Source organism: Actinoplanes auranticolor, from assembly GCF_018332655.1.
Taxonomy (GTDB): domain Bacteria; phylum Actinomycetota; class Actinomycetes; order Mycobacteriales; family Micromonosporaceae; genus Actinoplanes; species Actinoplanes auranticolor.
Window position 1 is genome coordinate 57,672 of the sequence record NZ_BOQL01000001.1, and the last position, 55,036, is coordinate 112,707.

A 55,036-nucleotide genomic window follows, 5' to 3' on the forward strand; every position below is an offset into this window, starting at 1 on the left:
GACGCGGTCTGCTTCTTCCAGTGGCGGCAGTCCAGGGCCGGGGCCGAGAAGTACCACTCGGCGATGGTGCCGCACGCCGGGACCGACAGCGTGTTGTTCCGGTCGGTGGCGGCACTCGGTGCCCGGCTGCGTGAAATGGCGTATGTCGCCGGTGTCGCGCGGACCCCGGCACAGGCGGCGATCGTCTTCGACTGGCCGTCCTGGTGGGCGGCCGAGCAGGACTCCCACCCCAGCGATCGGCTGCGCTACAAGCAGGAGGCGCTGGACTGGTACACGGCGTTCCTCGATGCCGGCGTGCGGGTGGACGTGGTGCCGGTGGGTGCAGAACTGCAGCGGTACGACGTGGTGGTCGCCCCCGTGCTGCACGTGGTGCCGGCCTCGTTGGCCGTGCGCTTGCGCACCTACGTCGCGGACGGCGGACACCTCGTCACGACGTACTTCTCGGGGATCGTGGACGAGCACGACCACGTGTGGCTCGGCGGCTATCCGGGGGCGCTGCGCGACCTGCTCGGCATCCGGGTGCAGGAGTTCGCGCCGCTGCTCGACGGGGAACGCGTCGAGCTCGACAACGGGACGCACGGGACCAGGTGGACCGAGCCGGTGGACCTCGTCGACCCCGCGGTCGAGGTGCTGGCGTCGTATAGGACCGGCGAGCTGGCCGGGCGGCCGGCGATCACCCGCCGGGCCGTGGGCACGGGGTCGGCGTCGTACGTCTCCACCCCGCTGGGTGCGGCCGGCATCGTGCCGGTGCTGGGCGAGGTGCTGAAGCGTGCCGGGGTGCGCAGCGAACTGCCCGGGCAGCTGCGGGGGCGGGTCGAGCTCGCGGTCCGCGGCGACGTCCGGTTCCTGATCAACCGCACCGACGAGCCGCTGGAGATCTCCGGTATCCCGGGAGCGCCGGCCGTGCTCCCCGCACGCGGGGTGACGATCGTCGGCCCTGGACGGTGACCCGCCGGCCGTCGTCGGTTCAGCGCCTTCTCTCACGCTGCGGCCGTTGCATGCGGAGCAGCTGCCGCAGGACGAGCACCTCTGCCGACCGTCGCGCGCAGGAGGACCGATCTGCCGAGTCCGAAACCGGTAGCGCTACCGCCGGCGCGTGGTCTTGACGGCGAGGACGACGATCAGGACGACGGTCGCGGTTCTCGCCGCGAGCGCCAGGACCTGCAGGATCGCCGGGCCGCCGCGCAGGTGTCCCACCCCGCCGGCGGCCATGCCGAACGCGCCGACCAGGACCAGTGCCCCGGCCAGCCACGGATGCCCGAACTCGCGTCCGGCCAGGGTCAGGCCCGCCGGGGTCCGCCGTACGCGGGCCAGCAGCACGATCCCGAGCGCGACGAAGACGACGGCACCGGCCGTCTCCAGCGTGCCCAGAGCGACGTCCCGCGAGCCCATCGGGTCAGTCGGTGTGGACGATCGCCTCGGCCACGCGGCGCAGCTCGCCCTGGTCGGGGGTGAAGCCGGCGGCGATGTCCGGGTGCAGGCCCGCGCGGGTCTGCTCCAGCAGCTTGCCGGTCACCGCGTCGACGGGCTCGCCCGCGTAGTCGTGGCTGACCTTGTCCGTCGCGTTCTGCAGCGCGGACGTGAGCTGCTCCTCCAGCGGGCCGCGCAGTTTCTCCTCCACCGGGCTCAGCGATGCGGGGTCCAGGTGGATCTGCGGCTCGACCATGGAGTTCTCCTCGTTGTACCGGTGACGGGTCGTACCGGTGACGGCGCGACGCTGTTACCCAACCACGTCGCGCCGGCAAACCTGGTATTTACGAGCGGCCGCGCTTGAGTTCGAAGAACGTGGCGCTGCGGGCCAGCGGGACCACGGCGTCCCAGATGGCCAGGGCCTCCTCGCGGCCCGGGACCTCGTCGATGATCGGTCCGTGCACGCCGCGCCCGGCGCCCTCGATCATCAGCACCGGGGAGCCGATGTCCGGGCCCGCCGAGCCGAACGCCAGCTCGTGCGAGGCGCGGACCGCCTCGTCCCAGGACCCGTCGTCGAGCACGGTCTTGGGATCCGCGACGCCGGCGGCCTCGGCGGCGGCCACCACGATCTCCTCGGTGAGCGCCTCGCCGGCCTCGAACGTACGGTTGCCGAGCTCGGTGTAGAAGGTGGCGATGGTCTCGTCGCGGTGGTCCGCGCGCAGCGCCTCGACCAGCCGCAGCGCCCGGGACGACGCCGCCATCATGGGCTTGTACTGGTCCGGGACGTTGTCGCCGTTGAGGATGGACAGGCTGAATGCGCGCCAGTGCAGTGTCACGTCGCGCTCCGGCGCCACGCTCACCAGCCAGCGCGAGGTGCGCCAGGTGAACGGGCAAGCCGGGTCGAAGAAATAGGTGGCCTCCATGGCTGCGATCCTAGGCCGGGTTACAGCTTGCGGTTGCGCTGGTCGAGCCCCAGCGGCCCGTACGGGTAGTCCGGCGCGTGCAGGTCGCTCGCCTGGTCCAGGGCCGCGATCTCCGCCGGCTCCAGGTGCAGCTCCGCCGCCCGCAGGTTGGTCTCCAGCTGCTCGACCGTACGGGCGCCCAGGATCGTCGAGGTCACGCCCGGCCGGTCGGTGACCCAGGCCAGTGCCACCTCGGCCATCGACACGCCCCGGGCCTCGGCCACGGACTGCACCGCGTCGATGATCGTCCAGGTCCGGTCGGTGCCGCGCCGCTCCCACGCCTCCATCCCGCGCCCGGGGTCCTCGCCGAGCCGGGTGGCGCCGCTGGGCCGCTGGTCGCGGCGGTACTTGCCGCTGAGCCAGCCACCACCGAGCGGGCTCCACGGCAGCAGCCCGAGACCGGCGTCGCGGGCGGCGGGCACGATCTCCCACTCGATCTCGCGGACCAGCAGGCTGTACTGCGGCTGCAGGGTCACCGGGGCGGCCAGGCCGAGCTCGCGGGCCAGGTGCACCGCCTTGGTGAGCTGCCAGCCGGTGAAGTTCGAGAAGCCGTAGTAACGGATCTTGCCCTGGCGGACGAAGCCGTCCAGCGTCCGCAGGCTCTCCTCCAGCGGCGTCACCGGGTCCCAGGAGTGCGCCTGGTAGAGGTCGACGCTGTCCAGGCCGAGCCGGGTCAGCGAGGCGTCGAGGGCGCGGGTGAGGTGCCGGTTGGACAGGCCGGCGCCGTTCGGGTCGCCGGCCATCGGGAAGCGGCCCTTGGTGGCCAGCACGACGGGTTCGGTGACGTCGGCGCTGCGGGAGGCGAACCAGCGGCCGATGATGCGTTCGGACTCGCCGGCCGAGTAGACGTCGGCGGTGTCCACGAACGTGCCGCCGGCCTCGGCGAACCGGTCGAGCTGGGCGTGTGACACCTCCTCGTCGGATTCGGCGCCGAAGGTCATGGTGCCCAGGCAGAGACTGGAGACGGCGCAGCCGCTGCGGCCGAGGGTGCGGTATTCCATACCTGCAACCTACGTCGCGGCGGGCAACTCCACCCGGAAGCGGGCGCCGGCCGGGCTGTCCACGTACCGGAGATCGCCGCCGTGCGCCGCCGCCAGGCCGCGGGCGATCGGCAGGCCCAGCCCGGCACCGCCGGTGTCGCGGGAGCGCGAGGTGTCGCCGCGGCCGAACCGTTCGAAGATGAGGGCCCGGTCGATGGCGGGCACGCCCGGCCCGGTGTCGGCCACCTCCAGCACCACGCGCTCCCCGTCGCGCCGCACGGTGACCGTCACCGTCCCGCCCGCCGGCGTGGCGTGCCGGGCGTTGTCGAGCAGGTTGGTGACGATCTGACCCAGCCGCACCGGATCGCCGTGCACCACCGGTGCCGGATCGGCGGAGACGGCGAAGCTCAGCTGCGGCGCCAGCGTGCGGGCGCGGGCCGTCTCGGTCTCGGCCAGCCGGGCCAGGTCGACCGGCTCGGTGGCCAGCCGGATGCCGCCCTGGCCGAGCCGGGCCGTGGTGAGCAGGTCGTCGACCAGCCGGGTGGCGCGGCGGGTCTCGCGGATCATGGCCACGGCGACCCGTTCCCGGTCCGGGCGGTCCAGCTCCTCGCGCAGCAGCAGCTCGGCGTTGGCCTGCAGCCCGGCCATCGGGGTCCGCAGCTCGTGCGACGCGTCCGCCAGGAACGAGCGCATCCCGGCCTCGGCGGCGTTCGCGGTGACCAGGGCCGCCTCCAGCTCGTCGAGCATCGAGTCGAACGCGGCCGCCGTGCGGCCCAGTTCGGAGTCGGTGCGCGGGTGGCCCAGCCGGCGTCCCCGGTCGCCCGCGGCGATCCGCCCGGCCAGAGCGGTCATGTCCTCCAGCGGGCGCAGCGCCGCGCGGGACAACCGGGCGGCCGCGAGCCCGGCGAGCAGCAGGGCCAGCAGCCCGCCGACGACCTCCAGGAAGATCAGCCGGCGGAGAGCGTCGGTGATCTGGGTGGTGTCCAGGCTGAGCGTGAGGACCTGGTTCCCGCGCAGTCCGGTGCGCACGAAGATGACGCTGCCGGCCGTCTCCACCGGCACCTCGGTGCGGGCGCCGGTGGGCCGATGCCGGGCCGGGCCGCCGGCCGGGAACCGCCGGCCCGGTGGCGCCGGGTCGGAGGCCGCGGCGACGCAGCCGCCCCCGTCACGCACGCACAGCCGGGCCGTCACGCCGTCGCCGCGCAGCCGGTCCACGAGCTGCTGGGCGCCGAGCTGCGGGTCGAGCCGGCCGGCCAGCGCCACCCGGTCGGTGAGCCGGGTCCGGGCGTCGGCGTGCAGCCGGGCGGAGAGCGCGATGTCGACGGCGGTGAAGAGCACCACCAGGATGACGGCGAGCAGGCCGAGCACCGTCCAGGTGACCCGGCCGCGCAGCGACAGGGGCCGCAGCAGTCTCACGGGCGGACCACGTAGCCCAGGCCGCGGGCGGTGTGGATGAGCCGGGGGCCGTGCTGCTCGAGCTTGCGGCGCAGCGCGCTGACGTGCACCTCGACCAGGTTGGGGTCGTACTCGTCGTAGCCCCAGACCTGGGTGAGCAGCTGTGTCTTGGACAGGATCCGGCCACGGTGCCCGGCCAGGTAGGCCAGCAGCTTGAACTCGGTCGCGGTCAGCTCCAGCACCCGGCCCGCCCGGACGGCCAGCCGGGCGTCCTCGTCCACCACCAGGTCGCCGACCTGCACGGTGGAGGGCACCCGGCCGAGCCGGCGCAGGATCGCCCCGACCCGGGCCAGCACCTCGACGGTGGCGAACGGCTTGACCACGTAGTCGTCGGCGCCCGCGGCGAAACCGCGCAGCCGGTCGTCGACCGCGTCGCGGGCGGTGACCATCAGCACCGCGCAGTCGCTGCGCCCGCGCAGCGCCGTGGCCAGCGCAAAGCCGTCGCGGCCGCCGGGCAGTTGCACGTCGAGCAGGGCCAGATCCGGGCGGTACGCGTCCACGACCTCCTCGAAATCGGCGCCGTCGGCCACCTCCCGCACCTCGTGCCCGGCCCCGCGCAGTGCCGCCGCGAGCGGGGCCCGGATCGCGTCCTCGTCCTCCACGACCAGCACTCTCGCCACCATGGCCGAAGTATCCGCAGCCCGGCTGTGCGTGATCGAGCACCGAGCTGAAGAACAGCTGAAGACCGCCGCCGATTCAGGCCCGCTTCAGTTTCGCGGACGACGGTGGGACGAGCACCGCAACCGACATCCAGCACTGGAGGAGCTTTGCCACCGATCTTCAGCACCCAGCAGGCCCGGCGCACCGCCGTGGCCGTGGCGCTCGGCGGCGGCCTCGCGCTCGGCGTCGCCGGGCTGGCCCAGGCCGCGGAAACACCGGCACCGGGCGGGTCCGCGACCCCCTCGGCGAGCGAGCCCGGTCCGGGCCGCGGCGCGGGGCACGAGCACACGCCGCACCTCGCCGGCACAGTGAAGTCGATCAGCGACACCCAGATCATGATCACCGACCGCAGCGGCTTCACCCGTCAGATCAACATCACGAGCAAGCCGGACGGGGTCGCGGTCGGCACCCGGATCTTCGCCGTGGGCGCGGTGAACGCGGACGGCGTCTCGCTGGATGCCACCTCGGTCGAGGTGGCGACCGAACGGGAGGGCAAGCGGGGCGGCGGCTGGGGCCACCGCGGCGGCGGGCGTCCGGGCGGCTGGGGACCGGGCGGCCCCGGCGGCGAGCGCGGCGGACCGCCGGCCGCGCCGAGCACGCCACCCTCGGCCGCCCCGAGCGCCCCGGCGCCGTCAGCGAGCTGACCGTGCGGTGAGACATCGGTGCGGGCGGGAATCCTCAATCGGCCGCCTGCGGCGTCGATTGCCCGGGAGTGAACCCACCCACCCGCCCGCCGCGCAGTCGCCGGCCTGCTGCCCGCACCGATGTCCCGTCCCGCGTCCCCGAGCCGCCGATGAGCCCCGGGCCTGCGCCGGAGCGGATCCTGGAGCGCCGGATCCCCGGCAAGCTCTACGGCCGGACCGCCACCGAGATCACCGGCCCGCTGCAGCCGGCCACCGAGGTCGTCCGCTACCGGCGGGTGCTCGGCCGCGGCCAGCACCGGCTGATGCTGGGCCTCGCCTCGCTGCACATCGCGCTGGCCGCCGCCCTGGTGGTCTACCTGCTGCTGCCGGGCAACCTGCCCCGGTTCCAGCCGGGGCAGCCGATCGCCAACACGGTCATGGTGGCCGGACTGTTCCTGATGATCGTCCTGCAGGTCATCGTCGGCCTGCGGACCTGGGTGCTGGCCTTCTTCGCCGCCCGGGCCTGCGACCCGGTGCCGATCCCGGCGCCGCCGGGGCTGCGGGTCGCCGTGCTGACCACGATCGTGCCCGGCAAGGAGCCGGTCGATCTCGTGATGACGACCCTGCGGGCGATGAAACGGGTACGCCACGAGGGCCCGGTCGACGTCTGGCTGCTCGACGAGGGCGACGACGAAGAGGTCCGCCGCCGCTGCGAGGAGATCGGCGTCCGCCACTTCAGCCGCAAGGGTCACCCGGAGTGGAACCAGCCCGGCGGCGAGTTCAAGGCGCGGACCAAGCACGGCAACCACAACGCCTGGCGGGCCGCGCACGAGGCCGAGTACGACGTGGTGGCCCAGATGGACCCCGACCACGTGCCGTACCCGAACTTCCTGGAGCGGACGCTGGGTTACTTCGCCGACCCGGACACCGCGTTCGTCGTCGCCCCGCAGGTGTACGCGAACATCAGTGAGTCCTTCGTCGCCAAGGGTGCGGCCGAGCTGGCCTACATCTTCCACGGGATCATGCAGCGCGGCGGCAACGGGCACGGCGCACCGCTGCTGATCGGCACCAACCACCTCTACCGGCCGGCCGCTTTCCAGCAGATCAAGGGGTACCAGGACTGCATCATCGAGGACCACCTCACCTCGATGGTGATCTACGGTGCGGTCAACCCGGTCTCCGGCAACACCTGGCGCGGCGTCTACACCCCGGACATCCTGGCCGTGGGCGAGGGCCCGGCGACGTACTCGGACTTCTTCAGCCAGCAGAAGCGCTGGGCGTACGGGATCTGGGAGATCGCCCGCAAGCACTCGCCGCGGTTGCTGCCCCGGCTGCGCCCCGGGCAGCGGTTGTCGTTCTTCGCCCTGCAGTCGCACTACCCGACCACCGCGCTGTCCTGGGTGATCGGCATCGTGCTCAGCGCGGTCTACCTGGTCGGCGGGGTCACCGTCACCCGGCTGCCGGCGCTGGTCTGGGGCGTACTGTTCGTCGCCAACATCGTCGTCGGGATGGTGTTCTACCAGTTCACCCAGCGGTTCAACCTGGTCGAGCATGAACGCCGCTCGTGGGGCCTGGCCGGGATGGCGCTGGAACTGATCACCGCGCCGGTCTACGTGGCCGCGGCCGCGGCCCAGCTGGCCGGCCGGCCGCTGGCCTACGTCGTCACGGCCAAGGGGGCTGCCGCCACCGGCGACACCTGGCGGACCTTCCGGCCGCACCTGGGCTGGGCGGCGCTGGCCGCGAGCTGCATGATCACCGGGCAGCTGCTGCACCACGACTACCCGTCGCTGTACGTGTGGGCCGGTCTCACGTTGCTCGTCTCGCTGGCGCCGGTGCTGCACCTGCTCACCGTGGCGGGCGTGGCGGCGGGCTCGCGGCTGCTGTCGCGGGTGCCGCGGCCCTCGGTCACGGCGCAGCGGCGGATCGGCGATCGTCTGGTGCAGCAGGGCCTGCTCACCGTCCAGGAGTTGGAGGAGCTGCTCGACCTGCAGGCGACCTCGGACCTGGCCTGGCAGCGGCTCGGCGATCTGGCCGTCCAGCAGGGCTACGTCGACGCGCGGCAGCTGGCCGCGGCCACCGCCCGGTAGAAGTGGGTCGGTGGTCCAAGCGGAGGCTCTCGATCCGCTTGAACCACCGACATCACTATCGCTACCCCAGGGACGCCGGACTAATCACCTGAGTGACAAGTGGCGGGATCAGTTCGGTGAGGACGGTGATGCCGTCCGCGCTGAGCACCGACTCCGGGTGGAACTGCACACCGGCGAAACCCTGGCCACGCAGGGCGTGCACGGTGCCGTCGGCCTCGTCGCGGGCGATCTGCACCTCGCCGTACGCGGTGCCGAGCACGTCGTCCGCACTGAGCGCGGTGAAGCTGGAGTAGAAGCCGACCCGGCGGACCGCGCCGAAGAGCGTGATGTCGCGGGCCACCCCCTGGTACGGGCTGTCCCGGCGGTGCAGCCGCAGTCCCAGGGCAGCGGAGAGCACCTGGTGGCCCAGGCACACGGCCAGCAGCGGCTGCCGGGTCGCCAGCAGCTCGGCCACCAGCGCGCGGACACGCCGCATCTTGGGGTCGTCCGAGCCGGGGTCGCCGGGCCCGGGACCGACCACCACCAGATCGGCCGGCGGTACGACCGGCACCGTCCACGGCACCACGGTGACGGCCAGGCCCAGTGCCTTGAGCTGGTGGGCCAGCATCGCGGTGAACGTGTCCTCGTTGTCGACGATCACCGCCGTCCGGCCGTCGAGCCCGGGGACGGTCAGGGCGCCCGGGTGGCGCTGGTCCAGCCAGAAGCGGGCGAGGCCGTCGTTGCGGGCGGCCAGCGCCGCCTGGATCGCCGGGTCGTCGTCGCTCGGGCGTACCGGTGGGCGCCGCAACGAGGACGCGCCCAGCGCGGCCAGCACGCCCGCCGCCTTGGTGTGGGTCTCCGCGACCTCGCCCGCCGGCGTCGAGTGCCGGACCAGCGTCGCCCCGACCGGGACCCGCAGCCGGCCCGCCGGGGAGATCTCCGCCGTGCGGATCAGGATCGGCGCGTCCAGCGTCTGCCGGCCCTCGTCGTCGTGGCCGAGCAGGGCCAGCACGCCCGCGTAGTAGCCGCGGCCGCGGCGCTCGTGCCGGGCGATCACCCGGCAGGCGTTCTCCACCGGGCTGCCGGTGACGGTCGGGGCGAACATGGTCGCGCGCAGGACCTCGCGCACGTCCAGCGAGCCGCGGCCGGCCAGCAGGTACTCGGTGTGGGTCAGGTGCGCCATCCGCTTGAGGTACGGCCCGACGACCTGCCCGCCCTGCTCGGCCACGGCCGCCATCATCTTGAGCTCCTCGTCGAGCACCATGTACAGCTCGTCGATCTCTTTGCGGTCGGCCAGGAAGTCGATGAGCTCGCGCGTGCCGTCGTGCCGGAACGTGCCGCTGATCGGGTTCATCATGGTCAGTCCGTCGGCCACGCTGACGTGCCGTTCCGGCGTGGCGCCGACCAGCGTGCGGGTGCCGGTGTGCACCAGGAACGTCCAGTAGGCGCCCTGCTCGTGGGTGAGCAGCCGGCGGAACGCCGACCGCGCCGCGGCCAGCGGATCGCCGTCCACGTCCGCCGTGTAGACCCGGTGGATCACGAAGTTGGCGCCCTCGCCGCGGCCGATCTCGTCGCGCAGCACCTCGGCGACGATCTCGCCGTAGGCCTCGTCGGAGAGGTCGAACCCGCCGTTGCGCAGCGCCACCGGCGTCTCCGGCAGCTCGGCGACGATCTCCGCGAGCGGCCGGGTGGTCCGGGAGGCGATCCGCAGGCACTCCAGCGGGGCGTCGTCGTCGACGCAGGCGAAGCCCCGCTCGGCGATCTGCCGGTACGGCACCAGTGCGAGCGTCTGCGGCCCGGGTCGGCCCGGGGTCAGCGGGATGTCGGCGAGCGCGGCGACCGTGACGACGTCGCCGGTCAGGACGTCGACGTGGTCGGCGCCGTCGCGGTGCAGCAGGGCGAAGGGTGGCATCGGGTCCTCGTTCCGGGCTGGGGTCGCCGCCGAGGACCGGGCCGTACGAAAAAGGCCGCCTCGTCGGAGGCGGCCGCGGTGGGTGTGGTTACACGCGGGTGGGTGTGGCCGCCGGGTCGGCGGGCCACCACATGCTCAATCGCGCGTGCATGCCGGACATCTTAGGGGCCGTCGCGGTAGCAGCGCCAGCTCCGGGCGTCACCGGCGCGCCGGGCGCAGGACCAGCTGTCGCCGGTCGCGGCCGCGAGACTGAACCGGCCGTGGGTGGCCGGCAGTAGGACCCGACCAGCGGGCCGACGCCGGTGCCGGCGGCGGGACGGAGACGACCGGCAGCGGTACGGCGGCCCACGGCGTCCCGGGTCCGCGGAAGGCCGGCGGGGCCGCCGCCACGAGCAGCAGCACGGCGAGCACGGCCGGCACCCCCAGCAGCCGGCGCCGGGAGCGCGGGACGCGGAACTCGACGGTCGCCCGCTCGGCGGGGGAGTCAGGCGGCGGCGTACGCGCCGCGTACCGCTGTCCGGGCCCACTGCATGCGGCCCAGCGCGCAGTCCGGGTGCTCGCCGAACTCCTGGGCGACCAGGGCGGCGCAGCCGCTCTCGCCCAGCCGGTCCACCGTCGCGGTCACCGCCGCACGGATGAGCTCGGGCGTCGGCTGCTGCGAGCGCTGCAGGTCGGAGACGAACAGCGCCTCGGTACGGACATCGTCGGGGTTCACGGAAGTCATCAGGTCCTCCTGCCGTGCGTCGCGGTCGGGGTGTCGTGGTTCCAGGACACCCCGGCGGGGCTGCGAGAGCGGCTGCGCACCAGTTGCCGTGCGGTTGCGCCGAGCGGCAGTCACAACGGTGATAACCGGATATCGTCGGATAAGTAGCGTAAGTAGGCCGAGCTTTCCCGGGCGGCCTCGACGGGGGGAATGGCCGTGACGGTGGTTCTGGTCGCCGACGACGACGCCGACATCCGTGACCTGGTGGCGTTCAAGCTCGAGCAGTCCGGCCTCGAGGTGATCGCGGTCGAGGACGGGCAGGCAGCCCTGGAGCAGGCCAAGGCGCACCGGCCCACGCTGGCCGTGCTGGACGTCTCGATGCCCGGGCTGTCCGGCATCGACGTGTGCCGGATGCTGCGCGCCGAGCCGGCCACCGCCGGCATGCTGATCATCATGCTCACCGCCCGGGTCCAGGAGCAGGACGTCGAAGGCGGCTTCAGCGCGGGTGCCGACGACTACGTGACCAAGCCGTTCAGTCCGCGCGAGCTGGTCTCCCGGATCCAGGCACTGCTGAGCCGAGCCCGGGCCTGAGCCGGCTCCCATGCGCCGTGACCCCACTGTCGGGCGCCTGCTGACGAGATCGTTCGCCGTCCTGGTCGCCCTGATCGTCTGTTCCGGGGTGGCCGAGATGACCACCGTTCTGGTGCAGCACCGGGTGGTCCGCGAGCTCTCGACCCACGTGCAGCCGCTGGAGCTGGCCAACGCGCGGCTGCGCGCCGTGCTCGGCGACGCCCAGCGGGGCCTGCGCGGGTATCTGCTGACCGGCGACGGGCAGGTGCTGGACACCTACCTCGTCGCCCGCAGCGAGTACACGCAGGCCAGCCTCAACCTGCAGGGCCTGGCGACCGCCGCCGAGGAGCCGGCCGTCGAGGCCCAGCTGGCCCGCGCGGACGTCTGGTGGGCCCTGGCCGAGCAGCAGCGCCGGGCACCGCCCCGCAGCGACGACGCGGCAGACTACGTGACCGAGGGCAAGCTGCTGTTCCAGGCCTTCGTCAGCGAGAACGAGGCCTTCGACCGGGCCCTGGCCCGGCGCGTCGCCACGCTGCAGCGGCGCAGCTCGTGGCTGGGCGGCGCCACCGTCGTGATGGTGCTCGTGCTGACCCTGGTGGCTGCGGCGGCGGCCGGGATCATGGCCCTGGTCACCACCCGCCGGATCACCCGCCCGCTCGGCGGCGTGGTCCGGGTCCTCGACGAGCGTGGGGCCGGCCGGCTCGACGCCCGGGCCGACACCGGCCGCGGGCCGACCGAGATCCGGGCGGTCGCGGCTGCGGTCAACGCCATGGCCGACGAGCGCGAACGGATCCGCGCCGCCGAACGGGACGTGGCCCGGCTGCGCAGCGAGGTCCGCGAGCTCGGCTACCGCATCCGTGCGCACCTGCGGGTGCGCGACGCGATCGGGGAGGCGATCCGCGGCCTGGCCGGCACGATGAACGCCGACCACGTGCTGGTCCGGATGGCTCCCGGGCAGACCGACGTGCCGCAGCACGCCAGCCTCGGTGACGAGCACGTGGACGGCCGCCTGGCCGCGCTCGCCGCCTGCGACGTCGGCTGGCTCTCCGGCGGTGACGTGTGGACCACCGACGACGCCGCCCCGGCCGGGGACGTGCAGCCGCCGGAGGCCGAGATCCGGGCGTGCGCCGAGGTGGGCGCCGAGGCGGTGCTCACCGTGGCGGTCAGTGTCGGCGAGGAATGTCTGGGCGCGCTGACATTGCTGCGCGACCACGGCCCGGCCTTCACCCCGGTGGACGTCCGGCTCGTCGAGGTGGTCGCCGCCGACCTGGGCCGCGGCGTGCACCTGGCCCGCCTGTACGAGCGCGAGCAGCACCTGGTCGCCCGCCTGCAGGAGCTGGACACCGCCAAGACCGACTTCATGTCCACCGTCTCGCACGAGCTGCGTACGCCGCTGACCAGCATCTCCGGCTACGTCGAGTTGCTGCTGGACGCCGAGGCCGGTGAACTGAACGCGCCGCAGGGGAAGATGCTGGACGTGATCGGGCGCAACACCCGGCGGTTGCGGGACCTGATCGAGGAGATGCTGATCCTCTCCAAGATCGAGTCCGGCGCGTTCTCCACTTCGCGGGAGCCGGTCGACCTGGCCTCGCTGGTCGAGCACGCGGTCGAGGTGATCGCGCCGGCGGCGGCCAAGGCGGAGGTCACCCTGCACATCGCGGTTGACGGTCCGCTCCCGCTGCACGCCGATCCCGACCAGCTCGACCGGGTCCTGATGAATCTGCTGGCCAACGCGGTGAAGTTCACCTCGGGCGGGGGCGAGGTGCGGGTGACGGCCCACCGCGACGGTACCGAGATCGTCCTGGTGGTCGCCGACACCGGCATGGGCATCCCCGCGGCGGAGCAGAAGGCGCTGTTCACGCGCTTCTTCCGGGCCAGCAACGCGGTCCGGCAGGCGGTTCCCGGCACCGGTCTGGGCCTGGCCATCGTCAGCACGGTGGTGGACAACCACGACGGCCACATCGAGGTGCAGTCCACCGAGGGGGCCGGCACGACCTTCACCATCCGGCTCCCGGCGGCCTGAGACCTCCGCATCCGCGCTGAACGGGGATAGCCTGTCGGCCATGCGCACACTCGAGGGCCTGCGCGGCGCCGCGCAGGTGACCGTCGGCGGGTCCGTCGCGGTGCAGTCCGCCGGCCCGCCCGTCACGCTCGGGACCCGCTTCCCGGTCGCCTCGATCGGCAAGCAGTTCGCCGCGGTGGCCGCCCTGCTGCTCGCCGAGCGCGGCAAGCTCGCCCTGGACCGGCCGGTCGCGCCCTGGCTGCCCGGCAGCCCGCCCTGGTGGCGCGAGGTCACCCTGCACCACCTGCTGACCCACACCTCCGGCCTGCCGCACTGGGGCACCGAACCGGGGTTCGAGGTGGACGCGGCGATGGCGATCGCCGACCGGCTCGGGCTGATCCCGCAGGGCACGCCCGCGAGCCGGCCGGGCCTGGGCTGGCTCTACAGCAGCCCGGGCTACCTGCTGGTCGCGTCCATCGTCGAGCAGGCGGCGCAGCAGCCGTACGGCGACTTCCTCACCGAGCACGTGTTCGGGCCGCTCGGGATGGCGGCCACCACGATCGGCCGGCCCGAGCGCGACGCGGTGGCGGCGCCGGCCCTGCCGCCGATGGCCGGCACCAGCGACGTGTGGTCGACCGTCGGTGACCTGACCCGCTACCACGAGCAGCTGCACACCGGTGCGCTGCTGGGCTTCGAGTCCCACGCGGTGCTGACCGGCCCGCTGGCTCCCACGGCCGAGGAGCCGCGACCCGGGCGCTCGTTCTTCGCCGGCCACTACGGCTACGGTCTGTTCGTCGGCACGGTCGGCGGTCACCGGGCGTACTTCCACCCGGGCGACATCCCGGGATTCGTGTCCTTCGCGGCCTGGCTGCCCGGGCCCCGGGCCAGCGTGGTGCTGCTCAGCGACGACGAGCACACCGACGTGCACGCGGTGACCCGGCAGCTGCTGACGGCCGCTGCGTTATCGTAGGCGCTCACCCAACTCAGCGAGGTCGCGCGGATGCCGTCGAGAAGGACCGGCGAGCAGCCGCGCCGCCGCGGTAAACCGACGTCCAGCGACGTGGCGGCGGCCGCCGGGGTGTCGCGTTCGGCGGTGTCCTTCGCGTTCAACAATCCGCAGCGCATCTCCACCGCGACCCGCGAGCGGATCCTCGCGGCGGCGCAGGAGCTGGGCTACGCACCCAGCACGCTGGCCCGGATGCTGCAGTCCGGGGCCACCCAGTCGCTGGGTGTGCTGCTGCCCCAACGGCTGGCCCGGATCCTGGAGAACCCGTACTACGCCCGGTTCCTGATGGGTGTCGGGCAGGTGTGCGACCAGGAGGGCTACACGCTGCTGCTGACCCCGCCGCTGCAGGACTCGGTGCTCAAGGCGATCCCGTACGCCGCGGTGGACGGCTTCATCGTCTGCGGGCTGGAGACCGACCGCGGTGAGGTCGCCGAGCTGGTCCGCCGCGACATCCCGTTCGTGCTGATCGACAGCGACCGGTACGAGAACGCGCCCAGCGTGGACGTCGACGACCACGGCGGCGCCCGCGAGGTCACCCGTTATCTGCTGGAGCTGGGCCACCGGCGGCTGGCCGTGGTCTCGATGGACCCCGGCCCGGACCGGGCGTTACGCGGCTACCGGGGCCCGCTGGCCCGGCGGATGGCCGGCATCACCGAGGCGCTGGCCGAGGCCGGGCTGGGCCTGGACGACATCCGGCTGGCCGAGGTGCCGGTGACCCGGACGGACGGCTACCGCGCGACGCGGGCCCTGATGGCCGGGCCGCAGCCGCCGACGGCGATCCTGGCGCTGTCCGACGTGCTCGCCTACGGGGCGGTGGACGCGTTGCGGGAGCTGGGTGTCGACGTCCCCGGCGAGGTGTCGGTGACCGGCTTCGACGACCTGGCCGAGTCGGCCTGGTTCCGGCCCCGGCTGACCACGGTCCGCCAGCCCATCGTGACCAAGGGGCGCACCGCGGCGGACTTCCTCATCTCGGCCATCCGCGGCGAGGACCAGCACCCGCACCAGTCGCTGGGCACCTCGCTGATCGTGCGCGACTCCACGGCGAAACCGGCCTGACCGGGCTCCGCGAAAAACTCGGTCACGAGCTATGTAACACGAGTTAGTAACCTGCTAGCGTCAGCCGCCATGACCGATCAACTGACCGCAGACCCGACGGCTGAGCGCGACGGCGCCGCCTCGACCGCGCCCACCTCCTGGTGGCGGGACGCGGTCATCTACCAGGTCTACCCGCGCAGCTTCGCCGACTCCGACGGCGACGGCATCGGTGACCTGCCGGGCCTGCGCAGCCGCCTGCCGTACCTGCGTGAGCTGGGCGTCGACGCCGTCTGGCTGTCGCCGTTCTACGCCTCGCCGCAGGCCGACGCCGGCTACGACGTGGCCGACTACCGCACGGTCGACCCGATGTTCGGCACCCTGGCCGACGCTCGCGCCCTGCTCGGCGACGCCCACGACCTCGGCCTGCGGGTCATCGTCGACCTGGTCCCCAACCACTCCTCGGACCAGCACGAATGGTTCCGCCGGGCGATCGCCGAGGGCCCCGGCTCGGCCCTGCGCGCCCGCTACCACTTCCGCCCCGGCCGCGGCGCCGGCGGCGAGCTGCCACCCAACGACTGGCCGTCCATCTTCGGCGGGCCGGCCTGGACCCGCACCACCGACCCGGACGGCACCCCCGGCGACTGGTACCTGCACCTGTTCGCGCCGCAGCAGCCCGACTTCAACTGGGACCACCCGGCGGTGGCCGACGAGTTCCGCACCATCCTGCGCTTCTGGCTGGACCTGGGCGTCGACGGCTTCCGCATCGACGTGGCCCACGGCCTGGTCAAGGCCGAGGGCCTGCCCGACCTGGGCGCCCGGACCGAGTGGCACCTGCTCGACGTGGGGGTCAGCCCCTGCTTCGACCGCGACGGCGTGCACGACATCTACCGCAGCTGGCGCCGGATCCTGGACGAATACCCGGGCGAGCGGATCGCGGTGGCCGAGGCGTGGGCGCCGACGCTGGACCGGGTGGCCGACTACGTCCGCCCCGACGAACTGCACCAGGCGTTCAACTTCAGCTACCTCGGCACCGCCTGGGACGTCGCCACCCAGCGGCGCGTCATCGACGAGTCCCTGCGGGCCATGCGCCGGGTCGGCGCCCCGGCCACCTGGACGCTGTCCAATCACGACGTGGTGCGGCACACCACCCGGCTGCTGCAGACCGACGAGGGTGACGTGGCGGGACGCCGGCCGGTCGAAGTGGACCCGGTGGCGGGTCTGCGCCGGGCCCGGGCGGCCACCCTGCTGCTGCTGGCGCTGCCCGGTTCGGCGTACCTCTATCAGGGTGAGGAACTCGGCCTGCCCGAGGTGGTCGACCTGCCGCCGGAGGTCCGTCAGGACCCGGCGTTCCACCGCGCGACCGGCCAGGACGGCTACCGCGACGGCTGCCGCGTGCCGATCCCGTGGGCCGGTGAGAAGGCGCCGTACGGCTTCGGTCCCGAGGGCGGGGCGAGCTGGCTGCCGCAGCCGGCGAGTTGGGCCCGGCTGAGCGTGGCGGCCCAGCAGGGCGACCCGGCGTCCACTCTGGAGCTGTACCGGGCGGCATTGGCGCTGCGCCGGGCCGAACCGGCGCTGGGCGCGGCGGACAACCTGCGGTGGTGCGAGGCGCCGGCCGGGCTGCTGGTCTTCGAGCGTGGCGGGTCGGTGCGGTGCACGGTCAACATGACGGATGCGCCGATCCGGATCGCGCGGCCGGGTCAGGCCCTGCTGACCAGCGGGCCGGTGGACCTGTCCGGCCCGGAGGTGGAAATTCCGGCGGACACGACCGTCTGGTGGGTGCCAGGATCGCCGGATGGAGCAAGCTGAGCGGGTCGTCGCCCTGATCACCGAGGTCACCGGGACGGAGCTGGCCGGTGCGTACCTGCACGGCTCCGCCGTCCTCGGCGGCCTGCGGCCGGCCAGCGACGTCGACATCCTCGCGGTCACCCGGCGCTCGCTGACCGAGGATCAGCGGCGGGCCCTGATCGCGGGCCTGCTGCCGATCTCCGGTTCCGCGGTGGGGGCCCGGCCGGTGGAGCTCACCGTCGTGGTCCAGGCCGCGGTGCGCCCCTGGCGCTACCCACCGACCGGCGACTTCCGGTACGGCGAATGGTTGCGCGCCGACTACGAGGCCGGCCTGATCCCCGCACCGGAGCCGATGCCCGGCCTGGCCCTGGAAGCCGCGGTCGCCCTGGCCGGAGACCGTACGCTGGCCGGGCTGCCGCCGGCGCAGGTGCTCGACCCCGTGCCCACCGAGTTGCTGTTCCGGGCCGGCGTGGACGGCATCCCGGGGTTGCTCGCCGACCTGGCCGAGGACACCCGCAACGTGCTGCTGACCTTGGCCCGCATCTGGACCACCCTGGCCACCGGCACGATCGTGGCCAAGGACACAGCCGCGGACTGGGCGCTGGCCCGCCTGGCGCCCGAGCACCGGCCGGTGCTCGCCTTCGCCCGGGACCTGTATCTGACCACCTCTTATGCCGACGAGAGCTGGAGCGATGAGCTGAAGGCGCAAGTCGGGCCGCACGTCGATGCGGTCCTGGCCCGGATCGGCGGTCTGCGGGACGCCGGACGGCAGTGACACAATCGGCATCGCCAAGACCGTCCACGGTCTGGCACCGGGCCCTCGAGCACGAGTCGGTCGGCCGGATCGAGCTGTCCTTCTTCGACCCTGCCACGGGTAAGTGGGACGGCCCGGGGCCGGCGCTGGACAAGCAGACGCCGTGGCAGGGCATCGACACCCGGGACCCCAACCTGACCCGGATGCGCGACGGCAAGGTCATCATGACCTTCTTCGCCCAGGGCAAGGTCTACTACTCGTACTGGCAGGCACCCTGGACGCGCTTCACCGACCCGGTGGAGCTGCGCGTGGCGGGCATGCCGGCGAGCGTCGCCACCCACGGCAGCGTGCTGCCCCTGACGAACACGGCCACCTCGGTCGACGAGGTGCTGATCCCGTTCTACGCCGACGGCTCCAACGGCGGCTCGTACTACCTGCGGGCGAAGTACCAGCCCGGCACCGGCCAGCTCCTCGCCCCGCAGTCGTTCCGCCGGATCATCGCGAACGACGACTCGCCGGCCACCGAGAACCTGCGCTACACCGAGCCGAGCTTCGTGCAGGTCGGTGACACCGTCGTGGCCGGCATCCGCGCCGAGGCCATCCTGGCCGACCCGCCGGCCGGTCAGACCGGCCGGCACGCCCGGGCCTTCGTCGTGGCCCGCTGGAACGCCTACAGCGACACGGCCGCCTTCAACGTGCACCGGCCGCAGATCAACGGCGCCGGCTTCCACGCCAGCTCCCACCACCTGCTGAAGGTGGGCGACCCCGGCGACCCGGACATCTTCCTCACCTACGGCAACCGCTACGACTACAGCCACCGGCCCACCCGCGGCGTGCTGTTCGACAACCCGCTCGCCACGACGTGGAGCGCCACCGTGACCAAGCAGCTCTACGACTCGGGCCACTACGACCAGGCCAACCCCAGCAGCATCGAACGCGAGCCGGACTGGTACTGGACTCTCGGCTTCAACGTGCGGACGAGCTCCCCGGACTACGCGAAGCTGCAGATCGTCCGCAGCCAGCGCGCCGACTTCTGAGTTCCACCCGCACACCCCGAGGCCCGGTCATCGACCGGGCCTTCGTGGTGTCGAGAGGTAGTAGTGCCACAGCAGCCTCGCCGCGTCCGCCCGCCACGGGCGCCACGCCTCGGCGATCGCCAGCATCTGCTCGGGGGACGGGCGGGCCGGCAGGTGCCACAGCTCGGCGACCGCCTGCGCCAGGGCGATGTCGTGCACCGGCCACGCGTCCGGCCGGCCCAGCGCCATCAGTCGGTAGATGGTCGCCGTCCAGGGGCCGATGCCCGGGATCGTGCGCAGCGCCGCGTCGACCTGCTCGTCGTCCAGGCCGACGAGGGCGTCGAGGTCGAGCGAGCCGTCCAGCACGGCCGTGGCCAGCGCCCGGGCGTAGCGGGTCTTCTGCCTGCTGAAGCCGATCGCCAGCAGGCCGGCGTCGTCCAGGAGCAGGAAGCCGTACGGCGTGAGCGGCTCGACGACCGCGGCCAGCCGGTCGAAGGCCGCCTGGGCCGAGGCGAGCGAGACCTGCTGCTCCAGCACGATCCGCAACAGGGTGGCGAAGCCGGGATCGCGCCGCCAGGCCGGCGGCGGCCCGAACCGCTCGACGATGGTGGCGAAGGCGGGATCGCGCCGGCCGAGCTCGGTGATGGCGGCGGTCACTCCCGGGATTCGCCGGTGGCGTCCTCGGCGGCGCCGGGCTTGTTGGCCCCGGTCGCGTTGACGCCGGAGTTGCTGCTGCCGTGGGCGGGGGTGGTCGCCGTGGGCGCCTGGTCGGTGATGAAGTCGCCGGTCTCCGGACTGCCGGTGATGTGCTGGTCGGTGCCGGCGGCGTTGGTGACGACGCGGTCCTCGCTGGTCATGGGGTTCCTTCCGGTGGTGGCGGCGGTGCCTCACCCCGGTTACTACCCCGCCGGACCCGGGTGACGCGCGAAACGGCCGCGCCACCCGTACGGGCGGCGCGGCCGGTCCCCGCTCAGTCCAGCTCGGGTGCTTCGTGCAGGTCCCTGGCGGCCAGGCCCGCGACCGTGCTGCCGTCCGCCAGGCGCAGGGTGAGGGTCGTGCCACCCGGCGCGTCCACCGCCTCCGGGTACCAGGCCACGAAGTAGCGGTCCTTGACCGTGGCCTGCACCTTCTTGCCGCCGGGCAGCACGACGTCGACCGCGACGACCTCGGAACCCAGGTGCCCGGACATCAGCCGGGCGTAGCCCTCACTCGTCTTGAGCTGGCTCCAGCCCTGCATCTCGACGCCCTTGCGGCCGAGCGCGGCGTCGGTCACCGGCGCCTCCATGATGCTGCCCTGGTGCACGTCCCCCGCCTTGTCGCGGAAGCACGTGGCGGTCCACCGGGGCGTGGCGATGGACAGGTAGCTGTAGTCGCCGCGGCGCTCGCCGAGGACCATCTTCGCGGCGGCCAGCTCGGCCGGGGTGTAGCCGTACTGGGGCTGCAGCTTCTCCCGGACGCACTCCTGGCTCAGCTCGCGGGTGTCGCCGGTGGCCAGCGCGGCCGGGGTGGCGGTCCAGGACGCGTACGCCTGGTCGCCGCCGCCGAGACCGGGCACGACCAGGGCGGCGCCGGTGACCGCCACGGCGGCCGCGCCGGCCAGGGCCCACCGGGTGCGGTGACTGCGCCGGGCCGCGGGCACGGCTGCGCCCTCGGCGGTACGGGGCACCGTGACGATGTGCTCCAGCAGCGCCTGGGCGGAGGTCTGCCGCACCCGTCCGGGCGCCACCGGGGTGGCCGCGGCGCGCAGCTGCAGGTCGAGGTCACGTCGGTCGTTGCTGCTCATGCTGTCGCTCCGGGGTCGGTGGGGAGGGCGGTGAGGTGTTTGCGCAGGCGGCGCCGGGCGCGCAGGAGCCGCAGGCTGAAGGCGGTGGCGGAGATGCCGAGCACCCGGGCGGCCTGCGGGCCGGTCAGGTCCTCGAACACGGTCAGGGTGAGCACCTGCTGGTCGCCCGGGCTGAGCCGCGCCCAGGCCCGGGTCAGGTCGAGACGGGCGGCGACGTCGTCGGGCGGCGCCCCGCTGTCCGTGGCCCCGGGCTCGCGCAGGATACGCAGCGCGACGGCCTGCTGACGGTGGTCGCTGCGGCGGCTGTTGCGCAGCAGATGGTGCGCCACCGTGAACAACCAGGCCCGGGCCTGATCCAGGTCGGGCGGGACGTCGTCGAGGCGGCGCCACGCGGTCAGGAAGACCTCGGCGACCACGTCCTCCGCGGCGAGGGCGTGGGTGCGCCGCTCGACGAAGAGGAGCAGATCGTCGTACGCGGCCTCGAACAGGGCTCGGAAGGCGACCTCGGCGGCGGGCTCAGTGCCCGTCGGTGGGTCGGCCGTCATGGGGGCATGGGATCTGGTCACGTCCACTCATGTCCATCACGAGGCGGATCACTACTACCCTGCCGGTCATGGTCTCGCTCATCCGCAACGTGTCGTTCGACTGCGCCGACCCGTACCCGTTGGCGGCCTTCTGGGCCGAGGTGATCGGTCACCCGGTCCACCCGGAGTGCGCACCCGGCGACGCCGAGGTCGTCGTCGAGCCGCCGGGCGGGCCCCGGCTGTACTTCCAGGCCGTGCCGGAGAGCAAGCAGGGCAAGAACCGGGTGCACGTCTGCCTCGAACCGAGCGACCGGGGCCGCGACGCGGAGGTCGAGCGCCTGCTGGCGCTGGGCGCGTCCGTGCATGCCGACCACCGCATGCCCGACGGCGCCGGCTGGGTCGTGCTGAGCGACCCAGCCGGCAACGAGTTCTGCGTCACGCGCTCCGGGGCCGAACGGCATCCCGGGCAGCCGTGAGATCCGGGCGACCGGCCGTCAGCGGTACGCCGAGATGGTCACCGGCCGGTAGCCCGCCTCCTTCTCCTGGGCCCAGCGCGGCTGGTACGTGTAGAAGTTCCAGGTGCTGAACGAGCGGGTCGGCGGCCCGCCGTCCCGGGTCGCGATGGCCGCCCAGCGCACCGCCGGGCCGACGGTGTAGACGTCCTTGTCGGTCAGCCGGAAGCCGTCGGCCGCCGCCGCGTCGAACCAGGCCTGGTACGCGGCCGCCGTCGCACCGTGGATCGCCCGGTACGGCGTCGCCGTGTTCCCGCTGCCGGCAGTGCCCGGGTCAGCCAGCCACACCGCCGCGTACCGGGCCTGCCCGGCCAGCTCGTAGCCGTCCACCGAGATCAGGCGGTAGCCCTTGGCGTCGTACTCGTCGGCGTGCTGCTGGTATTCGGCGTCGGTCATCCGGATGTGGCTGATCCACAACCTCTTGTCCGGGTTGGCCGTCCAGACCGAGGCGTACCGTGGCTGGTCGCCGTCGCGCCAGCCGGAGACCTTGGTCATCCGGTAGCCGGCCTTCTTCAGCTGGTCGAAACGGGCGCTGAACGCGGCGAACGTCTGCCCGTGGGTGGCCGCCCAGGGCGTGCCGTCGGTGTTGCGGACCCAGGTGCTGGCGTAGGTCGTACCGCTGTCGCCGCGGTGGCCGTTGACGTCGACGAGCCGGAAGCCGTCGGCCTTGGTGGTGTCGACCAGGGCCTGGTAGCCGGCGGCCGGGGTCGCGCGGTGCGAGCGCCAGTCGCGCCCGTCGCGTTCCCAGATGGTCGAGTAGTACGGGCCCTGGGCGAGGAAGTCGTCGGCGGCCCGGCACAGCCGCTCCTCGGCGGCGGCCCAGTCGAAGCTGCCCCAGGCGTGCTGGTTGGTCAGCAGCACCACGTTGAGCCCGTTGACGCAGCGGGCCGCCACGGTCTGGGTCGCCGCCAGCCGGCCGTTGTGCGAGTACGCGGTCTTGGTGCCGGCCGGGAAGTTCCAGTACGTCTCGGCCGTACGCGGGGTGCCGAAGTTCCACCAGTGCGCGTAGAACGTCGCCACCGCCGAGGCGGTCATGGACAGCCCGCCGTGCGCGGCCATCGACTCCAGCACCCAGCCGCCGTCGGCGTAGCAGCGCCGCTGCCCGGCCTCCCCGGCGAACGTGCTGATCGGCACGTTGGCGTTCCAGTTCTTGTCGACGCACCAGTACGCGGGCTCGCGGGTGTTACGGGTGAGCCGCTTGGTGCGGGACAGCACCACGTCGCCGGACGCGATCCCGAGCGGGGCCAGCAGCCGCTGGTAGACGTAGTCGCGGTACGGCAGCTTGCCGGCTTTCTCGATCACCAGGCCGAGGATCAGGTAGCCGAGGTTGGAGTAGTGGTACTCGGCATCGGGCGCCGCGTCGAGGCCCAGCCCGAGCATGAACTCGGTGAAGTCGCGCGGCGTCGGCGGTGCGTTCAGGTTGCCGGCCTGGTAGACCTCCCAGGCCCGGAACAGGTAGTCGGTGGTCTTGTTGTTGTCGAAGCCGCCCCGGTGCCCGACCAGGTCCCGGACCCGCAGGTCGGCGATGCGCTCGTCGAAGCCGGCGGGCAGGTCGACGGTCAGGATGCAGTCGGCCGGGCCGCCCTTCACGCAGAACACATAGTCGGTCTTCTCGAGCAGGTCGCGTTCGTCGAGGTCGTGGATCGCCGCGGCGGTCAGCGGCTTGGTGATGCTGGCGATGCGGAACAGCTCGTTGTCCGGGGTCGCCGGGCCGAGGTCGGTGACGTCGCCGGCCGGGGCGTTGCGGGCCCACCACGGGCCGACCCGGCCGTAGCCCTGGTCGTAGATGGTGGCGCACTCGTTGGCGACGGCGAGTGACGCGGTCATGAAGCCCCAGTCCTGCATCATCTGGGTGACCTGGGCGTCGAAGCCGGCGAACCGGGACTCGGCGAAGGCCGGCACCTCGCAGCCCAGCTCGCGGTGGCGGTAGAGCGGTGGGGCGGCGCCGTCGGTGAGCACGGCCGCGGGGGGTTGCCCGGCGGCCTCGACGCGGATCGCGTCCGCGCCGGCGGGCGGGGGAGTCAGCTCCTCGCCGGGCCGCATCCGGTCGCCGGCTTTGAGCAGCAGGTCGCGCACGGCGGTGACGGATTGCTGGAGCCGGCCGGGGTCAGGCTCCGCGGTGGGAGCGCCGGGCGCCGGGGCTGCGGCGAGCCCCAGCCAGAGCGTGGTGGCGGCGGCGACGGCCAGACCTTTTCGCGTACGCATGCAGGTGCCTCCTGGGTCGAAGAGCGAATTCGTCCCAGGAGGCGTATCAGGGCTGAGCAGGCAGAACGGGCGAGTTCCGCGCTGAGCGGACGGATGGCGGGGCCGGTGGTGCCGGTGGCTACTGGCGGTATGTCTCGAGGAAACGGCGGAGCCGGTCGGTGGCGTCGTCGAGCACGTCGACCGGGGCCAGGAAGACCATCCGCAGGTGGTCCGGGGTGGGCAGGTTGAAGCCGGTGCCGTGGGAGAGCAGCATCAGCTGCTGTTCCAGCAGGTCGATGATCATCTTCTGGTCGTCGCGGATCTTGTGGACCTCGGGGTCCAGCCGGGCGAAGAGGTACAGTGCGCCGGCCGGGCGGACGCAGGTCACGCCCGGGATCTCGTTCATCTTGCGCCAGGCGTGGTTGCGCTGCTCGTACAGGCGCCCGCCCGGTCGGATCAGCGTGGTGATGCTCTGGAAGCCGCCGAGTGCGGTCTGCACGGCGTGCTGGGCCGGCACGTTCGGGCACAGCCGCATGTTGGCCAGCAGTTGCAGGCCCTCCAGGTACTCCGAGGCGTGGGTGGTCGGCCCGCTGACCGCCATCCAGCCCGACCGGAAGCCGGCCGCCCGGTACGCCTTGGACAGCCCGCTCATGGTCAGCACGAGCAGGTCCGGCGCGAGCGCGGCGGCGCACTCGTGCTTCGCGTCGTCGTACAGGATCTTGTCGTAGATCTCGTCCGCCAGGACCAGCAGGTGGTGGCGCCGGGCGATCTCCAGCAGGCCCAGCAGGGTCTCCCGGGAGTACACCGCGCCGGTGGGGTTGTTCGGGTTGATGATCACGATGGCCCGGGTGTTCGGCGTGACCTGGGCGGCCACGTGCTCCAGGTCGGGCGCCCAGTCCTGGGTCTCGTCGCAGCGGTAGTGCACCGGCCGCCCGCCGCACAGCGTCACCGCGCCGGTCCACAGCGGATAGTCCGGGCTCGGCACGAGCACCTCGTCGCCGGTGTTGAGCAGCGCCTGCAGCGACATCACGATCAGCTCGGAGACGCCGTTGCCCAGGAACACGTCGTCGGGCTGCACATTCTCGACCCCGAGGGTCTGGTAGTACTGCGCGACGGCGACCCGGGCGGAGTAGATGCCCCGCGCGTCGCTGTAGCCCTCGGCGTCGCCCAGGTGCATCACCATGTCGGCGACGATCGGCTCCGGTGTGCTCAGTCCCCAGGGAGCCGGGTTGCCCAGGTTGAGCTTGAGGATGCGGTGCCCCGCGGCTTCCAGCTCCTGGGCGCGGCGCAGCACCGGGCCACGGATGTCGTACCGGACGTTCTTGAGCCTGCTCGCCTGCTCGACCATGCGGCCAGCCTAGGCCAGGTCGGCGGCCAGCAGCTCGGGTCCGGGGGCCGGGGCCACCGGGGAGGCGGCCATGGTGAACCAGAAGATGCTGCCCCCGCCCGGGTTGGGCTCGACGCCCAGCTCACCGCCGTGCAGGGCGACGATCTTGCGGCAGACGGCCAGGCCGAGCCCGGTGCCGGGAAAGCCCTCGGCCGCGGGCGCCCGGTGGAACGGCGCGAAGATCCGGGTGCGGTGGTCCTCCGGTACGCCGATCCCGCGGTCCGCGACCTCGATGCGCACCCGGCCGGGGGCGTGCTCGCGGGCGGTCACGGTCACCCGGGCGGCCGTACCGTGCCGGACGAAGCGCACCGCGTTGCCGACGAGCTGGCTGAGCAGCTCACCGAGCAGGTCCGGGTCGGCGGTGACCGGCGGCAGCTCACCCACGTCGATGCTGGGTCGTTCGCCGTCGACGTGGTCGAGGCGGGCGGCCACGACGCCCAGAGCGAGTCCGCCCGCATCGACCGGTCCGGGCTTGAGGGCGGTGTCGCTCGTGGTCGAGTACGTCAGCAGGTCGCCGACCAGCTTCAGCATCCGGTCGGAGCTGCGGCCGATGCGGTCCAGGAAGCCGCGCGTGGCCGGGTCGAGCGCTGCGTCGGTGTCCTCCAGCAGCAGCTCGGTGAAGCCGGCGATGGTGTGCAGCGGGGCGTGCAGGTGGTCGGCGGCCGCGCGGGCGAAGCCGGCGAGTTCCTCCTCCTGTGCGCGCAGCTGCTGCTCGGCGGCCAGCGCCTGCTCCCGCAGCTCCTGCTGGGCGGCCTGGTGGCGGGCGAGCTCGGCCCGGTGCCGGTCCCGGTCGGCGCGGCGGTCGGCGGCGGCCTGCCGGGCCCGCGCCTCGGCCCGGGTGCGGCCCCGGTCGGCGGCCAGCAGAACCACGGCGACCAGCAGGCTGATCAGGGCGGCACCGAGCAGGGTGAACGGCGCCGCGGCGGCCCGGGCGGCGCTGATCAACGCGGTCGTCGGGTGGACCCGTACCTGCCAGGTGTGACCGGCGGTCGCGACGTCGACGGTGCCGCTCGCGTCCCCGGCCGGGTCGCCGCCCTCGGCCCAGCGGGCGATCTCGTGGGTCACGCCGTCCGGGGAGGTCTCGGTGAGCACGGTGGCCACGCCGGTGACGCCGGCGCCGCGCAGCGACTCGCGCAGCAGGTCCGGTGCCCGGACGGCGAGCACGACCCAGCCGCGGAACTCGCGGTCGTGCACCGGCGCGATGAGCTGGAACGCCGGCTGGCGGTGGGCCGGCGGCAGGCCGAGGTCGGCGGGCAGCACGTGTGCGGGGCTGGCCACGAGCCGGCCGCTGTCGCGGGCCACGGCCAGGCCGCGGGCCAGCTCCGGCTCGGCGGACAGGACCGTACGCGCCGGTGGGGTGCTGCCGTCGAGGGTGTGCTGGGCGCGTACGCCGTGGTCGGCGCCGACCACCACGATCTGGTGGGCGCCGGGCAGGCGCTCGCCGGCGATGCGCGCCACCGTGGGGGCCAGCGAGCCGGTGGGCTGGGTGGCGGCGGCCGCGACGAGGTCGTGCATCGTGTCCGCGTACCGCTGGAAGGTCGTGTCCAGGGCGCCGCGCACGCTCGCGGTCCGCAGCGCGAGCGCCGCGGTGCCGGCGTCCCGCGCGGTCGCGGCGAGCCCGCCGGCCGCCGCCGCACCGGTGCCGACCCCGAGGGTCAGGACGGTGGCGGCGAGGGCGACGCGGCGCCGGCCGGGGGAGCCGGCCACCTTCCGGATATTCACGCCCCCTCTATCGACGGCGGCCCGGGGCGGTTGAGAGGCCGCACCCGGGGTTGCCGCATTGCTCCCGTTCCCGGCGAAGATGCTCGCATAACGGATATATTCGGCAACGCAGAGGCTGGCCGGACCGCGTGGAGTGGAGGACGATGAGCACGATCCTCCTCGTCGAAGACGATCCGGACATCCGCCACCTGGTGTCGTACAAGCTCACCAAGGGCGGCTTCGACGTGGTCGACGTGGCCGACGGGCTCGCCGCGCTGCGCGCCGCCCGGGAGAACCCGCCCGACCTGGTGCTGCTGGACGTGCGGATGCCCCGGATGTCGGGCATCGAGGTCTGCCGTGAGCTGCGTGCCGGGCCGCTGCCGGCGACCGTCCCGATCATCATGCTCACCGCGCGGTCGCGGCCGCAGGACCTCGAGCTGGGGTACGCGGCCGGCGCCACCGAGTACATCGTCAAGCCGTTCAGCCCCCGTGACCTGCAGGAACGGGTGGAGGCCGCGCTGGCCCGGGTGAACAGCTGATGCTGGGCCTGTTCACTGTCGTGCTCGAAGTGCTGGCCGGTGTCGTCGCCGTGACCGTGCTCGCGATCGTCGGGGTACGGGTGTTCCGCAAGGTCCGGCAGCGCCGCCGGGCCGCCCTGGCCGCCGGGCCACGCCAGGCGTTGCTGGCCTTCGTCGCCGACAACGGCGAGCACGGGGCCCAGGAGCTGGTCGCCATCCCCGACGACGCCTGGCGGGCCGCTGAGCCCGGTGCCCTGGCGCTGCTCGGCAAGCTGCGCGGCGAGGCGCACCTCGCGCTGGTCTCCGTCTTCCTGCAGCGGGGCATCGCCCGTACGGCCCTGGGCGACCTGCACTCGCGCAGCCGGGTCAAGCGGGCCCGGGCCGCCCAGGTGCTCGGCGACCTCGAGCTGCGCCAGGCCGTGCCGGAGCTGTGCCGGCTGCTCACCGACCGGCACGACGAGGTCCGCGTCGTGGCCGTCCGCGCGCTGGGCCGCATCGGTGATCCGGCCGCCGCCTGGCGCATCATCGCCAGCCTGGACCGCTCCGACCCGGTGCCCTCGCTGCTGGCCACCCACACGCTGGTGCAGCTCGGCGCCGAGGCCGAGGTGACGCTCTCGGCCGCCCTCGACCATCCGCAGGCCCGGGTCCGCGCCGTCTGCCTGGACGCGCTCGGACTGCTCGGCGCCACCGGATCCGTGCACCGGATGGCCCGGGTGCTGCGCGAGGACAGCTACCTGGACGTCCGGGTGGCCGCCGCGACCAACCTGGGCAAGCTCGGCACCCGCGGTGCCCTCGAACCGCTGCAGCAGGCGCTGAGCCCGTCGCGGCCCGCGGCGCTGCGGGCGGCTGCGGCCCGGGCCCTGGGGGAGCTGGGCGCCCCCAGCGCGGTGCCGATCCTGGCCGACCTGCTCGGCGACGACGAGTTCCAGGTCGCCCACGAGGCCGCGCACGCCCTGCGGCGGCTCGGCCCGGCCGGCGCCGGCGCGCTCGCCGACGCGATCGAGTCCGAGCGCACGCAGGCCGGGGCCCACGCGCGGCCGTCGGCCTCCGCCAGCCACGCCCAGGAGGCCCTGGCGCTGTCACGGGTCGGCGCCGAGCACGGCGAACGCGTGGGGGCCGGGGCGTGACGGCCGAGGTCATCCGCGACATCCTGCGCTACACCGACGTCACGATCTTCGTGTACTTCATCGCGCTCAACAGCAGCTACCTGGTGCTGATCGTGCTGGCCGGGCTGGAGTTCGGCCGGCACCTGCGGCGGGCGCCGTTCGCCGGGGCCGACGACATGTTCCGCAGCCCGCTGACGCTGCCCGTGTCGGTGATCGTGCCGGCGTACAACGAGGGGCCGGGGATCGTCGCGGCGGTGACGGCCATGACCGCGCTGCGCTATCCGCGCTACGAGGTGGTGGTCGTCGACGACGGCTCCGGCGACGACACCTTCGAGCGGCTGCGGGCCGAGTTCGACCTGGTCGAGGTGCCGCGGGTGGTGCCCGGCGAGGTGCCGTACCACTCCCGGGTGCTCTCCGTGCACGTCGCCCGGGCCAACCCGGAGACCCTGACCGTGGTCCGCAAGACCAACGGCGGCAAGGCCGACGCGCTCAACGTCGGCATCAACCTGGCCCGGCACCCGCTGATCTGCATGGTCGACGCCGACTCGGTGCTCGACCCGGACGCGCTGCTGTCGGTGGCCAAGCCCTTCGGTGACGACCCGCTGCGGGTGGCGGCGTGCGGCGGTGTGGTGCGTATCGCGAACGGCTGCAAGGTGGTCGGCGGTCGCGTGGTCGACGTCCGGATGCCGCGGCAGTGGCTGGTCCGCATCCAGGTGGTCGAGTACCTGCGCGCGTTCCTGATGGGCCGCACCGGCTGGTCGCGCCTCGGCGGCCTGGTGGTGATCTCCGGCGCGTTCGGCGTCTTCCGCCGCGATCTGGTCGTCGAGATCGGCGGCATGGCCACCGACACCATCGGCGAGGACGCCGAGCTGGTCGTGCGGCTGCACCATCACCTGCGCCGGCGGCGCCAGGACTACCGGGTCATCTTCGTCGCCGAGCCGGTCAGCTGGAGCGAGGCGCCGTCCAGCCTGCGGGTGCTGGGCCGCCAGCGGCGGCGCTGGCACCGCGGCATCGCCGAGATCCTGCGCAAGCACCGCGGCATGATCGCCAACCCGCGGTACGGCCGGATCGGGCTGATCGCGCTGCCGTACTACGTGGTCTTCGAGCTGCTGGCGCCGTTCGTCGAGCTCGCCGCGCTGGTGCTGCTGCCGCTCGGCCTCTGGGTGGGTGCCGTCGACCTGGCCTTCGTCTGGCGCTTCGTGCTGGTCGCCTACGGCTACGGGCTGCTGGTCAGCCTGGCCGCACTGTTCATCGAGGAGGTCTCGTTCCACCGCTACCCCCGCTGGGGCGATCTGGTGCGCGGCGTGCTGGCGGCGATCCTGGAGAACTTCGGCTACCGGCAGATCCTCGCGGTCTGGCAGGTCCGGGGCGCCCTGGGCGCCCTGCACGGGCGCCGGGCCGAGTGGGGCGTGATGCACCGCACCGGCTTCGACACCGGCCGGGAGTCAGCCGAGCCCGTCAGCGTGGGCGTCGACCGCTGAGCGCGGATGCCGCAGGCCGGGGTGCCCGTCGGGCAGGCTGCGCCGGATCACCCACCAGCTCACCGCCAGACAGGCGGCCACCAGCGGCCAGGTGAGCACGCCCCGGGCGATGCCCAGCGCCACCACCGCGTGGGCCGCCCAGAGCGGCACGAAGACGGCGAGCCGCACGAGATACTGCGCGACCCACACCCAGCTGCCCAGCGAGTACGCCCGCAACAGCGCCGGGTCACGCCGCCAGCGGGTCTTCTGCCCCAGCACCGCACCGACGATGACACCCAGCAACGGCCACCGGATGACAATGCTGACCGCCCAGGCCAGCGCGCTGGCGGCGTTCGTGACGATCTGCACCAGGAAGAAGTCCTCGGCCCGGCCGGTACGCAGGGCGATGAGCGCGGCGACGCCGACCCCGAGCAGCCCGATCAGGACCGCCCGCGGTTTGTCACCCTGGCGCAGCCGCCACCCGGCGACCAGCAGCGCGGCGACGATAGCGGCGCCGGCACCGACCCAGATCGAACGGCCGCCGGCCAGCCACCCGGCGACGAAGACGACCGGGGGCACGGTCGCGTCGAGCGCGGCCCGCCGCCCGCCCAGCAGATCGGCCAGCGACTCCGGTTGCGCCACGTCCCACCCCGCTCTCGACTTAGGCCAGCCTAACCGGCAGGAGGGGGCATCGAGGGCACCGGGTGGTCCGCCGGTTCTGTGATCCGGCCGGGGGCGCGCTACGGTGAGGCTCGGTCAGCGGCGGTACGGGGAGGGCCAGGACGTGGGACATCCTCGGTTGTTGCCACCAGCGGGCGACGCGGCGAGCTGCGCGGGGATTGGCCGGGGCTTTGTCCGGGGAAGGGCATGGCGGGGGTGATCCGGGTGTCCGACTCGATGGAAGCGGTACGGCGACTGCTCGACTTGCGCTATCGCAGCCGGCCGGAGGATCTGCCGACGGCGCTCAGCGAGGTCGCGCCACTGCTCGACGCCGTCAGCGTCACCGTGCTGCTGGTCGACTACGAGCAGCTGTCACTGTGGCCGTTGCACGGCACGTCGGGCAGTCTCAAGCCGCGCCCGGTGGACGGGACGCTCGCCGGGCACGCCTTCTGCACCGCGGAGACGACCAGCGAGAAGACCTGTCTCTGGCTGCCGCTGCTGCACGGCGCGGAGCGCCTCGGCGTGCTCGAGGTGTGGTTGCGTGAGGCTCCCGGTGACCGCGAGCAGCGTGACTTCGGGGTGATCGCCGCGCTGGTCGCGGAGCTGATCGCGAGCCGGCGCTTCTACGGTGACGCGGTGGAGCGCACCCGGCGCCGGTTGCCGATGCAGCTGGCCGCCGAGATCATCTGGAACCAGCTGCCGCCGCTGACCTTCGCCGCGAACGGTGCGCTGGTCACCGCGGTCCTGGAGCCCTGCTACGACGTGGGCGGCGACGCCTTCGACTACGCGGCGAACGGTGACATCGTGCACGTCGCCCTCTTCGACACCGTCGGGCACGGGATCAGTGCGAGTGCGCTGACGACGCTGACTCTGAACACGTACCGCAACGCCCGGCGTTCCGGGCTGGATCTGGCCGACACGTACCGCTCGATCGACAAGTGGATCCGCGCGCAGTATCCCGGCGCGTTCGTCACCGCCCTGCTCGGTGAGCTCGACACCGGCACCGGCCGGTACCGCCGGATCGCCGCAGGGCACCCCGCCGAGCTGCACATCCGCGGTGGCCTGGCGCTGCCGGCGCTGCCCACGCCGACGGCGTTGCCGCTGGGGCTCGGGCACATGCTGCCGCGTCAGCCGGGCGTCACCGAGCTGCTGCTCGAGCCGGGGGACACGCTGATGCTCTACACCGACGGGATCACCGAGGCGCGCTCGGCCGACGGGGAACTGTTCGGGCTGGACCGGCTCGCCGCCTTCATCGTCGAGGCGATGGCTCAGGGCTCACCGGCCGAGACGATGCGCAAGCTGATCCACGCGATCGTGTCCTACGAGAACGGTGAGCTGCGCGACGACGCGACGGCTGCCCTGGTGCAGTGGCAGCCGTCGCCGGTCGTCACGCCTTCGCCGTGGTGAGCCGCCGCCCCGGCCCGGGGCGGGGTGCGCGGATGCCGGTGCGGTCCAGCACGGCGCGGGCCATGACCAGCACGCAGATGCCGCCGTTGAGGAACGACGCGACCACGTCGCTGGGGTGGTGCATGCCGCGGTACATCCGGGTCAGGGCCACGCCGACGGGTACGAGCAGCAGCAGCCAGGCGGCCCGCTTGAGCCGGGTGCGGTTGGCCACCCGGAACAGGATCACGGCCAGGCCGAGGTAGAGCGCGACCGCGGCGGAGGTGTGCCCGGACGGGAAGCTCGATGTCGGCGGCGAGACGTCCATCTTCTCCACGTCCGGCCGGGGCCGGTCGATGACCAGCGTGGTCAGGTAGAAGACGACGGCCTGGGCGCAGACCGCGGCGCAGAGGAAGATCGGCCCTCGATCGTGAACGGCCACAGATTCATCATGACCTTGGTGACGAGCAGACCCAGGGCGATCATGACGCCGAGCAACACGGCGACGGGGAGGAACACCCGTTTGAGAGCCTGAACCGCGATATCTGCCATGGCCGGCGCATTACCCGTGGGTGTTCCCGCGCGAAACTACACCCGCCTTTCCGGCTTGTCCCGAGTAAATGTGACAACGCCGGTTTTCGCATCCGTGGGGGAGCTCACGCAACGCGTCAATACGGTTGCCGGCGGTGAAGATCCGGCAGACTTACCTCGGTCGATCGGCTAACCCAGGTGTCGGCGACCGGTCTCAGCGATAGGTTGACGTCGGTCGGCCCATGGCGAACTCATTGGCATAAATGCGTCTTGAGCTGCCGAAACCGTCGTCTCAACAACCGTACGTGCGAATTTGTCGATCCCGATGGGCGATCCACCGTGCTGGCGTCTCCGAAGTAGACCTGTGGGAGTAGGCAGGCCCCGACAAGTGGACGACCCGGCCCGGTGCCGGGCGTCCCTCGCTGAAGGGTGGTGCGATGATCCGGGTCGCGGTGGTACGAGACGAGGGATATTTCGGTGTCCCGGTACGGGTACTCCTGGAATCCAAGCCTGACCTGCATTACGTCGGCACCCTGCCGTTCGCCGGTGATCTCGCGCAGCGGGCGGCGGAGCTGTGGCCGACGGTGATCGTCATCGACACCGAGTACATGGTCAGTCAGGTGCTGCCGATGGCGGCCGAGCTGCACGCCACCATCCCGTCCTGCGCCATGCTGCTGCTGTGCGACCCGGCCAAGCGCGGCATGCTTCCGCCGCGGCGCTGGGCCGGCGCGCTCAACTTCCTGCTCAAGGACGTCTCCGGGGCGGTGCTGGCCGACTCCGTGCGCCGCCTGGCCGCGGGCGAACGCGTGGTGTCACCCCTGCTGCAGGCCGCCTCGCTCAACACCGACCGGGGCCTGAGCACCCGCGAGCTCGAGGTGCTCGGACTGGCCGCCGAGGGGGAGTCGGTCAACGACATCGCCGGCCGGCTCTACCTGTCCGGCGGTACGGTCCGCAACTACCTGTCCGCCGTCATCACCAAGACCGGTGCCCGCAACCGCCTGGACGCCATCCGGATCGCCCGCAAGGACGGCTGGCTGCGCTGAAGGGCCCGGCGGGGCACGTACCGTTGACCGGGATGCCATTCCATCAGCTCGACGTGCCGGCGCTGCCCATCCTGCTGCCGCTGGGCGGCGTGCTCATGATCGTGTCCTGGGTGCTGCTGCACCGGCGCGGCCGGCTCAGCGCCCGCCGCCTGGTCACCGCCTGGATCGCCGGCTGGTACGCGGTGGCCGTGGCCGGCGCGACCCTGCTGCCGCTGCATCTGGCCTGGGGTCCAGGCGCCGGGCCGCCGGAGTTCTACCGGATCATCCTGGTCCCGCTGGTCACCATGCGGGTCGACGACTTCCTGCTCAACATCGTGATGACGCTGCCGCTGGCGGCCCTGTTGTACCTGGTGGCCGGCCTGCGCGAGCGCCGCCGGGTGGTGCTGACGGGTTTCCTGATCAGCTTGGCCATCGAGGTCGTCCAGGCGGTCATCTGCCTGGCCTGGCACGGCAACCGGTGGGCCGACGTGAACGACCTGACGGCCAACACGCTGGGCGCCTGGCTCGGTTTCGCGATCTTCTGGCGGGCCCTGGGCTCGGCGCGGGTCCGTGAGCTGGTGCGCCGCTGGTCGCTGGTGGACGCCGAGCCCGCGGTGGCGCCGGTTCACCGTCCCGCGACCCGGTCGTAGAGCCCGGAGACCGAGGCGGCCACGGCGGCGGCGCTGTAGCGGTCACCGGCCGAGCGGGCGGGCAGCCGGGCGCCGTGGCGTTCGCGGTGACAGAGGACTTCGGTGCGCAGCGCCCGGACCAGCGACTGCGGATCGCGCGGGGAGAGCCGGTGGGCGCCGTCGAGGTCGGTCCGGGCCGCGGCCAGTTCGTCCAGCGGCGGGCAGGTCGCGTACAGCGCGGGCAGGCCGGCGGCCAGGGCTTCGAGCACCACGAGCCCGGCGGTGCCCGGGCCGGACGGTGACGCGAAGACGTCCATCGCGCAGAGCATCTCCCGCGCGTGGCCCACGGTGCCGGCGAACCGGACCCGGTCGGCCAGGCCCTCGATGACCGCGAGCCGCTGCAGTGCGACCCGGGCCGGGCCGTCGCCGACCAGCAGCAGAGTGATCCCGGGCAGCTCGCCGACCGCCCGGATCAGCCGGTCGAAACCTCCGCCGTGCTCCAGCCGGCCCACACCGCCGACGACGGGGACGCCCTCGGCGATCTCCAGCCGGGCCCGGGCCGCCGCCCGCAGAGCCGGGTCGAAGCGGAACTCGGCCGCGTCCACCGCCTTGGGAATGACGGTGATCCGCGCGTCCGGCACACCCCAGGCGCGCAGCCGGCCGGCGACCGCCGGAGTCACCGCGATCGTGGCCTGCCCGGCGCGCTCGCCGGCGAGGTAGAGCGCCCGGACGCGGCCGGACGCCGGGCGGTCCTCGACGAACCGTGCGCTCAGGTGATGCGCGGTGGCGACGACCGGCCGCACGCCGGCCAGCCGGGCGGCGAACCGGCCCTGCACGCAGGCGCGGTAGAGGTGGGTGTGCACGACGTCGAAGCGGCCGAGTCGGATGAGCCGGCGCAGCCGCACGATCGTGGCCGGGCCGCGGTCGGTGCCGAGCTCGTGCACGGCCGTACCGGTGGAACGCATGGCTGTCGCGAGCGGCCCCGGCCGCGCCAGGGTGACCACCTCGCAGTCGTGCGGCAGTCGAGGCACCAGCAGGCGCAACTGTTGCTCGGCCCCGCCGGCTGCCAAGGTGCCGATGACGTGCAGCACCCTCATTTTCCCCTCCTTCGGTGACACGGCGCACTGACGACGCTGCCAGAGCCGCAGCAGACAATGAAAGTCGCAGATGTCATGCCGAACATGAATGCGACCGAGCGCGCAAAACGCATTCCCGGCCCGGCCGAACGGAGGTATCAGCGCTCCGAAAGTGCCTGCCCAGCAAGCGATCGAGGGGCCGCGATCACCCCGGGTGCCGAACGTGAACGACGCTCATGTAGGCCGTGACAATTGCTACTGTGATCGATCTGGCGCGACTGGCACGCTCTATTCGCAAGCGCTGAAAAAGCGACGAGCGACGAGCGGCACGCGCAATTCCGTCAGCTATTGGTGCGGCGCGCGCTCCCTTTTCCTTGCCAGTTCCCACCGCGGCCGTCCACCGCCGGTATCCGTCCAGGGAGGAAATCCATGCAGGTACGGCGAGCAGCGCCCGACGCCACCGCGGGTGGCCGGCGGGCCGGGGCGCCCTGGTTACGCATGGTGGCACCCGGCCGGGTGGCCCGGGCCGGCGTCGATGCGGCCGCGCTGGGCCTGGCCTTGCTGATCGCCACCCTGCTGCGCCACGACGGCGACTTCGGCCACGTCCATCTGCTCCCGCTGCTGGCGCTGGCGTGCTTCGCCGCGGTCGTGCACACCGTGGCCGGGCTGCGTTTCGGCCTCTACACCGGGCGCTGGTCGTACGGCTGCTTCGAGGAGATCGCCGCGTTGGCCAAGACGGCGCTCGTGGCCACCCCGGTGATCTTCGTGCTGGACACGCTGCTCGGCCGGCTCGTGCCGCGCTCGGCCATCATCGCGGCCGGCCTGATCGCTCTGGTGCTGACCGCCGGCGTGCGCTACGCCGTCCGTCTGCTCAACGACCAGCGGCTGCGCCCGTCGCCCGAGCCGGGCACCCGGGTGGTGGTGATGGGCGCGGGTGAGGGCGCCACCCAGGTCATCCGCGCGATGCTGCGCAGCCCGTTCAGCCCGTACGTGCCGGTCGCGCTGCTCGACGACGACCCGGCCAAGCGCACGCTGCGGGTGATGGGTGTGCCGGTGGCCGGCAACCGCCAGGCGATGGCCGAGGTGGTCCGCCGCTACAGCGCCGACGCGGTGCTGATCGCCATCCCCAGCGCGAGCGCCGACCTGGTCCGCGAGCTGACCGAGCTGGCCGAACCGCTCAACGTCGACCTGAAGGTGGTCCCGCCGGTCGTGGAGCTGTTCGGTCGTACCGTCAGCGTGGAGGACATCCGGCCGGTCAGCCACGCCGACCTGCTCGGGCGCCGCGAGATCGGCATCGACCTGGCCGCGGTGGCCGGTTACCTGCAGGGCCGCCGGGTGCTGGTCACCGGGGCCGGCGGCTCGATCGGCTCCGAGCTGTGCCGCCAGGTCGCCCGCTTCCACCCGGCCCAGCTGGTCATGCTCGACCGCGACGAGTCGGGCCTGCACGCCGTGCAGCTCTCCCTGGACGGCCGGGGCATGCTCGACGACCGCAACCTGGTCGTCGCCGACATCCGCGACCAGCAGCGCCTCGACGAGGTCTTCGCCGAGCACCGGCCCCAGGTGGTGTTCCACGCGGCCGCCCTCAAGCACCTGCCGCTGCTGGAGATGCACCCGTCCGAGGCGCTCAAGACCAACATCGTCGGCACGTACCAGATCCTGCAGACGGCCCTGCGCCACGGCGTCGACCGGCTGGTGAACATCTCCACCGACAAGGCCGCCGAACCGGTCAGCGTGCTCGGCTACTCCAAGCGGATCACCGAACGGCTCACCGCGGCGGCCGACGAGGCCGCCCACGGCACCTACTGCAGCGTGCGCTTCGGCAACGTGCTGGGCAGCCGCGGCTCGGTGCTGACCGCCTTCGCCGCGCAGGTCGAGGCGGGCGGGCCGATCACCGTCACGCACCCCGAGATGACCCGCTACTTCATGACCGTGCAGGAGGCCGTCCGCCTGGTCATCCAGGCCGGCGCGATCGACAGCTCCAGCGAGGTGCTGGTGCTGGACATGGGCGAGCCGGTGCGCATCCACGACGTCGCCCGCCGGATCGCCGACGCGGCGGAACGGCACATCCAGATCGTCTACACCGGCCTGCGTCCCGGCGAGAAGCTGGCGGAGGTTCTGCTCGGCCCGGACGAGCCGGACCACCGCCCGCACCACCCGCTGATCTCGCAGGCGCCGGTGCCCCCGCTGGACGGTGCCGTGCTCTCGCTGCTGGATCCCACCGTGCCGCGCAAGGACCTGATCGCCGTGCTGCGCTGGCTCGCCGAGAGCCCGGCGCTGTCCCCGGCCCGGGAGAACCCGCCGCCGGTCCCGATGACCCGCAACGGGCGCCGGCCGGGCGCCCGCAACAAGACCACCGCGCCGCGGCAGCCCGAATACACCGTACGCCCGGGACGGCAGCCGTGAGCCGCCCCGCGCAGGAAGGGAACACGCCCATGCGGGTCGTCATCGCCGGTCAGGGATACGTGGGGCTGCCCCTGGCGGTCCGCGCCGCCCAGGTGGGCCACTCGGTCGTCGGCTTCGACGTCGACGAGGAACGCATCAAGCGCCTCGCCGCCGGCGAGTCCTACGTGGACGACGTGTCGTCGGCGGAGCTGCAGGAGATCCTCGACGCCGGCTCGTTCCACCCGTCGGCCGACCCGCGCTCGTGCGCCGGCTTCGACGTGGCGGTCATCGCGGTGCCGACCCCGCTGCGCGAGGGCACCCCCGACCTCAACTACATCGAGCAGTCCGCCCGCACCCTGGCGCGCTACCTGCGCCCGGGCGCCATCGTGGCGCTGGAGTCGACCACCTACCCGGGCACCACCACCGACCTGGTGGCACCGCTGCTGGAGGAGGGCTCCGGCCTCATCGCCGGGGTCGACTTCCACCTCGGCTACAGCCCCGAGCGCATCGACCCGGGCAACCGCACCTGGAACCTGGTCACCACCCCCAAGGTCGTCTCCGGCATCAACCCCGAGTCGCTGCAACGGGTACAGGCCTTCTACGCCTCGGTCGTCGAGCACACCGTGCCGGTCTCCGATCCCAAGGTCGCCGAATTGGCCAAGCTCATGGAGAACACCTTCCGGCACGTCAACATCGCGCTGATCAACGAGCTGGCGGTGTTCGCCCACGACCTCGGCATCGACGTCTGGGAGGCGATCGAGGCGGCGTCGAGCAAGCCGTTCGGCTACATGCCGTTCGTGCCCGGGCCCGGCGTCGGCGGGCACTGCCTGCCGATCGACCCGTCGTACCTGTCCTGGCGGGTGCAGCGGACGCTGGGCCAGAGCTTCCGCTTCGTCGAGCTGGCCAACGACATCAACAACCACATGCCCGACTACGTCGTGCGCCGCCTGGTCGGCGCGCTCAACCAGCGGCGCAAGCCGGTCAACGGCTCGACCGTGCTGCTGCTCGGGCTGGCGTACAAGAAGAACAGCGGCGACGCCCGCGAGTCGCCGGCCCGGCGGGTCGCCTCCCTGCTGCTGGACATGGGGGCCGAGGTACGCGCGGCCGACCCGCACGTGGTCGAGGACGCCCACGTGGACCGCCGGGTGGTGCGGGTCGCCGGCACCGCCGAGCAGATCGCCGCGGCCGACGCCGTCATCGTGCTGGCCGACCACGACGCCTTCGACCTGGACCTCGTGGTCGAGCACGCCCGTTACGTGCTGGACACCCGGCACCGCCTCACCGGACCGAATGTGGAGTCGCTATGACCTTCTCAGGTGGTATCCACCGGCTGGCCGCCGCCGTCGCCCTCATCCTGCTGTCACCGGTGATCCTGGCGATCGCGGCCTGGATCCGGCTCGCCGACGGCCCGGGAATCCTGTTCGTGCAGGACCGCGCCGGCCTCGGCGGCGTCCCGTTCCGGATGCTCAAGTTCCGCACCATGGTCCACGACTCGGTCGCGCTGAGCGCCCAGCTCGGCATCAGCGACCCGTTCGGCCTGGTCGAGAACGACCCCCGGATCACCCGCTGCGGCCGCTTCCTGCGCCGGACCAGCCTGGACGAGCTGCCGCAGCTGGTGAACGTACTGCGCGGGCAGATGCGCCTGGTCGGGCCGCGCCCGGACGTGCTGCCGCAGGTCGCGAACTACTCGGCCGAGGACGCCCGGCGCCTCGAGGTCAAGCCCGGCATCACCGGCTGGGCCCAGATCAACGGCCGCGACGACATCGACTGGCCGCAGCGCTTCGCCCTGGACCGCTGGTACGTCGACCACCGCTCGGTACGGCTGGACCTGCGCATCCTCTGGCGCACCGTCGCCACCCTGCACCGCGACGAGGCCCCGGTGCACGTCGACGAGCTCAACATCCAGCGGGCCCGGGATCTCGACCGTGCGGCCTGAGGTCGGCTCGGAGTTCCACTGGGACCCGGCCGCCATCGCCGCCACACCGCAATCCCCGCTGCCGCAACGCTTCGAGCTGTTCGCCACCGGGTGCGGGGCGCTGAGCACCCTGCTGCGGGAACTGGCCCCGCCGGGACGACTGCACGTGCCGTCGTTCTTCTGCATGGGAGTCGCCGAAGCCCTGTCCGCCGACGTGCCGATCACCTGGTACCGGCACCTGCCCGACGACCGGGGACCACGCCTGGAAACCCTGCGCGCGGCGCCGGGCGACGTGGTGCTGGCCCAGAACCTCTTCGGCCGCGACCGTCCGGAGCCCTGGAACGCGTGGATGCGCGCCCATCCCGGCGTCACCGTCGTGGAGGACCACTCGCACGACCCGTTCAGCGACTGGGCCCGGACCAGCACGGCGCCGTACGCGGTGGCCTCACTGCGCAAGACCCTGCCGCTGCCGGACGGCGGCCTGCTGTGGTCCCCCCGTGGACTGATGTTGCCCGGCCCCAGCGGTGCGGAAAGCCCCGGCGCGCAGCTGAAACTGGTGGCGATGCTGCTCAAAGGCGCGTGGCTGGACGGCCGGGGAGTACCCAAGGACGACTTCCGGGCCCTGCAGCAGCGCGGCGAGCACGCCCTGCTCGGCAGCGAGGGACCGGCGAGCGCGCTGACCGCTACGGTGCTACCGCTGCTGGATCTGGCCGGGCTGCGCGCCGCGAGCACCCGTAACGCGTACGCGCTGATGGATGCCCTGGCGGCTGGTGGCGGGGCGTGGCGGGTGCTGACCGGGGGGCCGGCCGGTGCGGCGCCGTTCCGGGTGCAGCTGGTGTGTGAGTCCGAGCCGGTCCGCGATGCGCTGCTGGCGTATCTGGCGCGGCACGGGATCTTCGCGCCGGTGCACTGGCGGCAGGACCGGGGCGGAGTGTGGAGCGGGGACGAGGAGGCGGCCGACCTGGCGGCACGGATCCTGACGGTGCCGGTGGATCATCGATGCGGACCCGGGGACGTGCGCCGGGTGGCGGAGGTGCTCGGTGCGTTCGCCGCCGCGCCGGCCGCGGCCTGACTCGCGCTGCGCTGCCACTCCTGAGGTGTCAGGCCGTACTCGTCGCGGAACCGGCGGGCGAAGTGGCGGGCATTGGCGAAGCCCCACGACCGGGCGATCGACGACACCGTCGCGGTCGGGGAACCGGCGAGTTCCCGGTGCGCGCCGCGGAGCCGGCCCCGGATCACCCATTCGGCGACCTGCTCACCCTCCTTCGCGAAGGCGGCGTACAGCGTCCGCACCGACACCGAGTGCTCGGCGGCCAGCCGGGCGGCGCTGAGGTCCGCGTCGCGCTGATGCTGGCGGATGTACGCGGTGACGCGGGTGAACAGCGTGCCGGTGCCCACGGTGCGCAGCCACGCGCCGTCGTCCAGGACGGAGGCGATCAGGGCCCGCACCAGTTCGACGGTCGAGGAGCCCAGCATCGTCAGCGCCGGGTCCGGTTCCAGCCGGTCCAGCAGGACGGGCAGTTCGAACAGGTGGCGACGGACCAGTTCGTACATCGGGCTGGCCGCCAGGCGGGGAAGCGCGGTGCGGGCCGCGTCGACCGGGACACCGAGCCGGGCGTAGTCGACGATGACGGCCTGTACGCACGACGGCCCGTCGACCAGGAAGTCGTACGGCGAGGTGAGGTCGGTCAGCTGCAGCTCGCCGATGCGGTCCCCGCCGGTCAGGTCCCGGTGGCGCATCCGCACCGACCCGCTGACCGGCAGGCCCAGGGAGAGCCGCTCGGGGTTGTCCGACTGCAGGTGCCGGGACGTACGCGTGAGCCGGTGCCCGCTGGACACGTGATGCAGTAACTCCGCGCCGGAACCGAGCGACCAGTGCGAGATCCGGGCCTGCGCCGGCGGAGCGACCGAGATGGCGGCCGGAGCCACCGAGGACGTCATGGCCGAACGCACCGCCTCGGCGCGTTGCCGCACCGGTAGCAGAGATGTGTCGAGCAGCACCGTCATCCGGCCTCCCTCACACCGATACTCTGTGCTGAACCGTATCGGTTGCAGGCCGCGAGTCGCCCCGGGAGCCGGCATGGCCGTGTTGATAGACACCCGTCACCTGCCGCCTCGTGAGTCGGCCGACGCTCTGCACGCCACCCTGACCCGGGCGGCGACCCCGGCGTCGGTCGTCATCGCGCCGGGCACGACGTGCATCGTCGAGGGCTGGCGGATCGGCGCGGGGATCAACCTGCTCAGCACCGGCTACAGCGGTGGCCTGGCCATGAAACGTACGCCACGGCACGTCCGCGCCGACGCGCCCGAGCGGATCTCGCTGACCCTCGGCGTCCGGGGCGAATGCGAGACGCGCCAGGTCGGCACGGTGCTGCGCCGCGAGAACCAGCTCCATCTGCTGGATCTCACGACGGAGTACGAATCGCGGTGGCCGGGCCCGTGCGCCGCGATCGCCTTCCTGGCCGACTACACCGAACTGGACATCCCGGTCCGCCTGGTCCGCGATTCGGTTCCGCTGCTGCAGATGAGCCCGCTGTACGACCTGACCCGGCGCCACCTTCGGGAACTGCCGGCCGTCGCCCGGCAGGCGCCGCACGCGGCCGCCCTGGCCATGCTCGGCTTCGCCAGCAAGGACCTGGTACGCGCGCTCATCGCCTCGGTCAATCCGGACCACCGGCACTCCCGGGCCGCCCGCGCCGAGTCGCTGCGCACCGTGCTGCTCACCTACGTCGACGCGCACCTGCACGATCCGGGGCTGACCCCGGCCCGGATCGCCGACGAGCACGGGGTCTCGCTGCGCTATCTGTATCAGCTGTTCGCCGACGAGGCGGAGTCCCCGGCCGAAGCGATCTGGCAGCGCCGCCTCGAGGGCGCCCGCCGGGAGCTGGCCGGCCGGGCGACCCACCGCACCCTGATCTCGGCGACAGCACGCCGCTGGGGTTTCACCGACCCGCGGCACTTCGCCCGCCGGTTCCGGGCCGCCTACGGCGTCACCCCCAGCGAATGGCTCCGCCGGCACCTCGGCGACACCTGACGTCCGCCCGGCGCTCAATCGTGCACGCCGGGACCCGCATGTGCACACAGGGACCCGCCGAGAGCGGATCTGCCGACGTTAGATTCCGGTCACCGAATACTCCGGAGAGGACCTCTGACATGGCGCCCGACACGATTGTGCTCGTCCACGGATTCTGGGTCACTCCCCGCAGCTGGGAGAACTGGATCACCCACTACGAAGCCAAGGGGTTCCGGGTCATCGCGCCCTCGTATCCCGGTTACGAGGTCGAGGTCGAGGCGCTCAACGCCGATCCCGCACCGATTCTCGCCTCCACCGTGCCGCAGATCATCGGCCACTACGAGCAGATCATCGGCGCGCTCGACACCCCGCCGATCATCATCGGCCATTCCGCCGGTGGGGCGTTCACCCAGATCCTGCTCGACCACGGCTTCGGCGCGGCCGGTGTGGCGATGAACTCCGCACCCACCGAAGGCGTCCGGGTGGTCCCGCTGTCGCAGGTGAAGTCCACCTTCCCGGTGCTCAAGAGCCCCGCGAACCGGCACAAGGTGGTGCCGCTGACCTTCGAGGAGTGGCAGTACGCGTTCACCAACACCTTCACCGAGGAAGAGGGCCGGGCGCTGTGGCAGCGTTACGCCATCCCGGCCAACGGCGGCATCCTGTGGGGCAGCGTGCTGGCCAACTTCCAGCCCGGCCACCAGGACACCTGGGTCGACTACCACAACGACGACCGGGCGCCGCTGCTGTTCGTCTCCGGCTCCGAGGACCACATCATGCCGCCGGCCATCCAGGAGTCGAACGCCAAGCACTACAAGTCGAACACCGTCACGGAACGCCGCCAGTACGAGGGTTTCGCGCACCTGCTGCCGGCCCAGAAGGGCTGGGAGCAGATCGCCGACGACGTCCTCGACTGGGCCCTGACGCACGCCCGATGAGTGATCTGCGGATCACCCACATCGGCGGGCCGACCACCCTGATCGAGGTGGCCGGCTGGCGGATCCTGACCGATCCGACGTTCGACGCCCCCGGCCGGACCTACCGGTTCGGCTGGGGCACGGCGTCGCGCAAGCTGACCGGCCCGGCGCTGCCGGCGGCGTCGCTCGGCGCCGTCGACGTGGTGCTGCTGACCCACGACCATCACGCCGACAACCTGGACGACACCGGCCGCGCGCTGCTGCCCGCGGTGGGACGGGTCGTCACCACCGTGGCCGGCGGCCGCCGGCTGGGCGCGAACGCCACCGGGCTGGGCCCGTGGGGGACCACCGAGCTGGTGGCCCCGGGCCGGCCGGCGATCGAGATCACCGCGACGCCGTGCCGGCACGGGCCGCCGCTGAGCCGGCCGGTGGCCGGCGAGGTGACCGGCTTCGTGCTGCGCTGGGCCGGCCAGCAGCACGGCCCGCTGTGGATCACCGGCGACACGGTGCTCTATCCGGGGGTACGGGAGGTGGCCGGCCGGTTCGCCATCGGCACGACGGTGCTGCACCTGGGCGCGGTGAAGTTCGGCCTGACCGGTCCGCTGCGGTACACGATGACGGCCGCCGACGGCGCCGAGCTGTGCGAACTCGTCAAGGCCCGGACGGTCCTGCCGGTCCATTACGAGGGCTGGGGTCACTTCAGCGAAGGCCGGCCGGCGGTCGAGGCGGCTTTCGCCGCGGCTCCGGCTCCGGTCCGGGAGAGCCTCCGCTGGCTCACCCCGGGTACGGCCACGTCGGTCACTGTCTGACGCCGGAAACCCGTTGCTCCGCGGCCGCCGGGCGAGACAGACTGCGCGGATGCTCCGACACGTCGCTCTGGTCACCGGGGCCAACCACGGCATCGGTGCCGCCACCGCCGAGGCGCTCGCAGCCGGTGGCTGTGCGGTCGTCTGTGCGTACCGGAAGATCCACGATCCGGTCGACCCGGCAGTCCCGGAGGCCTACCGGGCCGGCCGGGCCCGGACCGCCGACGCCGTCGTGGCGGCCATCCGCGCCGCCGGCGGCGAAGCGGTCGCCGTCGACGAGGACCTCACCGACCCGCAGGCCCCGCAGCGGCTGTTCGATCTGGCCGAGGCCACCTTCGGTCCGGTCGACATCCTGATCAACAACGCCACCGGCTGGGTGCAGGACACCTTCAGCCCGCAGACCGTCGACCAGCACGGGCGGCAGATGCAGCCCGTCACCGTGGCCACCTGGTCGCAGCAGTTCGCCGTCGACGCGATGGCGCCGGCGCTGCTCATCGCCGAGTTCGCCCGGCGGCACGCCGCCCGCGGTGCGAGCTGGGGGCGGATCGTGGGCCTGACCTCCGGCGCCGAACTGGGCTTCCCGCAGGAGGTCTCGTACGGCGCCGCGAAAGCAGCCCAGACCAACTACACGATGTCGGCCGCCGTCGAGCTGGCTCCGCTGGGCATCACCGCCAACGTGGTCCACCCGCCGGTGACCGACACCGGCTGGGTGACCGACGCGGTCCGCGAGTTCGTGGCGCAGAGCACGGCGCTGGTCACCGTCGCCACCCCGGCCCAGGTGGCCGAGGTCATCGCCTTCCTGGCCTCGGACGCCTCAGCGCTGATCACCGGCAACGTGATCACCCTGCGCTGACGGTAGATCCGTCCTGAGCAGGGTATCTGCCCGGGGTGACCGACCACGCCATCGACGTCGACCAGCCGCTCGCGCCGGACACCCCGGCCGCGCCGCACAGCGCCAGCGGCGAGGCGGTGCGCACCTTCGACCTGAGCGCCGTCGCGCCGCCCGCCCGGCCCGCGCGGCGCTGGACGCCCCGGCGGGTGGTGGCCACCCCGGCCGCCTACGACCACCCGCACGGGCGGCGGATCATGGCGCTGGCCGAGGCCCGGGGGATCGAGGTCGAGCGGCTGCGGGCCAACCGGTTGACCGGGGTACGCGGTGAGACCGACCGGGAGACGTACGCGCGGGCGAAGTCCACCATGGCGATCGTGGTGAGCCCGCCCGCCCGGCGCACCCTGCAGCCGATCGCGCCCAGCGCCGACTGGCGTTTCGACCTGGCCGAGGGCTGCCCGGCACACTGCCAGTACTGCTACCTGGCCGGCTCGCTGTCCGGACCGCCGGTGACCCGGGTGTACGCCGACCTGGACGACATCCTGGCCGGTCTGGCCGCGTACGAGGGGCGCGGGACGATCACCAGCCGCCGGGCCGCCCGCCGCGACGAGGGCACCACCTTCGAGGCGTCCTGCTACACCGACCCGCTGGCCCTGGAACACCTGACGGGCAGCTGGCGCCGCGCGGTCGAGCACTTCGGCGCCTGGGACGCGCCGGTCCAGCTGCGGTGGACGACGAAGTTCGACGACGTCGGCACCTTCGTGGGGCTGCCGCACGCCCGCCGTACCCGGGTCAGGCTCAGCGTCAACTGCGCACCGGTCAGCGACCGGATGGAGGGCGGCACCAGCCGGGTCGCGGACCGGCTGGCGGCGCTGCGCAAGCTCGCCCTCGACGGCTATCCGGTCGGGCTGACCATCGCGCCGATCATGCCGGTGGAGGGCTGGCGCACCCACTACGGCCTGCTGCTGGACCAGGTGGCCGCCGCCGTCGAGGGCGTACCGGAGCTCGATCTGACCGCGGAGCTGATCACCCACCGGTTCACCCCGGGCAGCAAAGAAGTGCTGCTCGGCTGGTATCCCCGCACCAAGCTGGAGATGGACGAGGAGTCCCGCAGCCGCAAGCACGGCAAGTTCGGCGCCGTGAAGTACGTCTACCCGGCCGGGACGATGGCCGAGCTGAGAGGCTGGTTCGAGGCGGAGATCGCGGCCCGGCTGCCGTCCTGCCGGATTCTCTACTGGACCTGACTCTGGGTTGACCGGCCTGCTTCAATCGGTGGTCATGGGGAATCTGTCGCTCTCCCGCCGCCGGCTGCTGTTCACGGCCGGGGCCGGCGCGCTGGGTGTGGCCGTGCTCGGCTCCTGCTCCTCGGAGTCGTCCGCGCCACCGTCGCCGGCCGCGTCATCCGAGCAGCCCGTCCCGGCGGCCAGCGGCGCGGTGGCCGGCGACTGGCGGCGGGTGACCATGTCCTACGTGGCCGCGTACATCCTGGTCCGCAACGGTGAGGCGGCGATCGTCGACCTGGGCACCGCCGGTTCGGAGACGGCGATCGAGGAGGGTCTCAAGGCGGCGGGCGCCGGGTGGCAGTCGGTGAAGCACATCGTGCTCACCCACATGCACGACGACCATGCCGGCGGCCTGGCCCAGATCGCTCCCCTCGTCCGGGCGTCGATCTACGCCGGCGCCGCCGACCTCTCCTCGATCTCCTCGGACAAGCCGCTGAAGCCCCTCGCCGAGGGCGACGAGGTCTTCGGGATGCGCGTCGTCGAAACACCGGGCCACACGCTCGGCCACATCTCGGTCTTCGAGCCGGCGACCGGCGTCCTGGTGGCCGGCGACGCGCTGCGCACCAGCAACGGCCTGGAAGGCTCCGCGCCCCAGTACACCGCCGACGAGGCCAAGGCCAACGCCTCGGTCCGCAAGCTGGCCGCCCTGGACATCAAGGCGATCCTGCCCGGTCACGGCGAGCCGCTGACGGCCGGCGCGGCCCAGGCCCTGCGGACATTGGCGGCCGGCCTGCCCGCGTGAACCGGCCGGTCCGGCGCACCGCCTACCATTTCGGCATGCGGCTCCACGTGGGATGTGCGATGTGGTCACTGAAGTCCTGGCAGGGACGCTTCGTGGCCCATCCGCTGCCGTCGCGGGAGCGCCTGCGGGCGTACGCCGGCTGGTGCAACGCCGTCGAGGGGAACACCACGTTCTACGCGACGCCGGCCCGCGACACCGTGGAGACCTGGGCGCAGCAGACCGACCCGGACTTCCGGTTCGTGCTCAAGCTGCCCAAGGTCATCACCCACGAGCGCCGGCTGGTCGCGGTGGAGGACCCGCTGCGCATCTTCCTGAACGCGATCGAACCGCTGGGCCCGCGGGCCCACGCGCTCTGGATCCAGCTGCCGGGATCTTTCGGCCCGGCCGACCTCCCGGCCGTGGAGACCTTCCTGCGGCAGGTGCCGACCTCTTACCGGTACGCCGTGGAGGTCCGCCACCCGGCCTTCTTCGACGACCCCCGCGCCACAGCGCAGCTGGAAGGGGTGCTCGCCGCCGCCGACGCCGAGTGGGTGCCGTTCGACACGACCGTCTTCTTCGCCAAGCTCCCGACCAGCGCAGCGGAACGCGACGCCTGGACCAAGAAGCCCCGCCTGCCGCGCCGCTCGCACGCCCTGACCGACCGGCCGATCATCCGCTACCTGGGCCGGGACGCGGTCACGGAAACGGTCGAGGGCTGGCAGCACTGGGTGGACGTGACCGTGGGCTGGCTGCAGGAGGGCCGGGCACCGACGGTGTTCGTGCACACGCCGGACAACGCCGACGCGCCGGAGCTGGCCCGCCGCTTCCACGACGCGGTCCGGGCCCGGGTGCCGCAGCTGGAGCCACTGCCGGAGCCCGACCCGGTCGAGCCACTCACCCTCTTCTGAGCCGGCCCGGGTGCCGGTGGGCTGACCGCGTCCTCAGCCGGCGCGGCCGGCCAGGGCGGCCGCAGCGGCCGCGCGCACCGCCGGGGCCAGCGCCTCGGCGATCACCGCATACCCGGCGCTGGACGGATGGAACCGGTCCCCGCTGAACAAGCTCGCGTCCACCGCGAACGCGTCAGCCGAACCGACCTCGATGTCCGCGACCCGAGCCCCGGCGTCGACCGCCGCCCGGGTCTGGGCCTGCCGCATCGCGGCGCTGGCCGCCCGGACCAGCAGCCGCGTCTGCGGCGGCACCCACGGCACCACGCTGAGATCCGGTGCCGGAGCCACGACCACCTCGGCGCCGGCGCCGCGCAGGGTCCGGACCGCGTCGCCGAGGCTTGCCGCGGCCTGCTGCGGCGGCACGAAGTGGGTGAGATCGTTGGCGCCGATGATGATCAGCGCCAGCCCGGGGCGCCAGGCGGCGGCGCTGCGGGTCTGGCTGTGCAGGGCCTGGCTGCGGGCGCCGGGCACGGCGAACACCCGGCAGTCGGTCGTGATGCCGGCGGTGGCAAGGTCGGCGGCCAGCCGCGCGCCGACCGTGTCGGCCGGGCGGGCGGCGCCCTGCCCGTACGCGATGGAGTCGCCCAGGACGGCGAAAGCAAGGGTCACGCTGGAGAACAACAAGCCGGCGCGGCGATTGCTTCCGACCTGCGCGGATGATCCGGATCCCGGTCGGCTACGCCGCCTCCCGGACGGTCAGCCGGCGGGCGGCGAGCAGGCCCAGCCAGAGCCAGCCGACGCCGACGGCGAGGCGTTGCAGCAGGCCCGCCGTGGAGACCCACCGGGGATCCTGGGCGAAACCCGCGCTGGCGAGGACGAACAGGACGAGGAACGCGATGGCGCTGAGCCCTGAGTAGATGGCCCAGCCGGGCGCGTGCCGCCGGGCGAACGCGTAGGTGAGGACGACCATCGCCGCGGCGAAGCCGACGAAGCCGGGTAGCGAGAAGGCCAGGTCGTGCAGGAGGCCGGGCCGGCTCGGGGCGTCCGGTGTCGCCGGTGTGCCGGCTGGATATCCGCTGACCGGGTCGGTGACGAAGACGCCCGCGCCGAGCAGGCCCACGCCCCAGACGCCGATCAGCAACGGCCCGGCAGCCGATCCCGGTCCGCGGCCCAGGCTGCGGCGCAGCCCCACGGCGAAGGCGAGGGTGAGCAGGCCGGCGGTCAGGAAGGCGCCGATCTGCACCCAGCCGCCCGGCCCGAGCGCCAGTGAGCTGACCGGGTGGCGCAGCGGGTCGTAGCCGTCGCGGGACGCTCCCTCCAGCAGGAACGTGACGACGAACAACGGTCCGGCCAGCAAGCCGCAGAGCAGGAGGAGACGCGACGGGCCCACGGAAGACATGTGTCAACCGTAGTTGACACGACCTGGCTCCGTCAACTCAGGTTGACACGACGATCGCCCTTATGCCGCCGCTCGTTCGCGGGGCCGGCCCACCGTCGTGCCGGCTGCCGCCGGCGCCGGCCGCCGCCGCTCCCGGTGCCACCGCCGCGCACTCAGCGTCCACCGCAGCAGAGCCCGCGGCGCCGCACTCTGCGTCGCCACATGCAGCAGATACCGCCACGTCGGATACTCCCCGCGCCGGTTCGACAGCGCGTACGAGAACTGCTTGGCCGGCAGGTCCGCGTAGTCCGGCACCCGCTCGAACCACTCGCTGCTCGCCTTCGCCGCCCGCTGCAGCGGGACCAGGGCCGTCTTGCGGCGGTGTTCGTAGCGTTCCAGGGCCACCGGCAGGTCGTCGCCGCCGGCGACCGCGTCGGCCAGGGCCATCGCGTCCTGCATCGCCAGTTTGGTGCCCGAGCCGATCGCGAAGTGGGTCGTGTGGGCCGCGTCGCCCATCAGCACCACGTTGCCGTGGTCCCAGCGCTGGTTGGTCAGGCGCCGGTAGTTGAGCCAGCCGGTACCGCCGACCTCGGCGCGGTGGTCGATCAGGGGCTGACCGCCCAGGTGGGCGGCGAAGATCTCCTGCAGCCGGGCGCAGCCCTGGACCGCGTCGAGCCGGTCCAGGCCCAGTCCCGTCCACGTCTCGGGGGAGCACTCCACGATGAACGTGCTGCGGTCCGCGGTGAACGGATACGCGTGGTACCAGATCCAGCCGGTCGGGGTGCGCTCGAAGCCGAAGGTGAACGTGTCGAAGACGCGCGGCGTGCCCAGCCAGATGTACTTGTTGCGGCCCACCTCGATCTCCGCGCCGAAGTGCTCGGCGTGCTGGTCGCGGATCCGGCTGCCGGCGCCGTCACAGGCCACCACCAGGTCGGCCGCCGGGACCTCGGTCAGCTCGTCGCGGTAGCTGATCTCGACGCCCAGCTCGGTCGCGCGGGCGGCGAGAATGTCCAGCAGCTCACGCCGGCCCAGGCTGAAGCCGTAGCCGGCCAGGTGGGTGACCGACTTGCCGGTGGCGCGGACCTCGTACTCGTCCCAGCGGCAGGCCGCCCGGGCGATCCGTCCGGCGCTGACCGGGTCGTAGCGGAACAGGTCGTCGAGCAGGTCGTCCCAGAAGACCACGCCCCAGCCGTACGTGACGCCGGCCGGGTTGCGTTCCAGCACGGTGACCTCGTGGGCGGGGTCGGCCAGCTTCGCCAGCACCGCGAAGTAGAGGCCGGCGGGGCCGCCGCCGATGCAGGTGATGCGCATGCCGGGCTCCTAACGGTAGGGCGGGAAGGTGGCGGACAGGTCGTCCGGATCGGCGCCGGGCCGGCGGTCGGCCACCAGCCGGCGGTACGCGTCCGGGTCGGCGACGATCCGCCAGGTGTGGAACGGGTGCCGGCCCGGCGAGAAACCGGCCTTGTACGAGAACAGCGAGTCGTTGCTGCCGCCCTTGCCCCCGCCGAGGTGGAACACGGTGTCGCCGCGGCTCTTGCACCAGCGCCGTACCTCGTCGTAGAGCAGCTCGTCGGCGTAGCGCTTGGGGGCCCGCCGGGTCGACGACACGTAGCCGGTGGCGATGCCGTCGTGGGTGAAGAACGTGTTGCCGCCGACCACCTCGTCGCCCTCCAGCGCGACGGCCAGGTGCATGCGGTCGCCGACGGCGTCGTGCAGCGCGGCCAGGTGCTCGCGGGTGAAGAAGTAGTACGACGACGCGCCGACCCGTCGCATGTTGTCGTGGTAGACGGCCACCCATTCGCCGAGCCGGTCCCAGTCGTCGAAGACGATCCGGGTGCCTTCGCGGCGGGCCCGGTTGATGTGGTTGCGGTGGTCGCTGCGGGTCTGGCTCCACATCTCGTCGAGGCTGACGGTCAGGTCCATCGAGACGGTCTCGCCGTGCCGGACCAGGGCGCCGAAGCGTCCCAGCGTGCTCAGCGGCGCATCCAGCAGCGGATGCATCCGGATGAACGCCGTGACGATGCCCTCGGCCCGCAGCGTCTCGAGCATCGCGGCGCAGGCCCGTTCCCAGAAGACGGGGTCGCCGTCGGCGATCGGTGCGGGATAGCCGTACGGCGAGATGGCGTCGCGCAGCCCGGAGCCCGGCACGTCGCGCAGGATCAGCGGCAGCAGCAGCCGGCGGCCCGGTTCGGCGTAGTGGAAGGCGGTCGGCGTCCCGCCGTAGAGCTTCGCGTCGAGCTCGACGTACGCGGGCTCGTGGTACATGTCGTGCGGGGTCTGCTGCAGGGCCTCCTTCCATTCCCGGGCGGTGGGTTCCACCAGCGAAGCCTTCATCGGGGTTGCCTCCCTGACGACCGCAGGATCCGGGCGTTGAGCGCCATGTTGGCGGCGAACTGGTCGTTGACGACCTGGTGCTGCTCCAGCCGCTGCTGCACGGCCGCGTCGTAGCGGCCCAGCTTGACGAAGCCGTCGGAGAACCACCCGTTGTCGGCGCCGGTGCCGTCCACGGAGTTGCGGTAGGTGGTGCCGCCGGGCCAGATCACCTTGGTCAGCAGCGCGCCGAAGGCCGCCATGTCGGCGTCGGTCCAGGGCCGGCCGCGGTCGCGGGCCTCGACGACGTACGCCATGACGCCGTTGGCGTGGCTGACGTCCTGCCCGGGCTGCCGGGCCGAGCCCCAGACGTCGCTCCAGAAGTACGCGGTGGGCTCGGCCGGGTTGCGCCGCAGCTGGCCGCGCAGGCTCGCGCCGCTGCCCGGCAGGTGCAGATCGATGTTGCCGACCACTTCGAGGTAGCGCCGGCGGCGCTCCGGGTCGGTGGTGACCCGGGACAGGTGCAGCCCGATCAGCGCCCAGTGCGCGGCCATGTGCGTGCGCTCGCGGTAGATCGCCTGGCTGGGGCCGCGGGCGTACCACTTGGCGAAGATGTGGGTCTCGGCGAAGGCCAGCAGCCGCTCGTAGCGCGCGCGGTACGCCGGGTCGTCGTGGACCGCCGGGCTCTCGCGCATGGCGACCAGCAGCGCGGTCCCGTACCGCCAGAAGTAGCTCTCGTAGAGCGGCACCTCGTTGCCGCCCTGCCCGGAGCTGCTGGACGCCCAGCCGCGGTAGTCGTCGCGGAACCGGCTGCCGGGCAGCGACGACGAGGGCCGGGCCGAGGCGGCCACGTTCTCCACGAACTCCAGGGCGCGGTCGAGATAGCGGTTCTCACCGGTGGCCCGGAACATCGCGACGCACGAGTCGACCGAGTAGGACAGGTCGTAGTGGTCCCAGCTGTCCGCCGATTCGCTCAGCGGCAGGCTGTTCTCGGCCATGTAGTCCCAGCTCTGCAGGAACACCGAGGCCCAGTGCGAGACCGGCTCGAGGTTGACCTTGACATCAGGTCGCGGCGCGGCCGGCGGTGCCGGCAGGGGCTCCATGATGGACGGTACGTCGGTGCGCGGTGGCGCACTCGCGGCGGTCAGCGAGGCCACGGCGAGCAGCAGTACCGCCCGGCGGCCGATCCTGGCCGGCCCGGTCATGACGACACCGGCTCTCGGGCCGGTACGGCCAGCGCGGCGCTCACCGGAGCCGCGGGGACGACCGCGGCGGCGGCGGCCATGGCGGCGAACAGCCAGGCGAGCCGGGCGTCGTAGTAGTCACCGGAGAACAGGCTGCTCAGTGCCACGAAGACGGCCGCGGCCACGGCCAGCCCGGTCAGCTGGGGGCGTTCGCCGCCGCCGCGTACCGTTCGGGTCCACAAGATGATCGCTGCGGTCAGCAGTCCCATACCGATCAGACCTCCCTCGGCGGCGACGCCGAGCACGTAGTTGTGGGGATACTCGACGCCCTGGTTGACCCCGATGAGGCCGTAGAAGCCGTCCAGTCCGGCGCCGGCGAGCGGGTGCTCGACGGCCAGGCGCCAGGCGGCGGCCCAGATGTCCGTACGGTCGGAGAGGTAGCGCTGCTGCACGGTCTGCTCGACGAACCGTTCCTGGAACAGGTTGGTGAACGCGGGCGGCGCGAACGCCCACACGGTGGCGGTGGCGAGCACCAGCACCGCGCCCGCCGCGACGACCGGACCGGTGCGCAGCCGCCCGCGGATCTTGAACAGGGCGGCGCCGCCGACGGCCACCCCGGCCAGCAGGCCGGCCCGCGATCCGGACAGCACCGCGGCCAGCAGGAACAGCGGAATGACCAGTAGCGGCAGGATGCGCCGGGTGATCAGGAACAGGGCCACCGCGCTGATCACACCGAGGATCTCGATGCGGACGAAGACGTTGGGCCCGCCACCGAACGCGGAGTAGCGGCCCTGCTCGCCGGGGCCGTTGATGAACAGCGCGGCCAGGGCGAAGACGACCGCCGCGAGGAAGAACAGCAGGAAGGTGGTGCGGAGGACCACCGCCGGATCGCCGATCGCGTAGACGTAGAAGGCCACGGTCAGCACGCCCAGCAGGACCAGGTCGAGGGTCTGCGGGCCGACCCGCGAGGCCTGCGGCGCCCACAGCCCCGAGGCGATCTGGAAGAGGAAGAACAGCATGGTCAAGACCAGCCAGCCCTCACGGCGGTGCTCGCCCAGCACGTGGGGCCGCCGGGCGACGTCGACCGCGAGCACGACCAGGGCCATGAGCAACCCGATCACCCGCAGGTCGACCCAGGCCAGGTCGAGGAAGCCGGCCCGGTCCAGGGTGAACCGCCCGCCGATGGCGACCAGGATCAGCACCAGGCCGGGGGCGAGGAAGACGCGCGGGTTCCGCCACCAGGTCATGCGACCACCCGCGCGATCCGGTCCCGGGTGACCCGGCTGGCCACGAGGGCGAAGGACAGGCAGGCGCCGTAGCCGATCAGGGAGCCGTACGCGGCGCCGAGGATGCCCAGCGACGGGATCAGCAGCAGGTACGCCGCGAAGCTGACCGCGAAGCCGGTGATCTCGGCGGCGGACACCAGCGCGCTGTACCCGCGGGCGATGAGCAGGCCCAGGCTGACCCGGGAGACCGCGTAGAGGCCGGCCGCGGCGACCAGCGGCAGCACGACGGTCCTGGCCGCGGCGTACTGCTCGCCGAAGACGGGCACGATCAGCAGGTACAGCCCACCGGCGGCGATCGGCGCCACGACCAGGCAGTAGACCACCGCGGCCAGCACGATCGGACGGGTCCGCAGCGCGCCTTCGCGGTGGCTGGCCCGCCACTTGCCCAGGCGCGAGTCCGCGTACGCGCGCAGCGGCCAGGCCAGCAGCTCGGTCATCGTCGCGACGCTGGCGTACAGGCCCAGCGCGGAGGTGGACGCCAGCACGGGCAGCGCCAGCCGGTCCGACCGCAGCATGGCCATGTTGGACAGGGCGGCCGGGAACAGTGCGAGACCCTCCTGGCGCACCGTGCGGTTACGGGTCAGCGGCGCGGCGGCCGGGGCCGGCAGGCGCAGCCACAGCACCACGTACGCGACGGTGGGCACCGCCCCGGAGAGCAGGTAGGCGAGGATCCACACGGCCGGCCGGGCGGTGCCGGCCACGAACAGCGTGAC

54 protein-coding genes (2 of these 54 only partly in view) are annotated in these 55,036 nt (G+C 72.9%); 28 read left to right on the forward strand and 26 right to left on the reverse strand.

Features of this window, described 5'->3' with window-relative positions; translation table 11 throughout:
• A protein-coding gene (locus tag Aau02nite_RS00235; RefSeq protein WP_212986218.1) for a beta-galactosidase crosses the window boundary here: on the forward strand, positions 1 to 948 show its 3' end. 1,035 nt of this gene lie to the left of the window's left edge; only the last 948 of its 1,983 coding nucleotides appear in the window; the start codon falls outside the window, past its left edge; it ends in the stop codon at positions 946 to 948.
• A gap of 135 nt (positions 949 to 1,083) precedes the next feature.
• Here Aau02nite_RS00235 and Aau02nite_RS00240 read toward each other — a convergent pair whose 3' ends face one another.
• From Aau02nite_RS00240 to Aau02nite_RS00265, 6 genes are all read right to left on the reverse strand, one after another.
• Positions 1,084 to 1,392, reverse strand: coding sequence for a hypothetical protein (locus tag Aau02nite_RS00240; RefSeq protein WP_212986219.1), 309 nt, complete (start codon positions 1,390 to 1,392; stop codon positions 1,084 to 1,086).
• A gap of 4 nt (positions 1,393 to 1,396) precedes the next feature.
• Complete coding sequence (locus tag Aau02nite_RS00245) at positions 1,397 to 1,666, reverse strand: hypothetical protein (RefSeq protein WP_212986220.1); 270 nt, start codon at positions 1,664 to 1,666, stop codon at positions 1,397 to 1,399.
• Between the two features lie 88 nt (positions 1,667 to 1,754).
• Entirely contained in the window at positions 1,755 to 2,333 is a 579-nt protein-coding gene (locus tag Aau02nite_RS00250; RefSeq protein WP_212986221.1) for a DsbA family protein, read from the reverse strand.
• A gap of 20 nt (positions 2,334 to 2,353) precedes the next feature.
• Positions 2,354 to 3,373 carry an aldo/keto reductase gene (locus tag Aau02nite_RS00255; protein WP_246594787.1) on the reverse strand — a complete coding sequence of 340 codons (1,020 nt, stop codon included), beginning with the start codon at positions 3,371 to 3,373 and terminating at the stop codon, positions 2,354 to 2,356.
• A 9-nt stretch (positions 3,374 to 3,382) separates the two neighbouring features.
• The gene (locus tag Aau02nite_RS00260) at positions 3,383 to 4,768 is read right to left on the reverse strand and encodes a sensor histidine kinase (protein ID WP_212986222.1); all 1,386 of its coding nucleotides are present in this window, start codon (positions 4,766 to 4,768) and stop codon (positions 3,383 to 3,385) included.
• On the reverse strand, positions 4,765 to 5,430 hold the full coding sequence (locus Aau02nite_RS00265; RefSeq protein WP_212986223.1) for a response regulator transcription factor: 666 nt from the start codon (positions 5,428 to 5,430) through the stop codon (positions 4,765 to 4,767). Before Aau02nite_RS00265 ends, Aau02nite_RS00260 begins: the two co-directional genes overlap by 4 nt.
• Before the next feature lie 144 nt (positions 5,431 to 5,574).
• On the opposite strand from Aau02nite_RS00265, the gene Aau02nite_RS00270 reads away from it, so the two are divergent.
• Together Aau02nite_RS00270 and Aau02nite_RS00275 are read left to right on the forward strand one after the other, a co-directional pair.
• On the forward strand, positions 5,575 to 6,111 hold the full coding sequence (locus Aau02nite_RS00270) for a hypothetical protein (RefSeq protein ID WP_212986224.1): 537 nt from the start codon (positions 5,575 to 5,577) through the stop codon (positions 6,109 to 6,111).
• A gap of 149 nt (positions 6,112 to 6,260) precedes the next feature.
• Entirely contained in the window at positions 6,261 to 8,177 is a 1,917-nt protein-coding gene (locus Aau02nite_RS00275) for a glycosyltransferase family 2 protein (protein WP_246594788.1), read from the forward strand.
• 61 nt (positions 8,178 to 8,238) lie between these two features.
• Here Aau02nite_RS00275 and Aau02nite_RS00280 read toward each other — a convergent pair whose 3' ends face one another.
• Together Aau02nite_RS00280 and Aau02nite_RS00285 are read right to left on the reverse strand one after the other, a co-directional pair.
• Entirely contained in the window at positions 8,239 to 10,068 is a 1,830-nt protein-coding gene (locus tag Aau02nite_RS00280; protein ID WP_212986225.1) for an anthranilate synthase family protein, read from the reverse strand.
• A 484-nt stretch (positions 10,069 to 10,552) separates the two neighbouring features.
• A complete protein-coding gene (locus tag Aau02nite_RS00285; RefSeq protein ID WP_212986226.1) occupies positions 10,553 to 10,792 on the reverse strand; it encodes a hypothetical protein in 240 nt (79 codons plus the stop codon).
• A gap of 195 nt (positions 10,793 to 10,987) precedes the next feature.
• On the opposite strand from Aau02nite_RS00285, the gene Aau02nite_RS00290 reads away from it, so the two are divergent.
• The 7 genes from Aau02nite_RS00290 (at position 10,988) to Aau02nite_RS00320 (ending at position 18,960) form a co-directional block, all read left to right on the forward strand.
• Complete coding sequence (locus Aau02nite_RS00290) at positions 10,988 to 11,362, forward strand: response regulator transcription factor (protein ID WP_212986227.1); 375 nt, start codon at positions 10,988 to 10,990, stop codon at positions 11,360 to 11,362.
• 10 nt (positions 11,363 to 11,372) lie between these two features.
• Positions 11,373 to 13,364, forward strand: a complete 1,992-nt coding sequence (locus tag Aau02nite_RS00295) for an ATP-binding protein (RefSeq protein WP_212986228.1) — start codon at positions 11,373 to 11,375, stop codon at positions 13,362 to 13,364.
• 40 nt (positions 13,365 to 13,404) lie between these two features.
• The gene (locus Aau02nite_RS00300) at positions 13,405 to 14,313 is read left to right on the forward strand and encodes a serine hydrolase domain-containing protein (RefSeq protein ID WP_212986229.1); all 909 of its coding nucleotides are present in this window, start codon (positions 13,405 to 13,407) and stop codon (positions 14,311 to 14,313) included.
• A gap of 30 nt (positions 14,314 to 14,343) precedes the next feature.
• Positions 14,344 to 15,405 (forward strand): LacI family DNA-binding transcriptional regulator, encoded by a 1,062-nt coding sequence (locus Aau02nite_RS00305; RefSeq protein ID WP_212986230.1) that lies wholly within the window; start codon positions 14,344 to 14,346, stop codon positions 15,403 to 15,405.
• Positions 15,406 to 15,474: 69 nt separating this feature from the next.
• Positions 15,475 to 17,190 (forward strand): glycoside hydrolase family 13 protein, encoded by a 1,716-nt coding sequence (locus Aau02nite_RS00310; protein ID WP_212986231.1) that lies wholly within the window; start codon positions 15,475 to 15,477, stop codon positions 17,188 to 17,190.
• Positions 17,177 to 17,944 carry an aminoglycoside adenylyltransferase domain-containing protein gene (locus tag Aau02nite_RS00315; RefSeq protein ID WP_212986232.1) on the forward strand — a complete coding sequence of 256 codons (768 nt, stop codon included), beginning with the start codon at positions 17,177 to 17,179 and terminating at the stop codon, positions 17,942 to 17,944. The genes Aau02nite_RS00310 and Aau02nite_RS00315 overlap by 14 nt, the downstream gene beginning before the upstream one ends.
• Positions 17,941 to 18,960, forward strand: a complete 1,020-nt coding sequence (locus Aau02nite_RS00320; RefSeq protein WP_212986233.1) for an exo-alpha-sialidase — start codon at positions 17,941 to 17,943, stop codon at positions 18,958 to 18,960. Before Aau02nite_RS00315 ends, Aau02nite_RS00320 begins: the two co-directional genes overlap by 4 nt.
• Before the next feature lie 27 nt (positions 18,961 to 18,987).
• Here the strand turns inward: Aau02nite_RS00320 and Aau02nite_RS00325 are convergent, their stop codons facing one another.
• The 4 genes from Aau02nite_RS00325 to Aau02nite_RS00340 all read right to left on the reverse strand — a co-directional run bounded on the left by Aau02nite_RS00325 (position 18,988) and on the right by Aau02nite_RS00340 (position 21,267).
• Positions 18,988 to 19,596, reverse strand: coding sequence for a DNA-3-methyladenine glycosylase family protein (locus Aau02nite_RS00325; protein WP_246594789.1), 609 nt, complete (start codon positions 19,594 to 19,596; stop codon positions 18,988 to 18,990).
• Positions 19,593 to 19,796 (reverse strand): hypothetical protein, encoded by a 204-nt coding sequence (locus Aau02nite_RS00330; RefSeq protein ID WP_212986315.1) that lies wholly within the window; start codon positions 19,794 to 19,796, stop codon positions 19,593 to 19,595. The genes Aau02nite_RS00325 and Aau02nite_RS00330 overlap by 4 nt, the downstream gene beginning before the upstream one ends.
• Before the next feature lie 113 nt (positions 19,797 to 19,909).
• Entirely contained in the window at positions 19,910 to 20,722 is an 813-nt protein-coding gene (locus Aau02nite_RS00335) for a hypothetical protein (RefSeq protein ID WP_212986234.1), read from the reverse strand.
• Positions 20,719 to 21,267 carry an RNA polymerase sigma factor gene (locus Aau02nite_RS00340; protein WP_212986235.1) on the reverse strand — a complete coding sequence of 183 codons (549 nt, stop codon included), beginning with the start codon at positions 21,265 to 21,267 and terminating at the stop codon, positions 20,719 to 20,721. The genes Aau02nite_RS00335 and Aau02nite_RS00340 overlap by 4 nt, the downstream gene beginning before the upstream one ends.
• 68 nt (positions 21,268 to 21,335) lie before the next feature.
• Here Aau02nite_RS00340 and Aau02nite_RS00345 point away from each other — a divergent pair, with 68 nt between their 5' ends.
• Entirely contained in the window at positions 21,336 to 21,722 is a 387-nt protein-coding gene (locus tag Aau02nite_RS00345; protein WP_212986236.1) for a VOC family protein, read from the forward strand.
• Positions 21,723 to 21,740: 18 nt separating this feature from the next.
• Here the strand turns inward: Aau02nite_RS00345 and Aau02nite_RS00350 are convergent, their stop codons facing one another.
• The 3 genes from Aau02nite_RS00350 to Aau02nite_RS00360 all read right to left on the reverse strand — a co-directional run bounded on the left by Aau02nite_RS00350 (position 21,741) and on the right by Aau02nite_RS00360 (position 27,051).
• Positions 21,741 to 23,963 carry a serine hydrolase gene (locus tag Aau02nite_RS00350; RefSeq protein WP_212986237.1) on the reverse strand — a complete coding sequence of 741 codons (2,223 nt, stop codon included), beginning with the start codon at positions 23,961 to 23,963 and terminating at the stop codon, positions 21,741 to 21,743.
• Positions 23,964 to 24,081: 118 nt separating this feature from the next.
• Positions 24,082 to 25,290 (reverse strand): pyridoxal phosphate-dependent aminotransferase, encoded by a 1,209-nt coding sequence (locus Aau02nite_RS00355; RefSeq protein ID WP_212986238.1) that lies wholly within the window; start codon positions 25,288 to 25,290, stop codon positions 24,082 to 24,084.
• 9 nt (positions 25,291 to 25,299) lie between these two features.
• Positions 25,300 to 27,051 carry a sensor histidine kinase gene (locus Aau02nite_RS00360; RefSeq protein ID WP_212986239.1) on the reverse strand — a complete coding sequence of 584 codons (1,752 nt, stop codon included), beginning with the start codon at positions 27,049 to 27,051 and terminating at the stop codon, positions 25,300 to 25,302.
• Between the two features lie 143 nt (positions 27,052 to 27,194).
• Here Aau02nite_RS00360 and Aau02nite_RS00365 point away from each other — a divergent pair, with 143 nt between their 5' ends.
• Genes Aau02nite_RS00365 through Aau02nite_RS00375 form a run of 3 tightly spaced genes read left to right on the forward strand, consistent with a single transcriptional unit; the run spans position 27,195 to position 30,135 of the window.
• A complete protein-coding gene (locus tag Aau02nite_RS00365; RefSeq protein WP_212986240.1) occupies positions 27,195 to 27,569 on the forward strand; it encodes a response regulator transcription factor in 375 nt (124 codons plus the stop codon).
• Positions 27,569 to 28,675, forward strand: a complete 1,107-nt coding sequence (locus Aau02nite_RS00370; RefSeq protein ID WP_212986241.1) for a HEAT repeat domain-containing protein — start codon at positions 27,569 to 27,571, stop codon at positions 28,673 to 28,675. Before Aau02nite_RS00365 ends, Aau02nite_RS00370 begins: the two co-directional genes overlap by 1 nt.
• Entirely contained in the window at positions 28,672 to 30,135 is a 1,464-nt protein-coding gene (locus Aau02nite_RS00375; RefSeq protein ID WP_246594790.1) for a glycosyltransferase family 2 protein, read from the forward strand. The genes Aau02nite_RS00370 and Aau02nite_RS00375 overlap by 4 nt, the downstream gene beginning before the upstream one ends.
• On the opposite strand, the gene Aau02nite_RS00380 is transcribed toward Aau02nite_RS00375, so the two are convergent.
• Positions 30,100 to 30,756, reverse strand: a complete 657-nt coding sequence (locus tag Aau02nite_RS00380; protein ID WP_212986242.1) for a DUF3159 domain-containing protein — start codon at positions 30,754 to 30,756, stop codon at positions 30,100 to 30,102. The two genes, Aau02nite_RS00375 and Aau02nite_RS00380, sit on opposite strands and share 36 nt — an antisense overlap.
• Before the next feature lie 243 nt (positions 30,757 to 30,999).
• Here Aau02nite_RS00380 and Aau02nite_RS00385 point away from each other — a divergent pair, with 243 nt between their 5' ends.
• Positions 31,000 to 32,181: a PP2C family protein-serine/threonine phosphatase gene (locus Aau02nite_RS00385; RefSeq protein WP_212986243.1), complete on the forward strand. Its 1,182-nt coding sequence runs from the start codon at positions 31,000 to 31,002 to the stop codon at positions 32,179 to 32,181.
• On the opposite strand, the gene Aau02nite_RS00390 is transcribed toward Aau02nite_RS00385, so the two are convergent.
• Positions 32,162 to 32,599 carry a phosphatase PAP2 family protein gene (locus tag Aau02nite_RS00390; RefSeq protein WP_246594791.1) on the reverse strand — a complete coding sequence of 146 codons (438 nt, stop codon included), beginning with the start codon at positions 32,597 to 32,599 and terminating at the stop codon, positions 32,162 to 32,164. The two genes, Aau02nite_RS00385 and Aau02nite_RS00390, sit on opposite strands and share 20 nt — an antisense overlap.
• A gap of 526 nt (positions 32,600 to 33,125) precedes the next feature.
• Here Aau02nite_RS00390 and Aau02nite_RS00395 point away from each other — a divergent pair.
• Together Aau02nite_RS00395 and Aau02nite_RS00400 are read left to right on the forward strand one after the other, a co-directional pair.
• A complete protein-coding gene (locus Aau02nite_RS00395; RefSeq protein WP_212986244.1) occupies positions 33,126 to 33,731 on the forward strand; it encodes a response regulator transcription factor in 606 nt (201 codons plus the stop codon).
• Between the two features lie 32 nt (positions 33,732 to 33,763).
• A complete protein-coding gene (locus Aau02nite_RS00400; protein WP_212986245.1) occupies positions 33,764 to 34,360 on the forward strand; it encodes a VanZ family protein in 597 nt (198 codons plus the stop codon).
• Here the strand turns inward: Aau02nite_RS00400 and Aau02nite_RS00405 are convergent.
• Entirely contained in the window at positions 34,336 to 35,436 is a 1,101-nt protein-coding gene (locus tag Aau02nite_RS00405) for a glycosyltransferase (protein WP_212986246.1), read from the reverse strand. The two genes, Aau02nite_RS00400 and Aau02nite_RS00405, sit on opposite strands and share 25 nt — an antisense overlap.
• A gap of 408 nt (positions 35,437 to 35,844) precedes the next feature.
• Between Aau02nite_RS00405 and Aau02nite_RS00410 the strand changes: the two genes are divergently transcribed.
• From Aau02nite_RS00410 to Aau02nite_RS00425, 4 genes are read left to right on the forward strand one after another with little or no spacing between them, the layout of a single operon-like run.
• Positions 35,845 to 37,818: a polysaccharide biosynthesis protein gene (locus tag Aau02nite_RS00410; RefSeq protein ID WP_212986247.1), complete on the forward strand. Its 1,974-nt coding sequence runs from the start codon at positions 35,845 to 35,847 to the stop codon at positions 37,816 to 37,818.
• A gap of 29 nt (positions 37,819 to 37,847) precedes the next feature.
• Positions 37,848 to 39,104: a nucleotide sugar dehydrogenase gene (locus Aau02nite_RS00415; RefSeq protein ID WP_212986248.1), complete on the forward strand. Its 1,257-nt coding sequence runs from the start codon at positions 37,848 to 37,850 to the stop codon at positions 39,102 to 39,104.
• On the forward strand, positions 39,101 to 39,733 hold the full coding sequence (locus tag Aau02nite_RS00420) for a sugar transferase (RefSeq protein ID WP_212986249.1): 633 nt from the start codon (positions 39,101 to 39,103) through the stop codon (positions 39,731 to 39,733). The genes Aau02nite_RS00415 and Aau02nite_RS00420 overlap by 4 nt, the downstream gene beginning before the upstream one ends.
• A complete protein-coding gene (locus Aau02nite_RS00425) occupies positions 39,723 to 40,784 on the forward strand; it encodes a hypothetical protein (RefSeq protein WP_212986250.1) in 1,062 nt (353 codons plus the stop codon). Before Aau02nite_RS00420 ends, Aau02nite_RS00425 begins: the two co-directional genes overlap by 11 nt.
• Here Aau02nite_RS00425 and Aau02nite_RS00430 read toward each other — a convergent pair.
• Complete coding sequence (locus tag Aau02nite_RS00430) at positions 40,706 to 41,719, reverse strand: helix-turn-helix domain-containing protein (protein WP_212986251.1); 1,014 nt, start codon at positions 41,717 to 41,719, stop codon at positions 40,706 to 40,708. The genes Aau02nite_RS00425 and Aau02nite_RS00430 overlap by 79 nt on opposite strands.
• Positions 41,720 to 41,792: 73 nt before the next feature.
• On the opposite strand from Aau02nite_RS00430, the gene Aau02nite_RS00435 reads away from it, so the two are divergent.
• From Aau02nite_RS00435 to Aau02nite_RS00465, 7 genes are all read left to right on the forward strand, one after another.
• The gene (locus Aau02nite_RS00435; RefSeq protein WP_212986252.1) at positions 41,793 to 42,746 is read left to right on the forward strand and encodes a helix-turn-helix domain-containing protein; all 954 of its coding nucleotides are present in this window, start codon (positions 41,793 to 41,795) and stop codon (positions 42,744 to 42,746) included.
• A gap of 119 nt (positions 42,747 to 42,865) precedes the next feature.
• Positions 42,866 to 43,660, forward strand: a complete 795-nt coding sequence (locus Aau02nite_RS00440) for an alpha/beta hydrolase (protein WP_212986253.1) — start codon at positions 42,866 to 42,868, stop codon at positions 43,658 to 43,660.
• Positions 43,657 to 44,448 carry an MBL fold metallo-hydrolase gene (locus Aau02nite_RS00445; protein ID WP_212986254.1) on the forward strand — a complete coding sequence of 264 codons (792 nt, stop codon included), beginning with the start codon at positions 43,657 to 43,659 and terminating at the stop codon, positions 44,446 to 44,448. Before Aau02nite_RS00440 ends, Aau02nite_RS00445 begins: the two co-directional genes overlap by 4 nt.
• 49 nt (positions 44,449 to 44,497) lie before the next feature.
• A complete protein-coding gene (locus tag Aau02nite_RS00450; protein ID WP_212986255.1) occupies positions 44,498 to 45,298 on the forward strand; it encodes an SDR family NAD(P)-dependent oxidoreductase in 801 nt (266 codons plus the stop codon).
• 35 nt (positions 45,299 to 45,333) lie between these two features.
• On the forward strand, positions 45,334 to 46,518 hold the full coding sequence (locus Aau02nite_RS00455; RefSeq protein ID WP_246594792.1) for a spore photoproduct lyase family protein: 1,185 nt from the start codon (positions 45,334 to 45,336) through the stop codon (positions 46,516 to 46,518).
• A gap of 34 nt (positions 46,519 to 46,552) precedes the next feature.
• Complete coding sequence (locus Aau02nite_RS00460; RefSeq protein WP_212986256.1) at positions 46,553 to 47,299, forward strand: MBL fold metallo-hydrolase; 747 nt, start codon at positions 46,553 to 46,555, stop codon at positions 47,297 to 47,299.
• A 35-nt stretch (positions 47,300 to 47,334) separates the two neighbouring features.
• On the forward strand, positions 47,335 to 48,186 hold the full coding sequence (locus Aau02nite_RS00465) for a DUF72 domain-containing protein (RefSeq protein WP_498368212.1): 852 nt from the start codon (positions 47,335 to 47,337) through the stop codon (positions 48,184 to 48,186).
• Positions 48,187 to 48,219: 33 nt separating this feature from the next.
• On the opposite strand, the gene Aau02nite_RS00470 is transcribed toward Aau02nite_RS00465, so the two are convergent.
• From Aau02nite_RS00470 to Aau02nite_RS00500, 7 genes are all read right to left on the reverse strand, one after another.
• A complete protein-coding gene (locus tag Aau02nite_RS00470) occupies positions 48,220 to 48,834 on the reverse strand; it encodes an SGNH/GDSL hydrolase family protein (protein WP_212986257.1) in 615 nt (204 codons plus the stop codon).
• Between the two features lie 67 nt (positions 48,835 to 48,901).
• Positions 48,902 to 49,564 (reverse strand): DUF998 domain-containing protein, encoded by a 663-nt coding sequence (locus tag Aau02nite_RS00475; RefSeq protein ID WP_212986258.1) that lies wholly within the window; start codon positions 49,562 to 49,564, stop codon positions 48,902 to 48,904.
• Positions 49,565 to 49,624: 60 nt separating this feature from the next.
• Entirely contained in the window at positions 49,625 to 50,854 is a 1,230-nt protein-coding gene (locus tag Aau02nite_RS00480; protein WP_212986259.1) for an FAD-dependent monooxygenase, read from the reverse strand.
• A 9-nt stretch (positions 50,855 to 50,863) separates the two neighbouring features.
• Positions 50,864 to 51,877 (reverse strand): GNAT family N-acetyltransferase, encoded by a 1,014-nt coding sequence (locus Aau02nite_RS00485; protein WP_212986260.1) that lies wholly within the window; start codon positions 51,875 to 51,877, stop codon positions 50,864 to 50,866.
• On the reverse strand, positions 51,874 to 53,058 hold the full coding sequence (locus Aau02nite_RS00490) for a hypothetical protein (protein ID WP_212986261.1): 1,185 nt from the start codon (positions 53,056 to 53,058) through the stop codon (positions 51,874 to 51,876). Before Aau02nite_RS00490 ends, Aau02nite_RS00485 begins: the two co-directional genes overlap by 4 nt.
• Complete coding sequence (locus tag Aau02nite_RS00495) at positions 53,055 to 54,284, reverse strand: O-antigen ligase family protein (protein WP_212986262.1); 1,230 nt, start codon at positions 54,282 to 54,284, stop codon at positions 53,055 to 53,057. Before Aau02nite_RS00495 ends, Aau02nite_RS00490 begins: the two co-directional genes overlap by 4 nt.
• Positions 54,281 to 55,036, reverse strand: partial view of a lipopolysaccharide biosynthesis protein gene (locus Aau02nite_RS00500; protein ID WP_246594793.1) — the 3' portion only. Its footprint extends 549 nt past the window's final position; only the last 756 of its 1,305 coding nucleotides appear in the window; its start codon lies beyond the right edge, outside the window — the gene reads right to left on this strand; its stop codon occupies positions 54,281 to 54,283. The genes Aau02nite_RS00495 and Aau02nite_RS00500 overlap by 4 nt, the downstream gene beginning before the upstream one ends.

Bases quoted from the DNA above. Each gene is read 5' to 3' on its own strand.
- Aau02nite_RS00240 (WP_212986219.1), bottom strand. From the start codon at position 1,392: ATGGGCTCGCGGGACGTCGCTCTGGGCACGCTGGAGACGGCCGGTGCC.
- Aau02nite_RS00245 (WP_212986220.1), bottom strand. From the start codon at position 1,666: ATGGTCGAGCCGCAGATCCACCTGGACCCCGCATCGCTGAGCCCGGTG.
- Aau02nite_RS00250 (WP_212986221.1), bottom strand. From the start codon at position 2,333: ATGGAGGCCACCTATTTCTTCGACCCGGCTTGCCCGTTCACCTGGCGC.
- Aau02nite_RS00255 (WP_246594787.1), bottom strand. From the start codon at position 3,373: ATGGAATACCGCACCCTCGGCCGCAGCGGCTGCGCCGTCTCCAGTCTC.
- Aau02nite_RS00265 (WP_212986223.1), bottom strand. From the start codon at position 5,430: ATGGTGGCGAGAGTGCTGGTCGTGGAGGACGAGGACGCGATCCGGGCC.
- Aau02nite_RS00275 (WP_246594788.1), top strand. From the start codon at position 6,261: ATGAGCCCCGGGCCTGCGCCGGAGCGGATCCTGGAGCGCCGGATCCCC.
- Aau02nite_RS00280 (WP_212986225.1), bottom strand. From the start codon at position 10,068: ATGCCACCCTTCGCCCTGCTGCACCGCGACGGCGCCGACCACGTCGAC.
- Aau02nite_RS00285 (WP_212986226.1), bottom strand. From the start codon at position 10,792: ATGACTTCCGTGAACCCCGACGATGTCCGTACCGAGGCGCTGTTCGTC.
- Aau02nite_RS00295 (WP_212986228.1), top strand. From the start codon at position 11,373: ATGCGCCGTGACCCCACTGTCGGGCGCCTGCTGACGAGATCGTTCGCC.
- Aau02nite_RS00300 (WP_212986229.1), top strand. From the start codon at position 13,405: ATGCGCACACTCGAGGGCCTGCGCGGCGCCGCGCAGGTGACCGTCGGC.
- Aau02nite_RS00305 (WP_212986230.1), top strand. From the start codon at position 14,344: ATGCCGTCGAGAAGGACCGGCGAGCAGCCGCGCCGCCGCGGTAAACCG.
- Aau02nite_RS00310 (WP_212986231.1), top strand. From the start codon at position 15,475: ATGACCGATCAACTGACCGCAGACCCGACGGCTGAGCGCGACGGCGCC.
- Aau02nite_RS00315 (WP_212986232.1), top strand. From the start codon at position 17,177: ATGGAGCAAGCTGAGCGGGTCGTCGCCCTGATCACCGAGGTCACCGGG.
- Aau02nite_RS00330 (WP_212986315.1), bottom strand. From the start codon at position 19,796: ATGACCAGCGAGGACCGCGTCGTCACCAACGCCGCCGGCACCGACCAG.
- Aau02nite_RS00335 (WP_212986234.1), bottom strand. From the start codon at position 20,722: ATGAGCAGCAACGACCGACGTGACCTCGACCTGCAGCTGCGCGCCGCG.
- Aau02nite_RS00340 (WP_212986235.1), bottom strand. From the start codon at position 21,267: ATGACGGCCGACCCACCGACGGGCACTGAGCCCGCCGCCGAGGTCGCC.
- Aau02nite_RS00345 (WP_212986236.1), top strand. From the start codon at position 21,336: ATGGTCTCGCTCATCCGCAACGTGTCGTTCGACTGCGCCGACCCGTAC.
- Aau02nite_RS00350 (WP_212986237.1), bottom strand. From the start codon at position 23,963: ATGCGTACGCGAAAAGGTCTGGCCGTCGCCGCCGCCACCACGCTCTGG.
- Aau02nite_RS00355 (WP_212986238.1), bottom strand. From the start codon at position 25,290: ATGGTCGAGCAGGCGAGCAGGCTCAAGAACGTCCGGTACGACATCCGT.
- Aau02nite_RS00365 (WP_212986240.1), top strand. From the start codon at position 27,195: ATGAGCACGATCCTCCTCGTCGAAGACGATCCGGACATCCGCCACCTG.
- Aau02nite_RS00370 (WP_212986241.1), top strand. From the start codon at position 27,569: ATGCTGGGCCTGTTCACTGTCGTGCTCGAAGTGCTGGCCGGTGTCGTC.
- Aau02nite_RS00395 (WP_212986244.1), top strand. From the start codon at position 33,126: ATGATCCGGGTCGCGGTGGTACGAGACGAGGGATATTTCGGTGTCCCG.
- Aau02nite_RS00400 (WP_212986245.1), top strand. From the start codon at position 33,764: ATGCCATTCCATCAGCTCGACGTGCCGGCGCTGCCCATCCTGCTGCCG.
- Aau02nite_RS00405 (WP_212986246.1), bottom strand. From the start codon at position 35,436: ATGAGGGTGCTGCACGTCATCGGCACCTTGGCAGCCGGCGGGGCCGAG.
- Aau02nite_RS00410 (WP_212986247.1), top strand. From the start codon at position 35,845: ATGCAGGTACGGCGAGCAGCGCCCGACGCCACCGCGGGTGGCCGGCGG.
- Aau02nite_RS00415 (WP_212986248.1), top strand. From the start codon at position 37,848: ATGCGGGTCGTCATCGCCGGTCAGGGATACGTGGGGCTGCCCCTGGCG.
- Aau02nite_RS00420 (WP_212986249.1), top strand. From the start codon at position 39,101: ATGACCTTCTCAGGTGGTATCCACCGGCTGGCCGCCGCCGTCGCCCTC.
- Aau02nite_RS00430 (WP_212986251.1), bottom strand. From the start codon at position 41,719: ATGACGGTGCTGCTCGACACATCTCTGCTACCGGTGCGGCAACGCGCC.
- Aau02nite_RS00435 (WP_212986252.1), top strand. From the start codon at position 41,793: ATGGCCGTGTTGATAGACACCCGTCACCTGCCGCCTCGTGAGTCGGCC.
- Aau02nite_RS00440 (WP_212986253.1), top strand. From the start codon at position 42,866: ATGGCGCCCGACACGATTGTGCTCGTCCACGGATTCTGGGTCACTCCC.
- Aau02nite_RS00445 (WP_212986254.1), top strand. From the start codon at position 43,657: ATGAGTGATCTGCGGATCACCCACATCGGCGGGCCGACCACCCTGATC.
- Aau02nite_RS00450 (WP_212986255.1), top strand. From the start codon at position 44,498: ATGCTCCGACACGTCGCTCTGGTCACCGGGGCCAACCACGGCATCGGT.
- Aau02nite_RS00460 (WP_212986256.1), top strand. From the start codon at position 46,553: ATGGGGAATCTGTCGCTCTCCCGCCGCCGGCTGCTGTTCACGGCCGGG.
- Aau02nite_RS00465 (WP_498368212.1), top strand. From the start codon at position 47,335: ATGCGGCTCCACGTGGGATGTGCGATGTGGTCACTGAAGTCCTGGCAG.
- Aau02nite_RS00475 (WP_212986258.1), bottom strand. From the start codon at position 49,564: ATGTCTTCCGTGGGCCCGTCGCGTCTCCTCCTGCTCTGCGGCTTGCTG.
- Aau02nite_RS00480 (WP_212986259.1), bottom strand. From the start codon at position 50,854: ATGCGCATCACCTGCATCGGCGGCGGCCCCGCCGGCCTCTACTTCGCG.
- Aau02nite_RS00485 (WP_212986260.1), bottom strand. From the start codon at position 51,877: ATGAAGGCTTCGCTGGTGGAACCCACCGCCCGGGAATGGAAGGAGGCC.
- Aau02nite_RS00490 (WP_212986261.1), bottom strand. From the start codon at position 53,058: ATGACCGGGCCGGCCAGGATCGGCCGCCGGGCGGTACTGCTGCTCGCC.
- Aau02nite_RS00495 (WP_212986262.1), bottom strand. From the start codon at position 54,284: ATGACCTGGTGGCGGAACCCGCGCGTCTTCCTCGCCCCCGGCCTGGTG.